Here is a 57671-nt window from a genome sequence, read left to right as displayed (position 1 = left end):
TCTGGTCGAGCGCGGTGGTGTCATCGGCGGCCTGGGCCAGCGCGGGCAGGGCGGCCAGCACGGCCAGGGACAGCATTCGGGATTGCAGCTTCATGGGGGACTCCAGGTGCCACGCACGCCCGCGTGGCGAAGGGGAGGAGCCGCGAAGGCAGGCATGCGCCGACGCCGCAGCGCAGGCTGCGGTCATCCAGCGCCATGCCCACCGCATCGCGACCTGAGGCTTCCGGGCCGGTCTCCGGGCTTGCCGCCGGGTGGCCGGGGGGCCACCGTCCAGGCGCCTTCCCATGCACAGGGCACAGTGGCGTTGTTGCCTGGAACTGACGTGCTTACCGTTGCGGGGGCAGCGCCGGCATGGCGTGGAATCACGCGTCACCGGCTTCCCGTTTCAACCTGCCGGCCGTGGCCGCAGGTCACCTGGAAGTGCGCGCAGTCTAAGTCATCGCCTGCCGGGGGCGTTAGAGTATCGGCCTCTTCACGTTCGTGCGAGCCACCATGGTTGCGAAGGATCGCCTGCAGTTTCTCGATGCCCTGCGTGGCCTGGCGGCCGTATACGTAGTGCTGTACCACGTGCAATCAATGCCGGCACCGGCACTACCGGTGTCGGCCGGCTGGTTGCCTGCCGTGCACATGGGAGCCACCGGGGTTGCGCTGTTCTTCGTCATCAGTGCATTTTCCCTGTGCTACACCATGCCCCGGCACCAAGCCACCGGCCGACCGCTGCTGAGCTTCTACCTGCATCGATTCCTTCGCATCGCGCCGCTCTTCTATGTGCTGTTGATGTTCTCCCTGTTCCGTGATGGCCGCGGCGACCATGTAGGCCATTCATGGGGGGAGATCGCGGCCAACCTGTCCTTCACTTTCAACTTGTTCCCGGGCTGGGAAACGGGAATCGTGTGGGCCAGTTGGGCCGTGGGCGTGGAGATGCTGTTCTACGCCATTTTCCCCGCGCTCTACGTCTTGGTCGGCAAGGCGCGCAGCGCCTGGGGACTGCTGATCGGGCTACTGGCGCTGGTGGTGCTGGCCTGGACGGGTGTGCTGGGCCAGCGTATCCAGGCCTCGCTGGGTGACTACGGATGGTTGCGCCATGCCCCGGTCTTCGCGATGGGGCTGGTGGGCTTCCACGCCTTTGGTGCACTCGCCCGGTTGCCGGTGCCGCGCGCGCGGCGGTGGGCACACCGCCTGAACCTGGCGGGTGTGCTGTTGCTGCTCCTGGCCGCGTCCTCGACGACGTGGGGTGCCGCCGGTCCCTGGCAATGGCATTTGGCGGGGCTGGGCTACCTGGCCTTGATACTGGGCTTCTCGCAGTGCCCGCCGCGTTGGCTCGTGAACCGGATCACCGCATGGCTGGGCACGGTGAGTTACTCGCTCTATCTCGGGCATCCGATCGTCATCGCGGTGCTCGGTCCGGTGTTCGCGCGGGTGCTTGCCGTCCAGGGCAACAGTGTTGGCTATCTGTTGTGTGCGGCGATGACGCTGTCGGTGGTACTGCCGCTGGCTGCACTCGGCCATCGATTCGTAGAAGCACCGATGATCCGCTTGGGCAAGCGGCTGATGTCGCCCGCCGTGCCAGCGCGCAGCGCTGCTGCAGGTGGGCAGGCAGAGGGCGGCGCACGCTAGAATGAAGCGCCCCGTCGCGGGGCATCAGTTCTGGAAGTGTTGCCCATGATCCTGTTCCAACCGCTACCGATCCCCGCCGCTGATCTGTTCGAAGCGCCGCCGCGCCGGCAGGTACAGACCGGCCGGCAGCGATGATCCTCGACCTGGTCCGCCATGCCGGCAACGGTCGGGATGAGTTCCTCGATGGCCGCAGCGATCCACCGCAGCTGGCCCGCCTGCCGCAGGAACTGGTCGATGCCTACGCCGCGCAGCCCTGGGAGCGGGTGATCAGTTCGCCGCGGCTGCGCTCGCTGCACACGGCGATGGCCCTGGCCACCCCGCGCGGGCTGGACGTGGAAGCAGACGAGGAATGGGAAGAGCTGGATTTCGGCGATTGGGACGGGCAGTCGCTGTTCGACCTGCCGGAGGATGCACTCGCTGCCTTCCACGCCGATCCGCATGCGTTCCCACCGCCGAACGGCGAAAGCTGGGGCCACTTCGAGCGGCGCATCGCGCGCGCGCTCGACCGCCTGCTGGACGAGGATGATCCGGTGCCGACGCTGGTGGTCAGCCACGGTGGCCCGCTGCGCATGGTGCTGTCGCAGGTCTGCGGCCTGCCGATGTCGCTGTGCTGGGCGCTGCGCATCGACCACGGCACGCGCCTGCGGGTATGGCTGGAACGTGGCGAAGCCGGGCTGGCAGGCGAGCTGCTGGAACTGCAGCAGCCGTAACCCCTCGCTAGTGCCGGCCGCTGGCCGGCAGCCTCGGGAGCGCTGCGAAGATCATGCAGTTGCCGGCCAGCGGCCGGCACTACCGGTGCTATCAATCCTCGTCCGCATCCTCGGCAACGCTGTCTTCAGCGTCATCGTCGGCATCGAAGCGCTGTTCGTGCACCGGGCCCGAGGCGGGGCCGGCCGCCTTCAGCGGATGCGCGGCGATGCGTGCTTCGTAATCCTGCACCAGCGCCTCACGCTGCGGCTCACTGAGTTCCTGCCAGTGGCAGTCCAGCAACGCGCCTTCCAGCGAGTACAGCAGGTTCAGGCTGGGCTTGAAGCCGGCGCGCTTGACCTTGACGAAGGCGCCCACCGCACCGATCGCGACCAGATCCTCGCGGCTGCGCAGACCGACCTGGCGCAGCCAGGCCGCGCTCTTGGGGCCGATGTTGCGCAGCTTGGGTGCGCTCATCCCAGCGCCTCGACGAATACCCGGGCGATGGCTTCCAGGCCGGCCTGGTCGTCGGCATCGAAGCGGCCGATCTTCGGGCTGTCGATGTCGAACACGCCGATCAGTTCATCACCGCGCAGCAGCGGAACCACCAGTTCCGAGCGCGAGGCCGAATCGCAGGCGATGTGGCCGGGGAAGGCATCGACGTCGTCCACGCGCTGGGTCACGCGCTGGCTGGCGGCGGCACCGCACACGCCCTTGTCCAGCGGGATGCGCACGCAGGCCGGCAGGCCCTGGAACGGGCCGACCACCAGTTCCTTGCCGTCGTACAGGTAGAAGCCCACCCAGTTCAGGTCGGGCAGGGCGTGGTAGACCAGTGCGGAGAGGTTGGCCGCGTTGGCGATGCGGTCGGACTCGGCGTAGACCAGGCCACGGGCCTGTTCCAGCAGCTGGGCGTATTGTTCCGGCTTGCTGCCGGTGAGCGAGGCGTTGGCGAACATGCCCGCAGTCTAGCAAGCGCGCCGGGCCGGCGATAATGCACGCTCTGTTGCCCTGTTGGAGCCCATCGATGCCGTTGCCCGCTACGCTGCCGCCCGCCCTGTTCATCACCGGCACCGACACCGAAATCGGCAAGACCGCGGCCAGCACCGCGCTGCTGCATGCGCTGCGCCGGCGCGGCCTGCGCGCGGTGGGCATGAAGCCGGTGGCCAGTGGCAGCGAAGACCTGGGGCAGGGCCTGCGCAACGAGGACGCGTTGGCCCTGCAGGCGGCCAGCTGGCCGGTGCCGGACTATGCCGATCTGAACCCGTACGCGCTGCGGCAGCCGCTGGCACCGGAGCTGGCCGCTGCCGAGGACGGCGTGCAGGTGCAACTGGCGCCGATCGTGGCCGCGTTCGCGCGACTGCGCGCGCAGGCCGACATCGTCGTGGTGGAGGGCGTCGGTGGGTGGCTGGCACCGGTCTCGGCCACGCTGGACCAGCTCGACCTGGTGCGAGCACTGCAGTTGCCGGTGCTGCTGGTGGTGGGCATGCGGCTGGGCTGCGTGAACCATGCGCGCCTGACCGCGCAGTCGCTGCAGGCCAGTGGCGTGGAGTGCCTGGGCTGGATCGGCAACCACATCGACCCGGCCATGCAGCGCCAGGACGAGAACATCGCCACGCTGCGGCAGCGGCTGCCGATGCCGTGCTGGGGACGGCTGCCCCATCTGCCGGGGGCGGACGGCGAAGCGCTGAGCGCGCACCTGCTCGATTGATCCTGGGTAGTGCCGGCCGCTGGCCGGCAACTGCATCCACCCGGTGATCCCGATGGTGCCGGCCAACGGCCGGCACTACCGTGCTGCAGCCGCCAGCTCCCGTGCGATCGCACCCAGCCGCTCCACCGCACCGGTGAAGCGCGCATCCAGCGTCTGGCAGCACGACAGGCGCAGGCAGTGGCGATAGCGCGCACCGCGCGAATACACCTGGCCGGGCATGAACACGATGTCCTCCTGCAGCGCTCGCTCGAACAGCTCGCGCGTGTCCACGCCCGGCAGTTCCAGCCAGAGCAGGAAGCCGCCCTGCGGTTCGGTCGCGCGGGTCCCGGCCGGGAAGTGTTCGGCCACCAGCTGGCGCAGCCGTCCCACCTGTTCGCGGTACAGCCGGCGCATGCGGTGCAGGTGATGCTCGTAGCTGCCCGCCTCCAGATACGCCGCGACCGCATCGCCGAGCAGTTGTGGCTCGCCGCCGGTGGACTGGAATTTCAGCAGCGCGATGCGTTCGGCGAAGCGGCCGCCATCCAGCCAGCCGATGCGGTAATCCGGCGCCAGCGTCTTGGAAAAGCCTCCCACGACCATCACCCAGCCGTCGCGATCGAAGGCTTTCAGCAACGGAGCCGGTGGCTCGCAGAACTGCAGCTCGGCATACACCGCATCCTCGATCAGCGGCAGCTGGCGTGCATTGACCAGCTCGGCCAGGCGCTGCTTGGCAGCGGTCGGCATGGTACAGCCCAGCGGATTGTGCACGGTGGGCATCACCACCAGTGCGGCCAGCGGCGTGTGCTCCAGCATCGCCTCCAGCGCATCGACCTCCAGGCCGTGCTGCGGATGGGTGGGCAGCTCGATGGCCTGCAGGCCGAGGTTGGCCAGCAACGGGTACAGGTTGAAGTAGGAGGGCGCCTCGATGCCCACCGCGTCGCCCGGTTCGGTCACCGCGCGCAGGGCCAGCTGCAGGGCCTCCATCGCACCATGGGTCAACAGCAGGCGCTCGCTGTGGGTATGCAGCCCCATGCGCGGGCCACGCCGCACGATCTGCGCCAGCAGGCGTGGCGAGCCGTTCGGGCGCGCGTAGGTCTCCACCGTCTGCTGGCCATGGCGCAGCACCTGCGCGGTGTGACGGGCCAGCTGCGCGCCCGGGTAGAACTGCCGACCGCGCGGGCCGGCGAAGGCCAGGTCGACCACGCCCGGGCGGCGCTGTGCCTCCAGCACCCGCGCCATGAGTACCTGCTGCAGCGGTGCGGTCGGGGCCGAGGGCACATCGCGCAGTGACCGTTCCGGTACCGATAACCGCGGCGCCACCTCGAAGCCGGCCTTGGGCCGCGGAATCACCAGACCGGCATCTTCCAGCTGGCGGTAGGCGGCAATCACGGTGTTCAGGCTGAGCCTGCGCTGCGAGGCCATCTGCCGCAGCGAGGGCAGGCGGCTGCCGACCGGAAGACGTCCGCCATGGATGGCCTCGGCCAGTTCATCGGACAGCCGCTGGTAGCGGGGAGGAATCATCGTGGCCTGGTCATCTGTATCCATCGAAGATCCCGCCATCTGGTGCTGTACCCGTGATGATGGCGAGCCTAGCATGTTGTCGTCGGCCGGGCCTGATCGGGGCGTGGCCGGTATTTTCCAAGCGCACGGCTGGATGGCCGTGCGTCTTTTTTTGGGTAGTGCCGGCCGCTGGCCGGCCATCCCGGGATCCGGAACAGTGCGGTTGCCGGCCAGCAGAAGGCGCTACCCAGGTCGTTACCGCATCGGCACCAGCACCGCCTCGCGCCGGTACAGCGCCGGGAACTGCTTGGCCAGGGCCGCCAGCTTCGGTGCGTCGTAGTAGCGGATGTAGGCCGCCTGCGGGTAGTTGGTCATGTAGTTCTGGTGGTAACTCTCGGCCGGGTAGAAGCGCTGGCCGCTGACCAGCTGGGTGACGATCGGTGCGCGGTAGCTGCCGGCCTGGCCGAGCTGGGTGATGTAGGCGCGGCTGGCGGCCTGCTGGCGGGCGTCATCGCTGAAGATCGCCGAGCGGTACTGGCTGCCGTGGTCGGGCCCCTGGCGGTTGAGCTGGGTCGGGTCGTGCGCGACCGAGAAGAACACCTGCATCAGCTGCCCGTAGCTGACCTGGCGCGGGTCGTAGTCGATCTTCACTGCTTCGGCATGGCCGGTCTGGCCACCGCTGACGTGCTCATAACGCGCATTGGCCGCACTGCCACCGATATAGCCGGAGACCGCGTTGCTCACGCCCTTGACGTGCTGGAACACGCCCTGCACGCCCCAGAAGCAACCACCGGCGAACACCACGCTGGCGTGGGTCGCGTCATCGCGGAACGCCGCATCGCCGGTGGGGGCCGGCAGTGCCTGGATCTGCGCGCTGGCTTCGACCGGTGCCGCAGCCGCGCCGTGGTCGACCAGCAGCACGCCGGCAATCAAGGCCGTGGCCACCAGGCCGGCCACACCGGCGGCGATGCCCTGTTCAAAGGAGAGTTTCATCATGTCCTCCCGGTTCAACCGAAGGTGAAGGCATAGGCCTGCACGCCCGCATCGAGGAACTCGATTTCGAAGCGGTGCGGGCCGACCGTGCCGCGCTGGCGCACCAGCTGGTACAGGCGGTGCTCGTCGACCACGCCACTGCCATCGGCACCGACATCACTGCCGGCGTCGGCGGCGGGCAGCGGCTTGCCATCCAGCCAGACGCGGAAGCGCACCGGCGTTCCTTCCTGGCCCGGTGCCAGCACCAGGTGCAGGTCGCGGGCATGGAACTGGAAGGCGATGCGGCCGCCGGCCTGCTGCAGCTGCGCGGCTTCGTCGGTGATGGTCCAGCGCCCGGACAGTCCCCACTGGTTCAACGCCAGGCTGGCCGGCAGCGTGTAGTCGAACGCGGCGTCGCTGCGCTGCCCGCCGGGCGAGGCGAACTGCTCGGCACGGGCGTGGCCCAGGTAGGTTTCCGGCGAACGCAGGTTGCTCATGTCGGCCTGCGCGGCCACGCCCTTCAGCTCGGCGGCAGCGGGATCGGCGGGCGGCGGCAGGTTCGTCTGCCCGGCGTCGGCCAGCAGGCGACGGATCATCTGTTCCGAGCGCGCGTAGTTGCCTTCACCGAACTGGTGGCCGCGGATGTTGCCCTGTGCGTCGACGAAGTACTGCGCCGGCCAGTAGCGGTTGTTGAACGCGCGCCAGATCGTGTACTGGTTGTCCAGCGCCACCGGGTACTCGACCTTCAGCTGCTGCACCGCCTTCATCACGTTGCGCGGGTCACGCTCGAAGGCGAACTCCGGCGTGTGCACGCCGATCACCACCAGGCCGTGGTCGCGGTAGCGGCGCTCCCATTCGTGCACGAACGGCATCGCGCGCAGGCAGTTGATGCAGGAGTAGGTCCAGAAATCGATCAGCACGACCTTGCCGCGCAGCTGCTGGGCTGCCAGCGGGGGGCTGTTGAGCCAGCCGGTGGCACCGTCCAGCGCGGGCAGGGTGCCTTCCACCGGCAGCGGTGCATCGGCCGCGGCGTTGGCCCCGGCCATCATCATCATCGGCGGTGCCGACGGCTGCGCGCCGGGTACCGCATCCAGCAGGCCCTGCTCGATGCGGGCGGTGCTGACCGTGGAAAGACGGGTCAGCAGGCCGGTATCCCAGCCCAGGCCGATCGCCACCACCGCCAGCAGGGCGGCCACGCCCAGCCCCTTGCGCAGCGCATCGCCGAGGCCAAGCCGCGCCTGCAGCGCACGGAACACGCGGCCGCCGACCCACACCGCCAGCGCCAGCGCAGTGATCGCGCCCAGCGCATACGCCAGCAGCAGGGTGCTGGTCCCCACGCTGGCGCCATGCAGGGCGGCACCGGTCAGCACCAGGCCAAGGATCGGCCCCGCGCAGGGCGCCCACAGCAGGCCGGTGGCGATGCCGATCAGCAGCGATGTCCACGCACCGCCCCGTCCCGCCGCGTCGGCGGCATCGGCACGCGCGCTCAGGCGGGCGCCCACGCGCTGGAACGGTGCCAGCAGGTGGTCGGCCAGTCGCGGCCACAGCAGCGCCAGCGCGAACAGCGCCATCAGCAGCAGGGCGATCCAGCGTCCGACCTCGTTGGCCTGCGCCACCCACTGGCTGCCCACCGCGGCCAGGCTGGCAACCACGGTGAAGGTGAGCGCCATGCCCAGCAGCAGCGGCAGCGTGCTGCGCAGGAACGGTCGGTCGGCACGCGCGAACACGAACGGCAGCACCGGCAGGATGCACGGGCTGAGCAGGGTCAGCGCGCCCCCCAGGTAGGCAAGCAGCAACAGCAGCATGGTCAGGCTCCGGAAACAGGAGAAGAACCGACCGGCACCCGCCAGCCGTCGGCGGTGCCATCCGTGGCGCCGGGAACGAACACCATCGCCGCACCGTTCATGCAGTAGCGCAGCCCGGTCGGGCGCGGGCCGTCGTTGAACACGTGGCCGAGGTGGCCACCGCAGCGGCGGCAGTGCACCTCCACCCTCAGCATCCCGAAGGTCACGTCGCGGTCTTCGCCGATGGCGTTGTGCAGCGGTGCCCAGAAGCTGGGCCAGCCGGTGCCGCTCTCGAATTTGGTGGACGAGGAGAACAGCGGCAGCGCGCAGCCGGCGCAGGCGAAGGTGCCCTGCCGGTGCTCCTTGTTGAGCGGGCTGCTGTAGGGGCGCTCGGTCGCCTGCTGGCGCAGCACCGCGTACTGCGCCGGGGTCAGGCGTTGGCGCCACTCGGCATCGCTGTGCATGACCTCGAACTGTCGCGACGGACGCGCTTCGGCGGCGGCCGGGGCGGCGCGGCTGCAGGCCCCCAGGCCGAGCAGGCCGGCGGCGGTGGCAACACCGCCCAGGCCCAGCAGATGGCGGCGGGACAGGGACATGGCGGACTCCGGGAAGGGGCGAAGGGGCCATGCTGCGCCCGCCCGGGTCAACGAATCCTCACGCAGGATTCAATTTTTCGTGAGGTATCGGCGGCCGTCCCGCGCCACAATGCAGCCAGCCTCCCCGCTGGCCCCGAGTTGCCGATGTCGACCAAACGCGTGCTGATCGTTGAAGACGATGCCCACATCGCCGACCTGCTGCGCATGCACCTGGGCGATGAAGGCTACGAGGTCGCCCATGCCGCCAGCGGCGACGCCGGCCTGCGCCTGCTGGAGCAGGACGGCCCGTGGGACGCACTGGTGCTGGACGTGATGCTGCCCGGCGTGGATGGCCTGCAGGTCTGCCAGCGTGCACGCGCGATGGCGCGTTACGTGCCGATCATCATCATCAGCGCGCGGGGCAGCGAAACGCAGCGCATCGTCGGCCTGGAGCTCGGCGCGGACGATTATCTGGCCAAGCCGTTCTCGATGCCGGAGCTGGTGGCGCGGGTGCGTGCGCTGTTGCGCCGCGCCGAGGCGATGGCACAGAACGCGCGCATCGATGCCGGTGCGATCGAGCTGGGCGGGTTGCAGCTGGACCCGGTCGCGCGCACCGCCTCGGTGGATGGCAACACGCTGGAGCTGACCCCGCGCGAATTCGACCTGCTGCTGTTCTTCGCCCGTCACCCGGACCAGGTGTTCGCGCGCATGGAGCTGCTCAACCAGGTCTGGGGCTACCAGCACGACGGCTACGAGCACACGGTCAACACCCATATCAATCGCCTGCGCAGCAAGATCGAGCCCGACCCGGCCAACCCGCGGCGGTTGCTGACGGTGTGGGGTCGTGGCTACAAGCTGGTCGACCCGGCCGGGGCGGCCGCATGATCAAGCCGAACCTGTGGCAGAAGCTGGCGGTGGTGACCGCTGCGCTGATGCTGGCGTGCTGCATGGCGCTGCTGGCGCTGCAGATGCGGGCCAACACCCGCCACGAGCAGGAAGTCGTGCAGCGGCTGTCGCTGGGCCTGGCCGAACATATCGCCCAGCGCAGCGAGCTGATGGATACCAGCGGCATGCGCGATGCCGCGGTGCGCGCGCTGTTCGGCCAGCTGATGGCGGTCAACCCCAGCGTCGAGGTCTATCTGCTGGACGACCAGGGCCGCATCCTTGGCCACGATGCGCCCAGTGGGCACCTGGTGCGCACCCGGGTGGACGTGGCGCCGCTGCGCCGCCTGCTGGCGGGAGCACCGTTGCCGATCCTCGGCGATGACCCGCGCAGCGCTGATGGCCGCAAGGTGTTCAGTGCTGCACCGTTGATCGTTCAGGGCCGCCAGGCCGGTTATGTGTACGTGGTGCTGGTGGGCGAGCACCGGCAGATGCTGGCCGACGACCTCGCCGCCGGCAGCCAGTGGAACACCACGCTGTGGTCGGTGGCACTCGTTGGTGGCCTCGGCCTGCTGGCCGGGCTGGTGGCGTTCTACTGGGTGACACGCCCGCTGCGGCGGCTGACCCGGCGCATCCAGGCCTTCGACATCGATGCACCCACGCCACTGCCGCCCGCGGAGCCGCTGCGCCCGGGTGAGCGCGATGAACTGGTGATCCTCGAACATGCGCATGCGCAGATGGCGCAGCGGCTGGGCGAGCAGTGGCAGCAGCTGCGCCAGCAGGACCTGCAGCGCCGCGAGCTGGTGGCCAACATCTCGCACGACCTGCGCACGCCGTTGTCATCGCTGCACGGCTACCTGGAAACGCTGGCATTGAAGGATGCCACGCTGTCGCCGGACGAGCGGCGCCGTTATCTCGGCATCGCCCTGGCACAGAGTGCCAAGGTCGGCCGGCTGGCGCGCGCGCTGTTCGAGCTGGCGCGGCTGGAGCATGGCGAAGTGCGGCTGGAGTGGGAGGTGTTCGCACTGCCGGAGCTGCTGCAGGACGTGCTGCAGAAGTTCGAACTGGCGGCGCAGGCGCGTGGCCAGCAACTGCACGCGGCATTCCCGCCCGGCCTGCCGCCGGTGCGCGCCGACCTTGGCCTGGTCGAGCGGGTGCTGACCAACCTGCTCGACAACGCGCTGCGGCATGCACCCGAGGGCGGGCATATCGAGGTGCGCCTGCGCGCAACCGATGACAGCGTGGAGGTGAGCGTGGCCGATGACGGCCCCGGGGTGGCGCCGGCACTGCGCACCCAGCTGTTCCAGGCACCGGCCGCGCTGGGTGCCCGGCGCGGCGAGAACGGCGGATTGGGCCTGTTGATCGTGCAGCGCATCGTGCAGCTGCATGGCCGGCGCATCGAACTGCGTGACAGTGCGCGCGGCGCGCTGTTCGTGTTTGCCTTGCCGCGCGCGGAACCGGCGGCCTAGCAGGCCGCTTCGCCCTCTGCGCTGCCGCCGCTCTGCAATGGCAGGTGCAGGCGGATGCAGGCCCCACCCAGCTCCGAATCGGTCACCTCGACGTGGCCACCGTGCTTGTCGGCCACCACCTGCACCAGTGCCAGGCCGAGGCCGAACCCGGGACTGCCCGGGTCCAGCCGCACGTAGGGTTGCAGCACCTGGCCGCGGAGCTCCGGCGCGATGCCGGGGCCGTCGTCCTCCACCTGTACGCACAGCCAGCCGTCGTTGACGGTGCTGGCAATGCGGATCTGCCGCCGCGCGTACCGCAGGGCATTGCCGAGCAGGTTGCGCAGCGCCAGTTCCAGCATGTGCCGGTTGACGTTGACCAGACCCACCGGCGACAGCGCCTGCTGCACCGGCATCGGCAACGGTGCGAACTGGGCGACCACGCCACGCACCAGTGCCGCCAGCTGCAGGCGCTGCCGGGTCAGCTGGTGGCAGCGGCCCAGTGCGGCGTACTCCACGCCTGCATCGGTCAGGTGCTGCAGCCGGTCAACGTCGGTGCGCAGGCCGCCCAGCGCATCGCGCTGCACGTCGTCAAGTGCGCTGTCTTCCAGCTCGGCCAGGCCGAAACGCATCCGTGCCAGCGGCGTGCGCACTTCGTGCGCCACCGCCTGGGCCAGCACCCGCTGGCTTTCCAGCAGTTGCTGCAGCTGCTCGGCCATGTGGTTGAAGGCATTGGCCAGCGGCCGCACCAGTGCGGTGCCGGCGCGCGGCGCACGCGTGTCCAGCTGGCCGTCGCGCATGCGCCGCGCCGCCTGGGCCAGCTGCGAGACGTCGCGCCACAGCCGGTAGACCATCACGTACATCGGCAGTGCCACCGCCACCATCAGGATCAGCAGCAGGATCGCCACGCCGGACACTTCGCTGTCCTGCCACCCCTCATCGGGCAGTGCTTCGTCCAGCGGCCCCAGCATCACCGCGTAGTCGCTGTCACCGATGCGCTGCAGGCTGCGCATGTGCTCCAGGTCGATCTGCACGCGGCCGTTGTTGAACGGAGGGCGCTGGCTGGCCGGCAGCGCCTTCGCCGCCTCGGCCAGCGGCACCAGGCGCAGGGCATAGGCGAAATCAGCGTCGAGTTCGCGGGCCAGCGCCGGCCATTGCTCACGCGGGGTTTCGGCGAAGCGATGCTGCAGCAGCGCGTGCGTGCCGCGCATCTCGGCCTGCAGGCCGGCTTCGGTGCGATCTTCCAGCAGGGCATCCCAGGCCCACAGGCCCAGCACGATGAGCAACAGGTGGGCGAGCAGGAAGCCGATGCCGTAGCGCAGGAAGTGGAAGGCGTGGCCGCGCATCGCCGACGGCGTGCGCGTCATCCCCATGCCGAGCGGCTGAACAGGTAGCCGCGGCCGCGGACGGTCTTGATCCGTTCCGGTTGCTCGGGGTTGTCGCCCAGCTTGCGGCGCAGGCGCGAGATGCGGGCATCGATCGAGCGGTCCAGGCCGTCGAAGGCGATCCCGCGCAGGCCGCGCAGCAGCGCATCGCGGTCGAGGATCTGGCCGGCGTTGCTGGCCAGCAGGAACAGCAGGTCGAACTCGGCCGTGGTCAGCTCCAGCAGGCCGCCCTGCAGGTGCACGTTGCGGGTGGAAGGGTCGATGTTCAGCTCGCCGAAGCGCAGGCTGCCGTCACGCGGCTCGACCCGGCGGTGGCGGCGCAGGTGGGCACGCAACCGGGCCAGCAGCACCCGCGGCTCGATCGGTTTGCCGATGTAATCGTCGGCCCCCAGTTCCAGGCCCAGCACCTGGTCGATGTTGTCGGTGCGGGCGGTCAGCACGCAGATGATGCCGTCATAGTGGGGCCGGATCTGCCGACACACTTCGAAACCATCCTGGTCGGGCAGGCCGACATCGAGCAGCACCAGCGCCGGCTTTTCGGCCAGGATCCGGGCCACTGCGCGCTCGCCGCTGCGTTCATGGGCGACCTGGTAGCCATGCCGCTGCAGGTAGTCACTGACCATCGTTCCCAGGCGGGCATCGTCTTCGACCAGTACGATATCCAGCATTTCCAAGGCCTCCGTGGACGCAAACGTACCGCCACGGCACGAGCGCGGCGATGCTATCCCAGCCGTCGGGCCGCCCGGGTCCCGGGGGCGGGCGCCATTCAGCCGGGGTTGCTGGCGCTCCGGCCGGTTCTCAGTCCCGGCAACGACTTGCCGCCCAGCATAGCCTGCCGCTGTTACAAAACGTTACCTTCGTGATACGGCTGGTGACGATCGCTGACAGCAAAGCGACTGACGCAGCGGGGCCTGCGGCCGAGCATGGAGTCTCCTCCGCTCCGCGTGCCGTCCTCATGTCGCCCGCCGCCCGCTGCCTGTTCAACCCACCCCGCCGCTGCCACTGCCGAGGCGCCCGATGAGCGGCGTGGTCGGGGCCTGGCTGCCGCCCGCCGAGGACGAGCAGCTGCTGCAGCAGCTGGCACCGATGCTGCGTGCCCTGCAGCAGCGTGGCCGTGGCCGCATCGGCTACTGGACCGACGCCGAGGCCGGCCTCGCGCTGGGCCACTGCCGGGCGCCGGCCGATACGCCGTTGCAGCCGCTCAGCTCGGACTGCGGTCGCTACGTGCTGTGCCTGGACGGCCGCCTGTACAACCGCGGTAACCTGCAGGCGCAGTTGCGCGACCTGCCACGTAGTTGCAGCGATGCGCGGCTGCTGCTGCAGGCGATCGTCGAATGGGGTGTGCAGCGGGCGCTGTCGCGCATCGAGGGTGCCTTCGGCTTCAGCGTCTGGGACCGGGAGGCGCGCGTGCTGTGGCTGGCCCGTGATCCGGTGGGCGAGCGGCCGCTGTATTACGGCTGGTACCAGGGCCAGTTCCTGTTCGCCTCGGAGTTGAAGGCGCTGCAGGCCTTCGCCGGTTTCGCGCCGAGCATCGATCAGGACGCGCTGAGCCTGTTGCTGCGCCATGACTACGTGCCGGCACCGCATACCATCTACCGCGGCATCCACAAGCTGGTGGCCGGCGCGATGCTGCGCATCGATCTCAGTGACCACGCCGCAGGTCGCTCCAGCCATGCCGCGCAGGGTGGCGCGCGTTACTGGTGCGCGCGCGACGCGATGCAGAGCGCGCTGCAGCAGCCGCTGCAGCCGGCACCGAGCCTGGAACAGGCCACCGACCAGCTGGAAGCAGCACTGCAGAAGGCGATCGCGGCGCGCATGCACTCGCCACTGGCCTGCGGCGCGTTCCTGTCCGGCGGCACCGATTCCTCGCTGGTGACGGCAATGATGCAGGCCCAGTCGACCCTGCCGATCGAGGCGTGGACCGTCGGCTTCGACGATCCGGGGCATGACGAGAGCGACTGGGCGTCGCAGGTCGCGCGTCACCTGGGGGTGCAGCACCACCTGCACCGCATGGATGCGCGCCAGGGCCTGGACCTGCTGCAGCGCCTGCCGCAGGTCTGGTGCGAACCCTTTGCCGACGCTTCACAGCTGCCGACGTTGCTGGCCAGTGAACTGCTGGGGGCGCGCAAGCCGGTCGCGCTGACCGGTGACGGCGGCGATGAGCTGTTCTTCGGCCACCCCAGCTATGGCCGCGCGCTGCGCAATGCGCGCCTGTGCGGCGGCCTGCCGGCCTGGGTACGCGACCTGGCGCGGCGCAGCGGCAATCGCTTGAACGCCGAGCGCGGTCGCCTCGGTGGCTGGCGTGCGCTGGTGGCCGAGGTCGCTGCCAACGATGTGGAGGGGCATTACCTGCAGCGGGTGACCCGCTGGCGACAGCCGGCCCAGGTCGTGCTGGGTGCGCGTGAGCCGCTGACGATCTTCCAGCAGCAGGACACGGCGCTGCCGGCCGAGGCGCGGATCCAGCTGCTGGATTTCCGCATGGACCTGGCCGAGGGCATCCTGGCCAAGGTCGACCGTGCGGGCATGGCGGCGGGTGTCGAGACCCGTGCGCCACTACTGGACATGGAGGTCGTGCGCCTGGCGTGGCGCCTGCCGCAACACCTGAAGTACCACGATGGGGAACACAAGCGGATCCTCAAGCACCTGCTGGCGCGCTATCTGCCGGAACCGCTGGTGTATCGCCCCAAGCGCGGCTTCGGCCCGCCGATGGCGCGCTGGCTGGCGGGGCCGTTGCGTGACTGGGCGGAGGCACTGCTGGACCCGCAGCTGCTGCGCAACCAGGGCTGCTTCGATGCGGTGCGCGTGCGCGGCATCTGGGAGGCGTTCCTGCGCGGCGAGCGCAAGTGGCACACGCACCTGTGGAACGTGTTGATGTTCCAGGCGTGGCACCAGCATTGGCATGGTGGTCGCGGGCGCTGAGGCTTTCCTGCATCGCGTGCGGCGGGTTCGTTCTGCGTGGCGCCGGGCGGATGCCCTTGCGTACGAATGTCCTCCGGCGCCGGCCGTTGGCCGTCGCCTCCCCCTTTACTTCGTACGCAAGGGCATCCGCCCGGCGTTCGGAGTTCGTCGGCGCTTCCTTGAAAGGCGGCTGCGCGTGCTGCGCTCTCCTCACCGCACGCCGAGCCTGGTCGGGGCCCTTCAGCCGCAGAGACGTCGGATGAAGACACGCGTGTGGCGGATGCATTCTGCGCGGCGCCGGACGGATGCCCTTGCGTACGAATGTCCTCCGGCGCCGGCCGTTGGCCGTCACCTCCCCCTTTACTTCGTACGCAAGGGCATCCGCCCTGCGTTCGGAGTTCGTCGGCGCTTCCTTGAAAGGCGGCTGCGCGTGCTGCGCTCTCCTCACCGCACGCCGAGCCTCGTCGGGGCGGGCAGGGGTTTGGGCAAAGTAAAGGAGGAGGTGGCGGCCAACGGCCGGCGCCGGGGGACATTTGCCCAGGCCCCTGCCTGCTCCGGCGGGGCCCCTCAGTTCGCAGAGACATCGGACGAAGACGCACTCCGGAATCCAAACGCCAGGCAAAAAAAGACCCGGCAGAGGGAGGGATCTGCCGGGTCCGGATTGCGTGGGAGGAGGGACCCACGCAATGAGCGTTGCGTCGCGTCAGTGGTTGTTCGCGTCCGCCGTTGATTCGTTGTAGCCCTGCACCAGTTCGGACCAGGCCTTGCTGGCCTGTAGGCCGAGACCGACCACGTCCTGCTGTGCCTGCCCCAGTCGCTGCAGGTTGTCCTGCCACAGCTGTGCACCCCTGGAGAGCGTCCCGGCCGCATCCTCGCCGCGGGCCAGTTCGCCGAGCCAGCCGCCGGTCGCGGTCAGGTTGCGCTCCATCACCTTCAGCTGCACGCCGAACACGCTTTCTGCGTTCTCCAACGCCAACCGGTTCGCCCGCGTTGCGGCGGCGGCGAGCTGGCGGGTGGCATCACTGAAGCGATCGCTGAAGGCGGCGGCCATGGGGGCATCAGGGAGTGGCTTGATGCAATGCAGCATACGCCGTTGATGCGGCAATGCAACAAAAATTACAAAGGCGCCCGAGGCGCCTTTGAAAACCCTTTAAGATCAGTGGGTTGATCAGCGGTTGGGCCCGCGGTAGCGACAGCCGGACGTGCAGGTTTCGTGCACAGTGATCTCGCTCAGCGCCGGCAGGCTGGGTTTGAGTTCGTTCCAGATCCAAACCGCCAGGTTCTCGCTGGTCGGGTTCTCCAGGCCGGGGATGTCGTTGAGGTAGTGATGGTCCAGGCGGTCGTAGATCGGCTGGAAAGCCGCCTTCACGTCGCCGAAGTCCATGATCCAGCCGGTCTGCGCACCGGGTTCGCCCTCGACCTTCAGTTCCACCCGGAACGAGTGGCCGTGCAGGCGCGCGCACTTGTGCCCCGGCGGCACGTTGGGGAGGCGGTGCGCCGCCTCGAGCATGAAGACTTTGAAGATTTCCATGACGGGATTGTACGCCGCGGGCTGCCGGGCAGCCCGGGTGTGCCCCGGTCTCTCATGAATAAATTCTTTTCATCCGGATGAAGAGATGATAGTTTCTCTTATATCCGTATAAAGAGATGTTATTGGCCGGACCCGGCCAGGCATGGACTACTGCGGAACTTCGTCGCCCTTACCACCTCCCCCACATCGTCATGCCCAAGCACACCCTGCTCGTGGCGGCCCTGGCCGTCGCTCTGGCCGCGCCTTTGTCCGCCGCCGCCGAAACCTCCGCCGACGCCGTTGGCGACGCCAATACCCTGGCCGCCGTGCGCGTCACCGGTTCCAACATCAAGCGCACCGACACCGAGGCCTCCAACCCGGTGCAGGTGATCGGCCGCCAGCAGCTGGAACAGACCGGCAAGGCCACCGTGGCCGACGTGCTGCGCTCGATCTCGGCCAACACCGGCAACGCTGCCAACGAAACCACCAACAACGGCTGGGCGTCCGGCTCGGCCGGCATCGGCCTGCGTGGCCTGTCGCAGAAGAACACGCTGGTGCTGCTCAACGGCCGTCGCCTGGCCAACTATGGTTTCCCGGCCGGTGGCCTGTCCGACACCTTCGTCGATCTCAACGCGCTGCCGCTGGTCGCGGTCGAGCGCATCGAAGTGCTCAAGGACGGCGCCTCGGCGGTGTACGGTTCCGACGCCGTGGCCGGCGTGGTCAACATCATCACACGGCAGAACTTCGAAGGCGCCGAGATCGGCGGCAGCTTCGGCGGTGCCGACCAGGGCGGCCTGCACGAGCAGAACCTGAAGTTCGTCGGTGGCCTCGGTGATCTGGACACCGATGGCTACAACATCCTCTTCAGCCTGCAGGGCTACAACCGCGAGCGCCTGGACCAGGACGAACGCAATCTGACCAAGAGCGGCATCTACACCGACAAGCCCGGTGGCCGCTGGAACGGCTGGTCGGCCAAGGGCGCGCGCTACCTGGTCAACGGCGTGTCGGTGCCGATGCTCGATGCCAACGGCAACTGCCCGGCCGGCACCACCCGCGTTGCCAGCGCGCCGATCGATGGCCTGTCCGGTGATACCTGCGGCTTCAACCAGGCGCCGTTCACCACGCTGATTCCCTCGACCAAGCGCTACCAGGCCTATGCCAACGGCACCTTCCGCCTGAACGACAACGTCGAGGCCTTTGGCGAAGTGCTGTACAGCCAGATCAAGAGCGCCGCCTGGTTCGGCAGCAGCCCGTTCTTTACCCTGGAAAGCGGCCGCTTCGCGTTGAACGCCAACAGCGGCCTGGCCGAGCCGGTGTCGTCGCTGCTGCCGGCCAACAACCCGTACAACCCGTACGGCCGCGCGATTCCGATCGAATACACCTTCTTCGACCTCGGTGGCACCATCAAGACCAACCGCTCCACGGCCTACCGCGGTGTATTCGGCCTGCGCGGCTCCGCCGCAAACTGGGACTGGGAAGTGGCCGCGTTCGGTGCACGCAGCAGCGAGCGAGAGAGCGTGTCCGGCGGCTTTGCCAATCGCTGGGCGCTGGCCGATGCGCTGGCCACGGGCAGCTACGACCTGTTGAACCCGGCGGCCACGCCGCAGTCGGTGCGTGATTCGATCAACATCGCCACGCTGCGCCCGGCCGAATCCAAACTGCAGGGCGTCGACGCGAAGATCTCCGGCAGCCTGGGCCACACCTGGGCGGGTGAGATCGGCTTCGCGGCCGGTGCCGAATGGCGCCGCGAGAAGCTCGATTCCAACAACCCGTGGCAGATCGATGCCGGCCTGCAGGTGCGCCCGGCCATCGCCGAGGTGCATGGCCAGCGCCAGGTCACTGCCGCCTACGCCGAAGTGAATGTGCCGCTGGCCTCGACGCTGGAGCTGTCGGCCGCCGCGCGCGCCGACCACTACGACGATTTCGGCGATGCGTTCTCGCCGAAGATCGGCCTGCGCTGGCAGCCGCTGGATGTCCTGCTGGTGCGCGCCTCGGCGTCGAAGGGCTTCCGCGCGCCGTCGCTGTCGGAGAACTCCAACAGCACCAGCATCGCCTATGGCAGCGTGGTCGATCCGCGTGATCCCGACGTGCCGGGCTCGCGCCAGAGCCCGACCTTCTTCACCGTCGGCAACAATGCACTGAAGCCGGAGCGAACCAAGAGCGTGAACTTCGGCGTGGTGCTGTCGCCGTGGGCCAACACCAACCTCAGCGTGGACTACTACCGGATCCAGCTGGACAACCTGGTCGGCACCAACAACACCCAGACCCTGGTCAACGACAACGTGGCCGGCGCCGTGCAGCGCGACGAGCGCGGCAAGCTGCAGGCGGTCTACAACCGCTACCAGAACCTGAGCGAACTGAAGACCTCGGGCATCGATGTCGAGCTGCGCCAGCGCATCCCGACCGCTGCACTAGGCGACTTCACCGTGTCCTCGGCCTACACCCACGTGCGCGACTACCGTCGCCCGACCGTGGTCGGCGGCCCGCTGGTCGACTACGCCGGCAGCAACCTCGGCGCAACGCTGCCCAAGGACAAGGCCACCACCACGCTGGACTGGAAGTACGGCGACTTCAACGCCGCGGTGACCTGGTACTACACCAGCAGCTACCGGCAGGAGGCCAGCACCGCCGCCAAGGCCGTGCAGCAGCGCGTCGGCAGCTACAGCCAGTACGACCTGTACCTGGGCTACACCGGCATCGACAAGCTGACGCTGTACGCCAAGGTGCAGAACCTGGCCGACAAGACGCCGCCGTACGACGCCTCGTTCCCGGGCATCCGCGCGCCCTACGACTTCAGCCAGTACGACCTGCGCGGCCGCTACTTCACGCTGGGCTTCGATTACCGCTTCTGATCCATCCGCCGCGGCCGGTCTCTTCAGGGAGCCGGCCGCGCGACCGTCTGCCGTTGTGTCCTGGGGAGTCACCGTGTCCTTGCATCGTCGTGCCGTTCTTCCGTTGCTGATCGCCGCCGCCACCGCACTGTCCTCGCCACCGCCACCGCCGGCGCAGGCACAGAGCGCCTACTTCTTCCCCCAGGCCACCGAGGCAGCGGCATTTGATACGGCCATTCCCACGCCGGAACAGTTCCTCGGTTACCCGATCGGCAGCCGTTACACCCGGCACGACCAGCTGGTGGCGTACTTCCAGGAACTGGCCAAGCGCTCGGACAAGATCAGCGTGCGCGAGATCGGCCGCAGCTATGAAGGTCGCCCGCTGTTGATCGCCACGGTGACCGCCGCCAGCAACCACGCACGCCTGGAACAGCTGCGCCAGCAGCACGCGACCCTGGCCGACCCGGCGCAGCCGCGCAGCGCTGCAGGGGACAGCCCGGTGGTGGTGTGGCTGGGTTACAGCGTGCATGGCAACGAGACCTCCAGTGCCGAGGCGGCGATGCTGACGGCGTACTACCTGGTGGCCAACCGCAGTGCCGAGACCCAGCAGTGGCTGCAGCAGGCGGTGGTGCTGTTCGACCCGGCACAGAATCCGGATGGCCGCGATCGCGCCGCCAACTGGCACAACGCCTGGGCCTCCGATCCAGCCTCTGCCGACCCGGCTGACAAGGAGCACGTCGAGCCGTTCCCGCAGGGCCGCACCAACCACTACTTCACCGATCTCAACCGCGACTGGCTGGCGCTGACCCAGCAGGACTCGCGGCCGAAGGTGGAGGTATTCCACCAGTGGTACCCGAACGTGCAGATCGACTTTCACGAGATGGGCAAGGACAGCACCTACTATTTCGAGCCCTCGCCGAAGAGCATGCACAGCCCGCTGATCCCGGCGGCCTCGTATGAATTCAACAAGACCCTGGCCAGGTACCACGCGCAGGCATTGGATGCGCTGGGTTCGCTGTACTACACCGGCGAGAACTTCGACAACTTCTCGCCGGTGTACGGCTCTACCTATCCGGACTTCCATGGCGCCGTCGGCGTGACCGTCGAACAGGCCAGCTCGCGTGGCCGCGTGCAGGAATCGGTGAACGGCCTGCTGACCTTCCCGTTCACCATCCGCAACCAGGTCGCCACCGGGCTGGGCACCGTGCGCGGCGCGGTGGCCGAGCGCAGCGGCCTGTTCGACCTGCAGAAGCAGTTCTTCCAGAGCGCGCTGAAGCAGGCCGCACAGCAGCCGGTGAAGAGCTTCGTGTTCGGTGATGCGCATGATCCGGCCCTGACCCGCCGCCTGCTGGAACTGTTGTTGCTGCATCGCATCGACGTGCGCGCTCTGGATCGTGCCGTCACTGTCGATGGGCAGCGCTTCGAGGCCGGCAGCGCCTACGTGGTGCCGGTCCAACAGGCGCAGTTCCGCCTGGTGCATTCGATCTTTGCCGAGACGCCGCCGATCAAGGGGGATGTGTTCTACGGCAGCACCAGCTATGCAATCGCACCGGCCTACGGCGTGGCCTTCGCCGGCAGCCGCAGCCGTATCGAAGGCGGTGCACGCGTGACCGCGCTGCCGGCGGAGCAGGGCGCGGTGCTGGGCGGCCAGGCCGGATTCGCCTATGCGATCGACTGGCGCGACTACAACGCCGGGCGCCTGCTGGCCGCATTGCAGGACAAGGGGGTGAACGCACGCGCCGCGTTCCAGCCGTTCACCACCGCGACCGCGCAGGGAGACGTCAGCTTCGCCGCCGGTAGCCTGGTGATTCCGGTGGCCGGACAGGCACTGCAGGGCGCGGCGTTGCTTGAGGCGGTGACCTCCGCCGCGCGCGCTGCCGGCGTGCAGGTGCATGCATTGTCCAGCGGGCGCAGCCGCGAGGGCATCGACCTCGGCAGTGACGGCGTGAAAGCGCTGCGCAAGCCTGCGGTCGCGCTGGTGATGGGCGAGGGCGTGGCCGCCACCGAGATCGGATCGGCGTGGTTCCTGCTCGACCAGCAGCTGCGTCTGCCGGCCAGCAAGCTGGACCCCCAGCAGCTGGGCAAGGTGCCGCTGGATCGCTACACCACGATCGTGCTGTCCGGTGGCACCTACACAGGCATCGATGCCACGGCGGTGGCTGCCCTGAAGCGCTGGGTCCAGGCCGGTGGTTCACTGGTGACCTACGGCAGTGCCTCGAAGTGGGCGATCGAGCAGAAGCTGGCCGATGGCGAGACGCTTGGCAAGGAAGAAGACGCGGCTGATGCAAGCCGCCGCGCGTTCGGTGACCAGCGTGACATCGCCGCGATCGAACGGGTCAGCGGCAACATCCTCAGCGCCGACGTGGATACCAGCCATCCGCTGGCGTTCGGCGTGCCGCGCCGGCAACTGGCGGTCAACAAGGAAAACACGGTGACGTTGCAGCCGAGTACGAATCCGTTCTCGACGGTGGTGCGCATCGACACGCCTCCACGGGTGAACGGCTATCTGTCCGAGCGCAACCGCACGCGTGTGGCAGGCAGTGCGTGGTTGCTGGTATCGGCGCAGGGGCAGGGCAACGTGGTGCTGTTTGCCGATGACCCGGCGCATCGCAAATACTGGCATGGCACGGATCGCCTGCTGATCAACGCGATCTTCTTCGGGAATCTGGTGAATCCGAGCAAGGCGCGGGGTTGAGGGGCTGCGCGCCTTGTTGACACGTGTGGGGGAGGCCGGGCGGGCTGCGCGTGTTTTGCACCCACTGCGCCCTGCGCCGCCCCAAGCCAAACCATCCGCGTGCTTTCACCCACGGTAGCCGGCAAAAAAAAGGACGGCGCGTCAGCGCCGTCCCTCGATAGCCCCCGCGCAGCGGGAAGCACCCTCCCTGTCAGCCGGGATCAGCCGGCGCGACCGCCACCCTGGCCGCGGCCACGGCCGCCACCGTTACCACCACCGCCCCGGCGCTGGCCCTGACCGGCGCCTGCGCCTGCACGCTGCTGGCCGTTGCCACCGCCTTCGCGACGGCCGCCACCGGCCTTCTTCGGCCCGGCATGTGCATGGCGCGGCGCATCGCCGTGCGGACGGCGCGCGTGGCTCTTGCGCGGTGCACGCTCGCCGGTATCGTGCTCGGCCTTGCCCGGTGCACTGTTGCCCCAGCGGATCGGCGTCTGCAGCTCGAAGCCCGGCACATCGCGGATATCCATGTCGCGGCCCAGCAGGCGCACGATCGCGCGCAGCAGCTTCACCTCATCTTGCGCCACCAGCGAGATCGCCTGGCCGGTCGCGCCGTTGCGGCCGGTACGGCCGATGCGGTGCACGTAGTCCTCGGCCACCATCGGCAGGTCGAAGTTGATCACCTTCGGCAGCTCGTTGATGTCGATGCCACGCGCGGCGATGTCGGTCGCCACCAGCACCGTCACGCGGCCGGCCTTGAAGTCGCCCAGCGCACGCAGGCGCTGGCCCTGGCTCTTGTTGCCGTGGATGGCCGCCGTCTTGATGCCCGACTTTTCCAGGAAGGTGGCCAGCTTGTCACTGCCGTGCTTGGTGCGGGCGAACACCAGGGTCTGCTCGCGGCTGTCCTGCGCCAGCAGGTGCAGCAGCAGGTCGCGCTTGCGGCCGGCATCGACCGGATGCACGCGGTGGGTGATGGTTTCGGCCACGGTGTTCTTCGGCGTTACCTGGATCTGCTCCGGGTTGCGCATGAACTCCAGCGCCAGCTGGCGGATGTTGTCCTCGAAGGTGGCCGAGAACAGCAGGGTCTGGCGGTTCTGCTTCGGCAGCTTGGCCAGGATGCGCTTGATCGACGGCAGGAAGCCCATGTCGAGCATGCGGTCGGCTTCGTCCAGCACCAGCAGTTCGATGCCGGACAGGTCGACGCTGCGACGCTCCAGGTGGTCGATCAGGCGGCCCGGGCAGGCCACCAGCAGGTCCACGCCACGGCGCAGGATATCCAGCTGGTTGCCCATGCCGACGCCGCCATAGATGCAGGCGCTGGGGATGCGCAGGTACTTGCTGTAGCCGCGCAGGCTGTCATGCACCTGGGTGGCCAGTTCGCGGGTCGGGGCCAGGATCAGCGCGCGCGGCTTGCGCGGGCCGCTGCGCACTTCCTGCGAGGCGGTGCCCAGGTGCTGCAGCAGCGGCAGGCCGAAAGCGGCGGTCTTGCCGGTGCCGGTCTGTGCGCCGGCCAGCAGGTCGCGACCGGCCAGCGCCAGCGGGATCGCCTGCTGCTGGATCGGGGTCGGGTTTTCGTAACCCTGCTCGGCAAGCGCACGCAGCAGGAAGGGCGCCAGGCCCAGCGATTCAAAAGACATTGAGATTGCTCCAGGTACAAGAAACGCCTGACCGAACGGACAGGCGGGGGCAGATCAAACTGATCGGCTGACTCGGAGCGTTCCCGTGAACCGCGCTGCGAGAATTGGGTGCAGCCGGCACGAAGCGCAGGCTGGAATGCGTGACGAACGGCGTCGGAGTGGGGGCGGGCGAAGAGGGCGGACCCTGGTCGCCGGCGGTCCCGGAGGGAAACGGACGGCCGCTGCAGACCCTGCAAGTTTAAACGATGTTTGAGACTTCACGCAAAAAGGCCTGTTCAGGTACGGGGTCTCTGCAGGGCTGCGCCCTGCACCTGCAGAGGCCGGAGCCAAGGCCAGAGCAACGTCAAAAGCCGGGTCCCTGTGGGTAGGCGGGGTGCTGGGGGTTTGCGGGGTGTGAGCAGCATGGATGCCGCGACCAAGCCCCCACGGATGGGTTTACGGCGTCCCCGCAAACCCACAGTGCCTCGCCATTCCGCGGAATGTCCGCTGTTGCTGTTGCATCGGCCGTTGCCTTGGCTTGAAGCAGGTGCAGGGCTGCAAGCTCTGCCGAACCCCCACCTGCGGTAGGGTGGGCCGATGCCGCGCTGCAGCTTGGCGTCGCCGCAGATTTGATTACACTTGAAACTTGTTTGCCCACGACTCCGGACACCCACCATGAAGCTTGGTTCCTTGAAGGAAGGCGGCCGCGACGGCACCCTGATCGTTGTCTCGCGCGACCTGCGCCACGGCGTGCGCGCCACCGGCATTGCCGCCACCCTGCAGCAGGCTTTGGAGGACTGGAGCCACATCGCGCCGCGCCTGAACGCCCTGTACGAATCGCTCAATGCCGGCGATGCCGATGGCGTGTTCGACCTCGACCCGCAGGCGCTGGCTGCGCCGATGCCGCGCGCCTATGAGTTCGTCGACGGCAGCGCCTACCTGCCGCACGTCGAGCGCGTGCGCCGTGCCCGTGGCGCCGAGGTGCCGGAGAGCTTCTACACCGATCCGCTGATGTACCAGGCCACCAGCGCCGGCTTCTACGGCCCGCGTGACGCGGTCAAGGTGGTCAGCGAGGACTACGGTATCGACCTGGAAGCGGAGATCGTGGTGATCACCGACGACGTGCCGATGGCGGCGACCCCGGAACAGGCCGCCGGCCACATCCAGTTGATCGGCCTGGTCAACGATGTCTCGCTGCGCAACCTGATCCCGGGCGAGCTGGCCAAGGGCTTCGGCTTCCTGCAGTCCAAGCCGCGCTCGGCGCTGTCGCCGGTGTTCGTCACCCCTGACGAGCTGGGCGCTGCGTGGCAGGACAGCAAGGTGCACCTCCCGCTGCTGACCCACATCAACGGCCAGTGGTTCGGTGCGCCGGAAGCGGGCGTGGACATGCAGTTCAATTTCGCCCAGCTGGTTTCGCATGCGGCCAAGACCCGTCCGCTGGGCGCCGGCACCATCGTCGGCTCCGGCACCATCGCCAACGAGGACACCAGCAAGGGCGCCTCGTGCTTCGCCGAGCAGCGCGTGGTGGAGACCCTGCGCGATGGCAAGCCGAGCACGCCGTTCATGTCCTTCGGCGACGTGGTCCGCATCGAGATGCTCGATGCCGCGGGCAACAGCATCTTCGGTGCGATCGAGCAGCGCATCGAACAGGTGGCCAGGCCCTGAGCATGGAGGCGGCGATGGAGATCCCGGTCGACGACGGCATCGTGCTGTACACCTACTGGCGATCCAGCGCCGCCTACCGCGTGCGCATCGGCCTGGAGCTGAAGGGCCTGGCCTGGGAGGCCCGGCCGGTGCATCTGGTGCGCGACGGTGGCGAGCAGCACCGGGATGCCTATCGGGCGCTCAACCCGCAGCAGCAGGTGCCGACCCTGCTGCATGAGGGGCATGTGCTGACCCAGTCGCTGGCGATCCTCGAATACCTGGACGAGCGCTTTCCGCAGGTACCGCTGCTGCCGGCCGACGCCGCCGGCCGCGCGCGGGTGCGGGCGCTGGCCCAGCTGGTGGCCTGCGACATCCACCCGATCAACAACCTGCGGGTGATGCAGTACCTGGAACGCAGTCTGCAGCTGCCGGCCGATGCACGCACGCAGTGGACGCTGCACTGGATTGCCGAGGGCTTTGCTGCGATGGAAGCGCTGTTGGCCAACAGCCGTGACACCGGCGTCTTCTGTCATGGCGACCGCCCTGGCCTGGCCGACATCTGCCTGTTGCCGCAGCTGTACAACGCCCACCGCTTCGGCCTGGACCTGGCACCGTACCCGACCTTGCGCCGCATCGAAGCGGCCTGCCAAGCGCTGGACGCATTCGACCGCGCGCGCCCGGAACACCAGCTCGACGCCGCCTGAAAAAAAGGGGACGGAGGGGATTAAGTCGTATATGCACTTACGACTTAATCCCCTCCGTCCCCTTTCTGCCGCAAACGGGCCAGGTCATCGCGGAACACCCGGTAGGCGTCCTCGCGGCGCGCATCGTCGGCCTGCCGCAACACCCACGCCGGGTGCACCGTGGCGTAGCCGCGCGTGCCGTCTTCGAGGGTGTGCCAGCGTCCGCGGTCGCGCGAGAGGTCGAAGTCACGACCGAATACCGAGGCTGCCGCTGTCGCGCCCAGGCACACGATCACCCTGGGCCGCACACGCGCGATCTCCCCCATCAGCCAGGGCCGGCAGGCCTGGATGTGGCGGCTTTCCGGTCGCTTGTGCAGCCGCACCTTGCCGCGCCGCTCATGGTGGAAGTGCTTCACCGCGTTGGTGAGGTACAGCCGGGCGCGATCGATTCCCAGCTCCGCCAGTGCGCGGTCCAGCACCTGGCCGGCGGGTCCTGCGAACGGCTGCCCGCGCAGATCCTCGGTGTCGCCGGGTTGTTCTCCGACCAGCATCACCTCGGCCCCTGCCGGCCCCTGCCCGAATACGGTCTGCGTGGCCTGCTCCCACAACGGGCACTGGCGGCAGGCGCTGGCCTGTGCGCGCAGATTGTCCAGACTGCTGGCATCGGTTGCCGGCGCCGCCGCGTTCGCACGTGGGGGAATCCTGCGTTGCGGCGCCTGCGCCGGCCGGTCATGCATCTCCTGCACGCGGTCGGCCGCATCGCGCACCAGGCGTGGCAGCAACTGTGCTTCAGGCAGATGGCGCCAGTACTTGGCCGGCATCTCCTGCATCATCATCCGTGTGTTGAGTCGCGCCGGATTGAAGATGCTGGCGTAGTAGGTCTGCCACAGCGACTCGCGTGCATCCTCGGCCGGGGCATCCTCGCGCCGTGCACCAGGGCCGAAGGCGAGCGCCTGCCCATCCCAGGCGACGCTGCGCGAAGGAGTGAGGATGGCCCAGCGCATGCCGGTGAAACGGCGCGCGAAGAACGGCGCGACCCGGTCGACGATGTGGTGCTGTGGCTCGAACCAGGCGATGAACGCATCAGGCTGGCCAGGCACCTCGCGGAAGCGCACGAATGCCTTCATCTTGTGCGTGTCACGGCGGACGGCCTGGGCAAGGGCCTTCGCGCGCAGGACATCGGCGTCGGCGGGGTTGCTCAGCACTGATCGCTCGCCATGGGCGATGCGCCACAGCAGGCGATACAGCAAGGCCAGGCGCTGGGGATCGCGATGGCACAGGCAGGTGGCCGCCAGTTCCAGGAAGTCACGTGGAACGTTGGGTGCTCCAGCATCGGCAAGTATCGGCGCCTGCTGCACGGCCGGCGCATCCAGCAGCGAGGTGTCGCTCCCTTCCAGCCAGTCCAGTTGAGGCGGGGCCACGCCGCGCAGCAACGCTTCGCGCGCAGCATCGCGCCAGGCCTGCAGCGACCACGGCGGATCCACCCGCAGCGACCAGCGCTGCGCGTCAGGATGCAGACGGGGCATCGAACAGCGAACCCTGGCGCGGAGGCGGGGCCAGCTGCGCGCGCAGCGCCGCCGGATCGTCCAGTGCTTTGCGCGGGTGATGGTCGGCCAGCAGCACGAACGGCAGCAGCTTGCTCATCGGTGCTCTCAGGCGCGCGATGTCGGCCACGCGCAGCCGCCCGTGGCGGCGTGCCATCAGCACGCGCTTGACGTTGCGCACGCCAAGGCCGGGCACGCGCAGCAGCATTTCCTTCGGTGCCCGGTTCAGATCGACCGGAAAGCGCTCGGGATGGCGGATCGCCCAGGCCATCTTGGGGTCGATATCCAGGTCGAGCATGCTGTCCTGGGTGGTATCGGTAATCTCATCCACGCCGTAGCCGTAGAAGCGCAGCAGCCAGTCAGCCTGGTAGAGGCGATGTTCGCGCTGCAGCGGTGGCGGCTGCAGTGGCAGCTGCCGGCTGGCGTCCGGAATCGGGCTGAACGCGGAGTAGTAGACCCGGCGCATGCGGTAGTTGCCGTACAGGCTGTCGGCGCTGGCCAGGATCTGCTGGTCGTTTGCCCCGTCCGCGCCGACGATCATCTGGGTGCTCTGCCCGGCCGGTGCGAAACGGGGAGGGCGCGGGCGAGCGCTGCCGCTGGCCGTCGGTGCCACCGCTGCGGGGGCCTTGCGAGCTTCCTTGGCTTCCTCGATGCGCCAGCGCAGTTCGCCCATCGCGCCACGGATCGAATGCACCGTCTTCTCCGGCGCCAAGGCGCTCAGGCCGGCTTCGGTGGGCAGTTCCACGTTGATGGACAGGCGGTCGGCATAGCGCCCGGCACTGGCCAGCAGTTCCGGCGAGGCCTCGGGAATGGTCTTGAGGTGGATGTAGCCGGCGTAGCGGTGTTCTTCGCGCAGCTGCCGGGCCACTTCCACCATCTGTTCCATGGTGTAGTCCGCATTGCGGATGATGCCGCTGGACAGGAACAGGCCCTCGATGTAGTTGCGCTTGTAGAAGTCCAGGGTGAGCGTGACCACCTCGTCCACGCTGAAACGCGCGCGGGCCACGTTGCTGGAGACCCGGTTCACGCAATAGGCGCAGTCGTAAATGCAGAAGTTGGTCAGCAGGATCTTCAGCAACGAAACGCAGCGGCCATCGGGCGTGTAGCTGTGGCAGATGCCCATGCCCTCGGTGCTGCCGATACCGCCACTGGCGCGCGAATCGCGCTTGCCCGAGCCGCTGGAGGCGCAGGAGGCATCATACTTGGCGGCATCGGCCAGAATGGCCAGCTTGCGGATGGTTTCCATTGAGGAAACCTACGGATGACGGGTCTCATTGGATGAGACCGCCCCCTGAATTCTTCAGAAAAAGGGGACGGAGGGGATTAAGTCGCAAGTGCACAAACGACTTAATCCCCTCCGTCCCCTTTTTCGTGGGATCAGAAGCCGTGGGTGATGCTGGGCGCGCCTGCCGAGAAGTCCGCGTACGGGTCGTGCTCGCCGCTGCTGCCTTCGGACAGGCGGAACTTCAGGGCCAGGCCATCGCGCGAGTCGGCCGCGCGCAGCGCTTCCTCCTGCTCGATGGTGCCGGCCTTGGCCAGCCGGAACAGGCACTGGTCGAAGCTCTCCATGCCTTCTTCCAGCGAGGCTTCCATCGCGGCCTTGATTTCGTGCACCTGGCCGCGGCGCAGCAGGTCGCGGATCATCGGCGTGTTGATCAGCACCTCGGTGGCCGGCAGGCGTCGGCCCTCCTTGTTCTTCACCAGGCGCTGGCTGATCACTGCGCGCAGGTTCAGCGCCAGGTTCATCAGCACGTTCTTGTGCGCGCTTTCCGGGAAGAAGTTGAGGATGCGCTCGATGGTCTGGTCGGCGTTGTTGGAGTGCAGGGTCGCCAGGCACAGGTGGCCGGTCTCGGCGAAGGCGATCGCCGCCTCCATCGTTTCCGCATCCAGGATCTCGCCGATCAGGATCACGTCCGGCGCTTCGCGCATCGCGTTCTTCAGCGCGTTGTGGAAGGCATGGGTGTCCAGGCCGACCTCGCGCTGGTTGACGATCGACATCTTGTGCTTGTGCAGGTACTCGATCGGGTCCTCGATGGTGAGGATGTGACCGGTGGTGGTGCTGTTGCGGTGGTCGATCATCGATGCCAGCGAGGTGGACTTGCCGGAGCCGGTGGACCCCACCACCAGCACCAGCCCGCGCGGGGTCATGATGACGTCCTTCAGCACCTGCGGAAGGTTCAGCTCCTCGATGCTCGGGATCCGGCTGCGGATGGCGCGGATGACCATGCCAACCTCGCCCCGCTGCTTGAACACGTTGACGCGGAAGCGCCCGGCGTCGGGCAGGGCGATGGCCATGTTGAGCTCGAGCTCGCGCTCGAACTGCGGCACCTGGCCCTCATCCATCAGCGAGTAGGCAATCTTCTTCACCATGCCTGGCGGCAGGCCGGTGTTGCCCAGCGGATAGAGCTTCCCCTCGATCTTGATGTAGACCGGTGCCCCGGTGGTCAAAAACATGTCCGAAGCGTTCTTTTCGGTCATCAGCTTCAGGAAGTAGCCGATATCCATTGCGAATTTTCCCCAACGAAACGGCCGACGCCCGTTGCCAGCACGGTGTCGGCTTGACGACAATGGCCGCGAACCGACAACCGGTACGGCCTCCCCAATGAAACGACTTAGCTTCGCACGAATGCGCCATGGCCTGTATGTGATGGCGTTTGCATTCGCACTGTCTGCCCCCGCCTGGGCGCAGGACGCCGCCCTGGAACTGGCGCAGGCCCGGCAGGCGGTCGACAAGGCCACCCAGGCCGATGCCGACCAGTACGCCCCGGACCTGATCGGGCTGGCCCGGCAGGGGCTGGAGCAGGCCCAGCGCGCCGCGGGCGACCGCCGCGAGCGCAAGAATGCGCCGGCAATGGCCCTGCGCGCCGCCGCCGACGCCGACCTGGCCCGCGTCCGCAGCGAGGAGGCCACCGTCAGCGCGCAGCTGCAGCTGCGCCGCAACGAGGTCAACCAGCTGCAACGCCAGCTGTCGACCGGGGAGGACCGCCGGTGAAGCCGATGACCGCCGCAACCCTGGCCGCGCTGCTGGCGCTGCCGACCCTGGCCGTGGCCGCCGACAACCCGATGGTGGCGCAGCTGAGCCAGCGCCTGATGGCCATCCAGGCCAACCCGGATACCGCTGAGCTGGGCGCCTTCGAGCGCATGCAGGCGCAGCAGGCCATCGCGACGCTGGACAAGGCCAAGCGCCGTGACCAGGAGCTGGCCACCTACCTGGCCGAGCGCCGGGTGGAGATTGCCGAGACCGCGGTGCGCACTGCGCTGGCCGCCCGCGAGGTCGACCGCCTGGAGCGCACCCGCAGCGACCTGCTGATCGAGGCCAGCCGCCGCGATGCCGCCCGTGCCCGCCAGGAGGCCGAACAGCTGCGCATGCAGGCGCAGATGCAGGCCGAGGAAGCTGAACGCCTGCGCCAGGCCGCCGAGGCCGAAACCCTGGCCCGCCAGGACGCCGAAAACGCCCTGACCAGCGTGGCCGGCAAGCAGCAGCAGCGCCTCAGCGCCGCCCAGCAGAACGCCGCCAAGCTGGCCCGCGAGGAGGCCGAGCTGGTGTCGGGCCAGAAGCTGCCGGGTTCGAAGTTCGATGCGCGCGGTGAGGTCTTCACCTTCGGGGGCGACGCGTTCGCTGCAGGTGCGTCCAGCCTGTCTGGCGGCGCCCGCAACCAGGCCAAGGCGCTCGCCGAGTACCTGAACATCGGGAAGAAGGGCCGCCTGCGCATCGAGGCCTACGACAGTGCCAACGGCGTGGGCCAGAAGCGTGCCGAAGCGCTGCGCGACGCCCTGGTCGCGAGTGGTGTCGCCAGCAACCGCATCCAGGTCAGTGGCAAGAAGGCTGCCTCCACCCGGGCGCGCTCGGCCGAGGTCATCATCGCGCCGTAATGCATTGATATTGTTTGTTTTTCGTTGCAATGAGCATTCAGCCTGAACCCCGCCCCGGCGGGGTTCGGTCTTTTTGTCGCAGGGGTCTTGTACCCCGCCCTGAGCAGGCGTAGGGTCAATCGTCCGGGACGCAATGCCGCGGACCGGACGATGGGAGGGCCGGGCCGATGCAAGCAGGGCGCGAACCGCAGCAGATCGACGTGCGCAGGCCAGTGCCGCAGGTCGTTGCAGGCGTCCAGGTGGCCATCGACCGGCACTCCTCCATGAACAACGCCCCGTGCCTTGCGGCCGGGGCGTTCGTGTATCTGTCGAAGGAGGTCCATCATGTTTGAAGATCAGCCCCAGAGCGAGATCGACGCCCGTCGCGCGCGTGATCCGGAGTTCAGGGCACTCCATGACCAGCACCGCAAGTTGAACAAGAAGTGCATGGACGCGGAGTTGGGTGTACTCCCGATCGATGATGTCACCCTGGGTCGCATGAAGCGTGAGAAGCTGCTGGCCAAGCAACGTCTTCTGCGAATGTACGAAACACCGCTCCCAACGACGTCCCCCACGCTTTGACGCACTCCGTCGCGCCCGGAACGGCGTGACCCGGCCATCGATGGCCCCGCCGGACGCTTCTGCCCCGGCATCGCGGCACCGCCGATGAGGCGGCCGCGCCAAGGCACCACAGGCGGTGGTGCCTTGGTCTCCAGGCACCACTCACCGATGCGGGCGGTACCGGTCTCCTCGTCGATCCGGGGCCGCCCGCATCCCTTTACGGGGCCGGCGGGCGGCATCTCCGCGCCGACCTGACATTCAGCGCCATCCGTCGGATAATCATCGGTCCGGCCCTGCGTGGCGCGAATCGAAAGTCCTCCGAATGCCCATCCATTCTTCCGTCCTCGAACTCATCGGCCAGACCCCGATCGTCAAGGCCCAGCGGCTGGACACTGGTGTCTGCGAGCTCTACCTGAAGCTGGAGAGCGCCAATCCGGGCGGATCGATCAAGGATCGCATCGGCCTGTCGATGATCGAGGCGGCGGAGCAGCGGGGTGACCTGAAGCCGGGCGCGACCCTGGTCGAGGGTACCGCCGGCAACACCGGCCTGGGCCTGGCACTGGTGGCCCAGCAGAAGGGCTACAAGCTCATCCTGGTTGTTCCCGACAAGATGAGCCGGGAAAAGATCTTCAACCTGAAGGCTATGGGCGCCGAAGTGCGCCTGACCCGTTCGGACGTCGCCAAGGGCCACCCGGAGTACTACCAGGACCTGGCCAAGACCATCGCCGAGCAGACCCCGGGCGCCTACTTCATCAACCAGTTCGGCAACCCGGACAACCCGGCCGCGCATGAGTTCGGCACCGGCCCGGAGATCCTCGAGCAGATGGGCGGCGACCTCGACGCCATCGTGTTCGGCTGCGGCAGCTCCGGCACCATGACCGGCCTGTCGCGCGCGTTCGCCAGGCTGTCGCCGAAGACCGAGCTGGTGCTGGCCGATCCGGTCGGCTCGATCCTTGCTGAATACATCAACGATGGCGTGCTCAACGACAAGTCGGGCAGCTGGCTGGTGGAAGGCATCGGCGAGGACTTCCTGCCGTCGATTTCCGACTTCAGCCGCGTCAAGAAGGCTTATGCGATCAGCGATGCCGAGAGCTTCCATACCGCGCGCGAGCTGCTGGGCAAGGAAGGCATCCTCGGCGGTTCGTCCACCGGCACCCTGCTGGCCGCGGCACTGAAGTACTGCAAGGAGCAGACCACCCCGAAGAAGGTGCTGGTGCTGGTCTGCGATACCGGCAACAAGTACCTGTCGAAGATGTACAACGACTACTGGATGCTGGACAACGGCTTCCTGCAGCGCCCGCAGCACGGCGACCTGCGCGACCTGATCCTGCGCCCGTACGGCCAGCGCGACACCGTGGTGATCGGCCCGAACGACCTGCTGACCACCGCCTACCAGCGCATGAAGCTGTACGACGTGTCGCAGCTGCCGGTGATGGACGGTGACCAGCTGGTCGGCATCGTCGACGAAAGCGACGTGCTGCTGCATGTCTATGGCGACGAAGCGCGCTTCCGCGACACCGTGGCCACCGCGATGGTCAGCAAGCTGGACCGGCTGGACGTGAAGTCGCCGATCGAGGCCCTGCTGCCGGTGTTCGACCGCGGCCAGGTGGCGATCGTGATGGACGGTGACGCCTTCCTCGGCCTGATCACCCGCATCGACCTGCTGAACTATCTGCGCCGTCGCGTGCAGTAAGCCGCGGATCGCTGCAGATCGCCACTGAATTCCGGTTTATTTGCGTCAAAGCTTGTTAAGGCTGCGCTGATAGACTCCCGATCCTTTGACGGCGCCGCACGTCGGCGCCATTCAGGAAACGACATGTCCAACTCCTCTTCGCCCGACCGCGCGCTGGCCCTGGCCACGCTGGCCATCCACGGTGGCCAGTCGCCCGATCCCAGCACCGGTGCGGTGATGCCGCCGATCTACGCCACCTCGACCTATGCCCAGTCCAGCCCGGGCGAGCACCAGGGCTTCGAGTACTCGCGTACCCACAACCCGACCCGCTTCGCCTATGAGCGCTGCGTGGCCTCGCTGGAAGGCGGTACCCGCGGCTTCGCCTTTGCTTCCGGCATGGCGGCCAGCTCGACCGTGATCGAGCTGCTGGACGCCGGCAGCCACGTGGTGGCGATGGACGATATCTACGGCGGCAGTTTCCGCCTGTTCGAGCGCGTGCGCCGCCGCACCGCCGGGCTGGACTTCAGCTTCGTCGACCTGACCGATCTGGCGGCATTTGAAGCTGCCATCACGCCGAAGACGAAGATGGTGTGGATCGAGACCCCGACCAACCCGATGCTGAAGATCGTCGACATCGCTGCGGTGGCCGCCATCGCCAAGCGCCACGGCCTGATCGTGGTGGTCGACAACACCTTTGCCTCGCCGATGCTGCAGCGCCCGCTGGAGCTGGGCGCGGAACTGGTCCTGCATTCGGCCACCAAGTACCTTAACGGTCACTCGGACATGGTCGGCGGCATGGTCGTGGTCGGTGATGATGCCGACCTGGCCGAGCAGATGGCGTTCCTGCAGAACTCGGTGGGTGGCGTGCAGGGGCCGTTCGACAGCTTCCTGGCCCTGCGCGGCCTGAAGACCCTGCCGCTGCGGATGAAGGCACACTGCGCCAACGCGCTGGCGCTGGCGCAGTGGCTGGAAAAGCACCCGGCGGTGGAAAAAGTGATCTACCCGGGCCTGCCCTCGCACCCGCAGCATGAGCTGGCCGGCAAGCAGATGGCCGGCTTCGGTGGCATCGTCTCGATCGTGCTGAAGGGCGGGTTCGAGGCGGCCAAGCGCTTCTGCGAGAAGACCGAACTGTTCACCCTGGCCGAGTCGCTGGGCGGCGTGGAAAGCCTGGTGAACCATCCGGCGGTGATGACGCATGCCTCGATCCCGGTCGCGCGCCGGGAGCAGCTGGGGATCAGCGATGCGCTGGTGCGGCTGAGCGTGGGTGTGGAGGAGCTGGGGGATCTGCAGGTGGATCTGGAAGGAGCATTGGCTTGAACACCGAAACTATTTTGAAGGCGGAAGCTGATCGGCGTCCGGTCCGAATCAGCAGCCACGATACTCAGATGAAGGCTCTCCCAGCGTTCATTCGTGACATTGCCGAAGGCATGGGAGCTTGGCGTGCTTGGACGGCGTTGGCACTACTTGACATCAAGCACAAGTATCGCCGATCAGTCTTGGGTCCCTTCTGGATTACCATCAGCATGTTTGTGCTGATTCTCGGTATTGGCCTGCTCTACAGCCAGTTGTTCCGGATGAACCTTCGGGACTATCTGCCCTACATCGCTCTTGGCGATATTGTGTGGATCTACATCTCGACCACAGTGCAGGAGGGATGTACCACGTTCACTGCTTCGGAGAATCTGATCCGTTCGATGCGACTGCCAATGACGCTTCATGTGATGCGGTTGGTGACACGAACCTTCATCGTGTTCCTGCACGGGGCAGTCGCCTATCTGCCGTTTGTTGTATTTCTCAAGATCGAGCCGGAGCTGGTTTGGTTGCTCGCTTTGCCGGGCGTTGCCCTGATTGTGCTGGCGACCATTCCCATTACGGCGATATTCGGCATGCTGTCTGCTCGCTTCCGCGACCTGCAACCCGCGATCGCAAACTTCATGCAGCTCGGCTTCTTCATGACGCCGATCATCTGGAAGGCGGACATGCTGGGCCCGCATCGTTGGGTTGCCGATATCAATCCAATCTACCACTTCATCCAGATCGTGCGCATGCCGCTGATGGGACAGGTTCCAGAAGCGCACTCGTACTACTTCGTACTCGCCTTCATCACCGCGGCGTTTGTGATCGCGCTTCCCTTCCTGGCGGCAAATCGCCACAAGATCTCGCTGTGGGTGTAACACCATGACCTTCATTGAAGTGGTCGACTGCAGCGTCCAGCTGCCGATCTATGGCACCAACAACCGCTCCATGAAGGGAGCCATCATGTCCGCCGTTACCGGCGGGCGCGTGGCTCCCACCAGCCGCAACGTGACCGTGGTGGATTCTCTCCAGAACGTCACCTTCAACCTGCGTGAGGGTGACAAGCTGGGTCTCGTCGGCCATAACGGAGCAGGCAAGACCACGTTGCTGAAAACACTTGCGGGCGTTTATGAGCCAACTTCTGGCTACATCCGCAGCCAGGGGCGCGTTGCCAATCTGCTGGACGTGACGATGGGCATGGATTTCGAAGCAACCGGCGTCGAGAACATCCGGTTGAAGGGGCTGCTGCATGGGCTTTCCCGTGCTGAGATCCAAAGCAAGATCCCGCAGATCTGCGAGTTCTCGGGCCTTGGCCCCTATGTGAACATGCCGGTGCGCGTGTACTCCAGTGGCATGATGGTGCGTCTGGCGTTTTCGATTGCCACCAGTTTCGATGCCGAGATTCTGCTGATGGACGAATGGTTGGGTGTCGGCGATGCGGACTTCAACGCCCGCGCTCAGCAACGCCTCGCCGAAATCGTACAGAAGGCCAGCATTCTGGTCCTGGCCAGCCACAATCAGGACATCATCGCCGCTAATTGCAATCGCATCATGCATCTTGAGCATGGGCGCATCACCAGCGATCAGCCGATAGAGGCCCGTGCCTGATGAATACTCGTAACCGGGACTACTGGATCAACAGGAGCGGTGATCTCTATGCCGACCAGCAGAAGATCCGGCGTGAGGCGGGCAACAGCAATTACGCCCGGCAGGAAGCGTGGCTGGTGGGATTCCTCGCCGAGCGTTCCGAAGAACTGGGGCGGCCGGTTCGGGTTCTGGACTTCGGGGTGGGCTTCGGACGTCTTGCGCGGTTGCTGCCGCAGCATGCCTTCGTGGACTACTTCGGTTTCGATATCTCCCCTGCTATGGTGGAGCCACTGCTGCGTGAACCGCCTGTTGAACTGGCCGCAGACATCGGGCATCGCATCCGCGTCGGATCTTCGTTGGCCGACGCCATGCAGGGCGAGCAGTTTGATGTGATCTTCACCGTCTCGGTGTTGATCCACAACGACCGCGAACAGGCGGCAGACGTACTTGCACAGATGCGTGCGTTGCTGGCGCCCGAAGGACGGCTGTGCTTCATCGAGAACCGACCGGTGTCGATCAGCCTGCTGGCCAACCTGTGGCACGCAGGTTGCTGGAGTCATGATGTTGCCGGCACGTTGGCGCCGGACATGAATGTGGACGTCGAAGACGGAATCCTCTCGGACCATGCCATCTACATTCTGCACGAATCCGCCGCCGGGATCCCACGCCAGCTTCGTGTGCCGGGCGCCCGCGGGTTTGAACCGATCACCGCCGGTGACTACCTGTTGCGGACGCTGGAAGCTACCACGGCTGTTGCGCGTGGCATGGAAGTGGAAAGTGCCACGCTTGGCGGCGACATCGCGCAGATGCGTGATGCGGTGGAGCTCTATCGTCAGGCCGAAGAACGCGCGCGAACGAATCTGGACATCGCGCGACAGCATCTAGGCGATGACGTGGGCCTGCTGGATGGTATAGGCCATCTTACCGCAGCCATTGATGCGCTTCCGGCATTGGCGATGCGTATCGGCGTGCTGGCTGGCGAGACCTCCGTGCAGCAGGTCCAGTCCTTGGAGCGGATTGAAGCGCTGCATGCGCGTGAAGCGACGCTTGTCGAATCGCTGGCGCAGCAGGAGCGAGAGCTTGAGCAGGTGCAGGCCCGGTTGGAAGCTGCCCAAAGCGCCAACCAGCACCTGCAATGGCAACAGGGCCTCCGTGAGCAGGTCCGCCAGGTCCTGAGCAGCCGAACGGAAGAGCGCGCCATGCCATACCTCGAAGCACCGGTAGGTGGCAGTGCCTCGGTCGGTCAGCCGGCACCTTCGGTGTACGAATTCAACGCCCGCCGTGACATGCGATTCGCACAGGCTGTGGTTGGGCATGAGCGGGTCTGCCACATCATGCATCAGGAGTGGTTCGGTATCCGTGCGGCCTGCGGCTCGCTCCCGGGACACAAGCTTGCGGTGACCAGTACCTCAGCGCCCGGCGCCGGCGATGTTGAGGAGGTGGCCCGTCTGCTTGCCGCCAACAAGGTGAATCGGCTGGTTATTCATGGATTCTCCGATGGCATGTTGCAGTGGGTGAAAGGCCTCGCTGCAGCCGGATTCGACCGGATCTACATGGTCTGGCATGGCGCGCCCTCGATGTGGATCCATGTTGAAGAACGGCGCCTGTTCGCGTTGGCCTACAAGGCGGTCCGCACCGGTCTGATCCGCAGGATCAGTGTCATGCGCGCAGGTTCCCATGCGGCGCTTGCAGATGTAGCGGGCTGGCAGAGGCAGGTCTACAACATGCCGCCAGCCTATACCGGCAAGCGCATTCCACGGCGGGCGACCGGAGCCACCGTATTCATTCCGTCCTGGAACCTGATTCACAAGAACATCTTCACGAATGCCGCAGCCGCGGCTGCGACCGCGGAAGTGGCAAACATTTGGCTGATGGCGGATGATTTCGCGTTACCGTACCGGGTGGACAAGAATGTTAAGCGTCTTCCAAAACTCAGCCAGTTGCAAATGATGGAGGCGATGTCGCAAGCCGATGCAGTGATGAATGCCTCCATCGTCGACTGCCATCCGATGGTGGAGTTGGAGGCACTTGCTGCCGGTACTCCCGCGCTGCGGGGACGTCTGGGGATGGATGCGCTGGAAGACCATCCCTATGTCGAGATTACCCAGGTGGCCGATCCCCTCAGCGTTGCCGATGTGCGCCAGACGCTGCGCCGGATATTGGCGGCTCCCGCAGTGGAGATGGATGACATGATGTCGTCCTACTCGCGCCAGATGGTGGCGTTGTCCTTCGAGCGATATTCAGAATTTATGGAAATCTAAAAATGGGCTTGAGGGTTTTCGTTACCCGCGAACTTTTCCCCTTTACCGCCGGTGGCATTGGACGCGTGATCGCGAACATGCTGATGACCGCGCCGGAAGAAGATCGCGCGGAGATGGCAGTACTTTACGTCGGCGACAACGTCGAGGCGGACGCGTTCGCGGTCGCCCACCCGGGCGTGACCTTCCTCGCGTGGCCGCATTCGCGCTTTCAACAAGTAGACGAGCGTGGGGAGATTTTCCCGCCAATGTCGGCGTTCACCCACAGCATGCTGCATTGGGAATCGGTGCATGTGCTGCAGGGGCTGCTCGAGCTGGAACGCCTGAAAGGCCCGCTTGAGTATGTCGAGTTCGTGGACTGGGGGGCACCTGCGTTCGCCGCAACCCAGGAAAAGCTGCTTGGCAGCGCATTGACGACGGCCACGCTGGCCGTGCGCCTGCACACTACAGACAGCATCCTGGCCGATTTTGAGCCGCGCGTGCAGAGTGTGCACGGGTTGAATCTCTTTGATCTAGAGCGAAAGGCACTGGCCGATTGCGACATTATCGTCGGTCAGATCGCGCCGGTTGCCGAGGCGTTCCGCGTGTTCTACGGCTTCAGCGAGGAGGAGTGGACTCCACGCCTGCGCCTGCATGCTCCGCCGGTGTTGCTGGATACGATGCAGCCGGTTACACAGACCGCCGTGATCAATGATTCAACGCCGCTGTTGTTCACTTCGAAACTGCAGGATATCAAGCGCCCGGATACTTTCATCCGTGGCTGCATCCAGTTCCTGCGGGACAGGCCGCGTTATCAGGGCAACATTGTTTTCCTGGCGCATTCTTTTGATGTGAGCTATCAGGAGTATGTCATCTCGCTGGTGCCAGAGGACCTGCGCAGCCGGGTGGTGTTTGCCCGTGGCGTAACCGGTGCGGCGCGCGAGAAGAGCATTTCTGGCGCGGTATGCGTATTCCCATCGCCATGGGAGTCTTTCTGCCTTGCTGCGTACGAGGCATCGCTGTCAGGCGCAGCCTGCGTGCTCAACGCGCAGAATCCGGCTTTCGGGCCGGGCAGTCCGTGGCGGGATGGATACAACTGCAGCACGTTTGATGGGAGCGCCGAAGATCTGGCACGCGCGCTTTGCGGCCTGTTTGAAAGCACCCCCGGCCGACTGTCGCCCGTCGAGGTGCCGAAGGACCCGCTTCCCTGGAAGGGGCTTGATCCGGTGGCAATACCTGCTACGGTTCCCCTGGACAGGCAATTGACCGTAGTCGTCGTCAACCGCGATAGTGCGGGGCGCGTATTGAATACGCTGGATAGCATCCTCGCGTCCAATCTGACGCTTGACAAGCTGATCGTGATTGACGATGCCTCGCGGGACCCACGCGATATCGTTGCGCTGGACCAGCTGGGTAGCAATGATCCGCGTTTGTCCGTGCATCGGCTTGCGGTGCCCGTTGGTGACGCTGTAGCGCGCAACATGGGCCTTGCGCTGGTTGAGACGCCGTTTGCTGGATTCGTGCGTGGTGGTGACCAGTTGCTGCCGGGCTTCCTCAAGGTCGCGGTGAGCTCATTGGCGTCGCACCCGGATTTTGATGTGGTCGTGGGGCAGGTGGGCGTGACCGTGGATCCCGATGATGTAATCGCCGGCAATGTCGCCCCGGATGGATTCCGCATTTTCTATGGTGAAGGACGCCTCGCAGGACTCTACGAGAACCGCCTGGCGCCGGAAAGCTACGTGATCCGGACCGAGGTTGCCAGGCGCTTCGCATTCGATCCCGTCATCCCTGCACTTGAAGTATGGGAAATGATGCTGCGCGCCTGCCAGTCGGGTGCGCGCTTCATGGTGACTTCCGCCGTGAACGTGCTTGCACGGCATCAGGGGCAACCAGATGAACGGCACTTGGAGCAGATCCAGATCGCGATGCGCCGGCGCCTGCAGCGCAAGCGCGTGCGTGTCGGCTCACTGGAGGTGCCTGCGTACTTCATCTTCGGTGCGCATGTATCGCCGAGCGGGTTCATGGGGGATGCCTCCAACGCGGAAATGGCCTATCGGCTGCAGGCACTGATGGAAAGCGAGTCCGTGCGCTACACCCTGGCACTTGCCAGGCTTCTGCAGAAGCGGGCGCCATGGGTACTGCGCTTGGGTAAATGGTCGGTGCAGCGACTGGCGCCGATCTATCGCCGATTGCGGTGAGCGTTCCGGGGCAGCATCGATGCATGTGATCGTCATCCAGCTGGCGTGTTGGCGTGTTGGCGGAGAGCGGGCTGCATTGGCGCGTGCCCGCCTGCGCGCGACGCCCGCTGCTTCGGTGCTGATCGTTGGCGAGGGAGCGCCGCCCGCCGACCTGCTCGAGGAGTGTGCGGAGAGACGCACGCTGTGCGTGAATTCGCCTTTGCATGCAATGCAGGGCCGACGGTTGCCTGATGTCCGCCGCAGTGGTGACGCGGAGCAGCTCGGTTGGTCATTGGCGGTGATGGCGGCGCTTCGGGCGCTGCAGCAGGATGTGCACCTGGACTGTGTGGAGATTCCATCGTGTGGTGCGCTGGCCTATGCACTTCTCCAGGAGCGAGCTCTGTCAGAGGTGTTTGACACTACGCGCGTGATATTGCGGTTTGACGGCATCCAGGCCATCGAAGTCCTGAGGCAGGGACGCAATGTCGAGATGGCTGCGCTGATGTTGATGGACATGGAGCGGATGTGCCTGGAGCAATGCGACCAGGTTCTGGTCGATAGTCAGGCGATCGCGGAATCCTTGCAGCGCTTCCTTCCAGGCAGCCAGAGGCCGCTTCACCTGCAGGCGACGCTGCTGGAGTCAGCCGGGCTCGTGTCGGAGCAGCATGCAGTGGGTTCAGCACTGGCTTGCGTCGCAACCGAAGCGCCTGCTCTCAGGCAGTGCCTGCGGGCGATTTCCGGTTACCTGCAGCAGAGCAATGATGGTCTGCTGCAGGTCTCGGTCGTCTGCCAGCCTGCGCTTCTATCCGAAGTGCTGCATGTGGTGCCTGCTGCCCTGCGTCATCGTTTCCAGGAAGCGCCTGCAGATTGCCTGCGCGCTTCGCCCATGCGTGTGGTCATGCCTGATCGCTGGTCTGCAGGCTCGGCTCTGGCGCGGGAGCTGCTTGCTCATGGCCATAGCCTGATTGTGGATGTCGCCAACCCGGCGCTGGCTGCGGCACAGGGGTGGGAACAGGGGCGGACCCATCTTGGCTACACGGATGCCCGTGGGCTGTTCGAAGCGCTGCGGGCTTCGCAGCAGTGGGTGCCCACTCGTCACCTGCGGATGGGGCCTTCCCCGCCGCTGCCCAAGCTTGACGTTGGTACGCTGGGCCCAGCCAAGGTCTCCGTGGTCGTGCCCTGCTACAACATGGGCCGCTGGCTGCCGCAGACCTTGCGCAACATACAGCAGTTTTCATGGAGCGATCTGGAGGTCATCGTTGTTGACGATGGATCGACGGATCCCGGCACGGTGCAGCTCATCGAAGAGCTGGAAGCAAGCCCCACCGCTGGCCTGCGCGTGGTCCGTCTTGAGTTCAACCAGGGATTGTCTGCTGCCAGGAATGCCGGCGTTGCCGCAGCGCAGGGTGAGTTCACCCTGTGCCTGGACGCGGATGATCTGGTGTCGCCAGAGTTTGTTTCGATTGCTGTACGAGCACTGCAGCGACAGCCTGCGCACGACTTCGTTGTTCCTCGCTGCGCCTATTTCTTCGGTGACGATTCTGCGCATGATGTGAACGAGTTGCGGCTCGGTCAGGGCTTGCCAATGGTTGGTGCGGCATTTGATTCCGGTGCGCTGGGCAATCGTTTCTCAACGGCGACCAGCCTGGCGCGGACTTCGGTACTTCGTGCACTCGGCTATGACGAAAGCCTGCGTTCCTATGAAGACTGGCAGCTTTACCGTCGCGCGCTGCAGCAAGGCAGTCGTTTCGTTGTCACCAATGACGTACATTTTTTCTACCGGCAGCGCCCGGATTCAATGATTCACGATCCGGCCATGCGCGCTCGCCACAGCCTGCTTTATGCGGAGATGGTGGGCGGGGCGACGTTGGTTGGACAGGGGCCGGTGGTGTCACCGAACCTGCTGGGGGCGCTGGCCGCTCCCCCGCGAATCGATGGGAGCTCATCGGGGCTGTTGCTAGGTGGCGTTGTCGAAGCGCTCGACGAGATGCAGGCATTGCGCCGTAGTCGCATCGTCGGGCTGGGGTACAGATTGTCGGCGCTGTTGCGGCGGCTGCGCCGCTGAGTTGTATTTGAGATGCCCGTTCGGTGCAGAAACACATGCATCATTGTTGCTGGAGAAAGGCGATGGAGTGGGATAGAGGGATAGCAGTGGTGATCCCGTGCTACAAGGTGACCCGTCAGATCCTGAAGTTGCTGGCTGAGATCGGCCCCGAAGTCGATCGCATCTACTGTGTTGATGATGCCTGCCCTGATGGCAGTGGCGACCTGATCGAACGGAGCTGCAGCGATCCTCGTGTGGTTGTGCTGCGCAACCGCGTGAATACCGGCGTAGGCGGTGCCGTCATGCATGGCTACCGCTGCGCTGTGGTGGATGGCGCGACGGTCATCGTGAAGCTCGACGGTGATGGCCAGATGGACCCGGCATTGATCGAAGCATTTGTGTCGCCGATCCTCGGGGCTGATGCCGATTACACCAAGGGCAATCGGTTCTTCGATCTGCGTGAGATCAAATCGATGCCCCTGCTGCGGCGGATTGGCAACCTGGGATTGTCGTTCATGGCAAAGGCATCGACTGGGTATTGGGACCTGTTCGATCCCACCAACGGCTATACCGCCATCCATGCTGAAGTTGCGCGTCGCTTGCCTTGCGAATCGATCAGCTCGCGATACTTCTTCGAGAGCGACATTCTGTTCCGGCTCAATGTGATGAGGGCAAAGGTGCTCGACGTGCCGATGGACGCCCGCTACGGTGACGAAGTAAGCGGCTTGAAGGTCTCGAAGATCGTTGGCGAGTTCCTCGCCAAGCACGTACGCAATACCAGCAAGCGCATTATCTACGGCTACTTTCTGCGAGACATGAACATTGCCTCATTTGAGCTTCTGGTTGCCGTGCCGATGATCGTTTTCGGCTTGGCGTTCGGCCTGTATCACTGGATTGGTTCAGTGGAAGGTGGCCTCATTACTCCGCTCGGCACCATCATGCTGGCAGCGTTGCCATTGGTTCTTGGGGTACAGCTGTTGCTGGCCTTCCTTTCACATGATACGGCAGCGATGCCGCGGCATGCATTGCATCGCCTCCTGCTGCGCTATCCGGCGGCGCGCCCGGCTGCCAACGGAATGTGATGCGGTTGCCGCCGCGCCAGCACGAGCGCTGGCGCGACGATCAGGCACACCATGTAGAGGGGAAGCTGATAGCGCGCGTCCTGGGCAATGATCGCCACCATCAGGATCGCGCTATGAACCAGCACCAGGATCGGCACAAGCAGTATGCGTTGATCACAGGTGCGCCTCCACGCAACTACGGTCAGCAGGCACAGCGCGATCAGGAAAGGAGCGGGGCGCCAAAGGCGTCCCAGCTGAGGCTTCAACAGGGTCTTGCCCATCCAGTTGGTCGCGTTCGGCAGCACGGATGCTTGCGGCGGTCCGCTCAGCCCCGGCTGCACCCATTGCAGATTCTGCTCTTCGCCGATCTCGAAGCCGAAGACATAGAGATACAGTGGCCCCGAGGTCCGGTAGCGCCAGACCATTCCGCTGGCACAAAGCACGTGGTCAAGTTCGATATCCGGCCGTTTCAGGGCCATGCCGAGCCAGATCCGGAACAGGTCATCCTGATGCTTCACGGCCGTCGGAATATCATAATGATCATTGAAGATGGTCGTATTCACCACCGAGCAGCGATATCGCCAGTCGCGGGCTCCACTGTCGACGGCTTCAAGTATCGCATTGTCCTCGGCAGACTCCGGATTCTGGCCCGCTGCCAGATGTGCGGACAGGTGGTGGGTATAGGCCATGTAAGCCGCACTGGTGCGATGCGTGCCCACGCTGTCGGCCAACGGACCCTTGATGCTCCACATGAGGCTGGCAGCCAGCGGCAGGCAGACCAGCACACGCATGCGGGTACCTGGCCGTAGCAGGAGGATCAAGAAGGCTGCGACCGCTACGGGAGGCCCGTTGTGCCGCAGCGCCATGCAGCAGGCAGCGAGCAGTACCAACGCCAGGCAGTTGTACCACTTGCGCAGGCTTGGTCGGTCGAGGATGGTACTGCCAATGACAAAGGCGGTTAGCGCGACCACGCTGGTTGCATACGGAATGTCTTTCCACAGTGTTATGGATGACAACGCCGTCACTGGATACGCAGCCAGCAGCAGGCCGCCGGCCGTCGATGTCCAGCGCGGTGCGTTGCAGGCTCGACGGACAACAGTCGCCAACCATCCGGATGCCAGCGCCAGAGCGGCCATCTGCAGCCAGGCCGCAAGGGTGGGGCTGGGCAGGATCTGCTGGACGAACCAAAGGTAGAACGCATACAGAACCGGATGGGCGTCATCGAACCTACCGCTTGCCGCCTGCGCCCACTGGTTCAATGAGTCGGTGGTCAGGATAGCGGGCAGGAATAACACCAGCAGGATGCTGCCGACAAGCAGCAATGGCAGTGCTGCGATCAAGACTTCCCTGCCCAATGACGGTTGCGCTTCATCGTTCCGCGCTGATTTCCAGGGCGATGGCCAACGCGATGCCAGCCCGAAACCGGCCAATAGCAGCAGGCCGAGAGCCACGGACTGGCATGCCTGCACTAGATATTGCAGCGGTGTTCGCGAGGGAAGTGTCAGGAAGTGCGGATTGGGGGCATCTCCGGCCAGGTGAACCCTGATTTCGCCACCGGTGGGGCTGTAGAGGTTGTAGTGCTGTTCTTTCCCGGCCCAGCGCAGGATGGCGTGCCCGGACCACGGATGGGTGAAGAACTGAACATAGATGTCGCTGGAATAGTGGCCGTTCCAGTGGGCCTTGTCTGGTGGGCTGTTGATCGGGGAGATCAGGTAGCCATTGGCCACCATCCACGTTGGGCCCGCCTTGATTTCACCCAGTTCTGCATCGCGGCCATCGACGATGAGGCGGAACCAGACTTCTGAGCCTTTGGATTCAGGTGCACCCTTGCCGAGGGTCTCGACTTCCACCTGCAGGGTTGTGGCTGGCGCCGGATCGAAAGGAATCATCCAGGTCAACAGCCAACCACCGAGGATGCAGGTGGTGATCCAGCCTACGCGCGTGCCGGTCTTCGTCCTGCCCCATACCGGATGCGTACGCCGCAGGGCGGCAGCTATCGCCGCACCAGACAACACGCTGGCGAGGATGAACACGAGCACTGCAGGCGCCGCAGCGAGATCCAGGAAGCGTGCCGACGCTGGTAGCCAAGCCGCCGACAGAACAACACCTGCCGCCAGCCCGCAGGCAGTGGTTGCCCTGCGCCAACTCATGCCGAGCCGGGATGCGGGTCGGTAGAAATGGGATGCTTCGTCGTCACCCTGCGGGCGCCAAGAAGCAACGGAACTGCGGCCAGGGTGATCGCGTACAACGGGAGCTGATAACGGGCATCCTGTGCGACGATCGAAATTGACAGGAAAGCGGTATGCACTGCAGGCAGGAACAACAACAGAGCCATCGATCGGTCATTGCGGCGGAACATCGCTACACCACAGGCGAATATGAGTGCATACATGAAGAGTGCTGGCCGAAATACAGCCTGCATGCTTGGCATCAGCACCATCTGCCCGATGAACTCGGCCAGTTGCGGTGATTTGGATTTCGGCAACGGATCACCCGCCTCGCCGGTAATCCACGTCACTTCGCCATGCGGCGCCCATAGCCCAAGGCTTGCGAGATACAGGGGGTCAATGTCCGAGTCGATCACGCGCCAGATCAGTCCACTCGAGCATAGACCGTGGGCGTACTCGATGTCGGGTCGCTCGGTAGCAAGCGCCAACCAGATCCGCAACAGCTCATCGTTGTGCTCCATGGCCCGAGGTGCGTCGAACTCCGGATTGAAGATCACCGGGTTGACCGTAGCGCAGTTGTACGCCCAGTCGGGCTGCTTGTGGTTGAGCTGCTGCAGTAGTGCTCTGTCCTGAGCGTCTTTGGGTGGGTGATTGGCAGCCAGGTGCGCAGCAATGTGGTGTGAATAAAGAATGTAGCTCACCGGCTTGCGATCAATGCCCACGGCATTGGAAACAGGTCCCTTCAGCAGCACCATCAATACGATGGCGCCTATCAGTGCGAGCATCACGCGCAGGCGGGATGTCCTGACGAGGAAGAACAGCGCCAGCGCAGCGGCGAGTGCAACCGGCGGGCCGTTGTGGCGCAGTGCCATCGCGCAGAACATGATCAGGCAGAGGCCAACTGTCCCGCTCGCGCTGATCTGCTGCGTATTGCGGTGGGAAAGCGAGGTCATGAGGAAGGCGGTCAGCGCAATCACAGCGGCGGCGTATGGCACATCCTTCCACAGTGTCACCGCAGTAATTGGCAGCAGTGGATACAGCGCAACAAGCCATGCCGATGCCCAGACAACCCGGTTCGAAGTACCGGTCAGGCGCTGCAGGCTGGCCAGTAGCCAGCCGCAACTTGCGGAGAACAGCAGCATCTGCACAAGCGCTGCAGAAGCCGGGCTGTCCCAGACAAGGCGCATGGCCGCAATGAACAGGCCATACAGTAGCGGGTGGGCATCATTGAATGCGAAATGGCCTGCCTGGCGCCATTGATCCAGTGAGTCTGAGGTCATCAATCCCGGATAGAAGATGAAAAGCGCAAAGAGGCTCGTCAGCACTGTAGGCATGGCAAGCATCATTGTCTGGCGTTGCAGGCTCGCCCGCGCGCCATGTGGCATAGCCTCGGCTTCGATGCATTGCCGCATTGCAAACCATGCAAAGACGAATAGGGTCAGCGCACCCAGTACAAGCGCATCACACGCCGCAGTGAACCACTGGCGGCCATTGCGTTCAGGGAAGGCAAGATAGCTGTTGGTGGTAACCATGCCTGCCAGATCGACGGTGGCACTGCTGCCTTCCGCGCTATACAGGTCCAAGTCCCTGTGGTTGCCATTCCACGCAACTCGGGCACGCCCAGACCAGGCATGCGAAATGAAGACCAGCCGCAGGCTGTCGGTATAAGAGCCATGCCAGTGTACCGAGGCCTGATCCGGCGGGTTGGCGGCGACCAGGAACGGCGCCTTGTCGAGCCAGTCGCCAGTCTGCTTCAGATCCGCCGAAGGCACATCGACACCGTCGCGTTCCAGGCGTAGCCAGACTTCCCGGCCCTGTGCATGCTCGTTCCTACCATCAAGCACACTCACCGTTACATCGGCCACGCCAGCCGGCGCCGGTCCGACTGGTAAGGCATACAGCCAGATCGCTCCAGACAGAAGAGCCAGCACGATGGACAGCCAGCGCCCACGTCGCCCGAGGTTTGTCTGCCAGACAACCAGCTGGCGTGCCACAGGCGCAAGAACGTACCAGAGACCCGCGGCGCAAAGGCCCGCCACACTCAACGTCTGCCAGAAGCCCAGCAGCTCGGACCCGGGTACGCGGGAGATGATGGACACTGCGGCGGCAGCGGCTAGTAGTCCTGCGACGACGGAAGCCTGCGACAGCCCGGTTACACGGGCAGGCGTGGTGACATTCATATTGGAAGTCCGGATTGGGGGCGCTGCCGGAAGACTCAGTGTTGTTCGAGGTGCTGCTGCCAGCGCCAGGTATCCACGCAGATCTGATCAAGATCGCGAGAGGCATGCCAACCCAGCAATTCCGTAGCAAGGGATGGATCCGCATAGCATTCAGCGGCATCTCCGGGGCGTTGATCCACGATGTCGTACGGAATCGGCTTTCCGCTCGCGCGCGCGAATGCGGCGATGATCTCCAGTACCGAGTATCCGCGCCCGGTGCCCAGGTTCACCAGCAGATCCTGCTTGCGCTGCAAAAGGTAGGCCAGCGCGTGCACATGTGCGTCAGCCAGATCCATGACATGGATGTAGTCGCGTACTCCGGTCCCATCGACAGTGGGATAATTTCCACCGAACACCCGCACCCGCTCACGCAGCCCAGCGGCGACCTGGGCCACGAATGGAACCAGGTTGTTGGGTGTGCCCCGCGGCAACTCGCCGAGGAGACCACTGGGGTGGGCACCCGCCGGGTTGAAATAGCGGAGCAGGGCGGTATTGAGCTCCGGATTCGCCGCGCTGATGTCCTGGATAGCCTGCTCCATCATCAGCTTGGTTCGCCCGTAGGGATTGATGGCAGAAAGTGGCGCATCTTCCCCGATCGGGCAATGCTCAGGATAGCCATAGACCGTAGCTGACGAGCTGAATACCAAATTTTGGCAGCCCACCTGTAACATGGCATCCAGCAGATTCAGGGTGCCGGAGAGGTTGTTCTGATAGTAATGGAGTGGCCGAGTAAAACTCTCGCCAACGGATTTCAGCGCTGCGAAGTGAATGACTCCATCGGGCTTGATCCGCTGCAGGCAGTCCAGCGTAGCGGCCTTGTCGCACAGGTCCAGTTCCACCAATTCAAAGCTGGTGCCGGACAGCTTCGCGATTCGTTCAGGTATCCAGCGCTCACTGTTGCTGAAGTTGTCGAGGATGACAACATCGTAGCCTGCAGCCAGCAACGCGATTGCCGTATGGGAGCCGATGTAGCCTGCCCCTCCGGTCACCAGAATCCTGCTTCTCAACGTTGTCCTCCAATTCCCTTTAGTGGATAAGGCCGCCGGATCGGTCTGCCTGCAGCTCTGTCAGTGCTTCTGTTTGCCGTCAGCCGGAGTGATACCACCACTGATTACCGTGGGCGCCGTCGCCGTCATGGATTCCAGAATTGCGATGCGGCGCGCCAGATGAACGATCTGTCGCTGGTTCTGCTTGTCTTTTGCGTAGGTATTGAACATCTGGAACGCAACGACTTGGACCAGTACGTAGACCAGAAGATCGGTGCCGCGTCCGACACCCACAAAATTCGCCAGCTGCGTAAGCGCTTCAGGTATCAGAATGGCAACGATTGCTGCAGCGACAAAGCCCACCAGCAGTACTTTCTTGAATGCGTTGGACCGGCTAGTGCCGCGCGAGGTAAGGAAATACCAGGCGATGGTCAGCGTTGAGGCGATCAGCAGAAATCGAATGAGCATGGTTACTTGATCACCTTTCTCAGGATTGCATCAAAGGCAATGTTGATTGCATTGATCATCGACTGGCCCTTGCTGCGGGAGTACTCGCTGTAGATGATCGTGACCGGCACTTCCGCATAGCTGAAGTGCTGCTGCCCAATTCGCTCGACAATCTCTGAAGCGTGCGAGAAGTCAGGAAGTTCCAGCTTCAGCCGTTCTGCCGCTGAGCGATGGATGACGCGCAGGCCATTGTGCGTATCGGTGAGGTGCACACCTGAGGTTACATTGGAGAACCAGACAGCGGCCTTCAGGATGATGCGCTTCATCCGCGGCATGTTGATGGCCTTGCCCAGGAAGCGGGAGCCCATCACGATCTGCACCTTGTGCTGTACCGCATAGGCCAACATGCTTTCAACATCCTCGATCCGGTGCTGGCCATCGGCGTCGAAAGTGACGATGTACTCGATCGCAGGATCCAGCAACGCCGCGTCGATGCCGGTCTGCAGACCGGCACCCTGCCCGAGGTTGATAGGGTGGCGGATCAGGGTTGCTCGGGTTTCGCGGACACGCTCACGCGTATCGTCCCGGCTCCCATCATCGATCACGATTATCTTGGGGAAGTTGCCAGGAATCGCATGAATGGTGTCCTTGATCGCGCTTCCCTCATTGTAGGCAGGGATCACTACAGCGACATTGGAATATTCGAGTGACATGAGATCACGCCTTGCCGGTCTGCTGCTTGAAAACCAGCTTCGAGAAAATCAGATAGTTCCAGCCGGCGATACACCCCATCACCAGCAACTTTGAGATGTACTGATTCAGATCGGCAGGGCCGGTCAGCAGCAGCATCGCCGCATTGCCCGCCACGAGGTTGAATGCGGCTATTGCGACATACTTTAGCAGTTCTGCCTTCATTGCGCCGCTGCTGCGAAAGACCCAGCTGCGATTGAGCAGGAAGCTTGCGACAAAGCCGCAGCCAAAGCTCAGGGTCTGGCTCAGGACGAGCCAACGCTCCCCCAGAGACAGCTGCATCAGAAGGAAGATGAGGTACTCCACGGCGGCCGCGGTGCCGCCGGAAACCAGGAATCTAAAGAAGCGTCCGCTCATTGGCGAGGGTCACCGGATCCAGAAATGAAGGGGGGGGCGTCTGTTTGGACGCCCCCTCGGGTAGATCTGGACCTACTCTGGTCCAGAACGCCTTACAGCGCCTTTTCCAGCTCCGGCAGGATGGCAAACAGATCCCCCACAAGGCCGATATCGGCAATCTCGAAGATCGGCGCGTCGCCATCCTTGTTGATCGCCACGATCGTACCGGCGTCCTTGATGCCGGTCAGATGCTGGATCGCACCGCTGATGCCCACCGCCACATACAGCTCCGGGGCGATGATCTTGCCGGTCTGGCCGACCTGCAGGTCGCTGGGCACGTAGCCGGCATCGACCGCAGCACGCGAGGCACCCACGGCGGCACCGAGCTTGTCGGCCAGCTGGAAGATCACCTTGAAGTTCTCTTCCGAACCGACGCCACGGCCACCGGAGACCACGCGCTTGGCGCTCTGCAGGTCCGGGCGGTCGCTGGCACCCGCGGCGAGGCCGACGAAGCGGGTGTGGGTCGGCAGGGCAGCATCGACGCTGGCCGCTTCGATGGCGGCGCTGCCGCCCTGGGCGGCTTCCGGCCACGAGGCGGCACGCACGGTGGCGACCACGATCTGGTCGGCCGGGACTTCCACGGTGATGATCGCGTTGCCGGCGTAGATCGGGCGCTTGAAGGTATGGCTGCCTTCAACGGTCATCAGGTCGGAGACCTGGTTGACGCCCAGCAGCGCGGCCACGCACGGCATCAGGTCCTTGCCGAAAGTGGTCGATGGGCCGAACACGTGGGTGTAGCCCTTGGCCAGCTGCGCGATCTGCGGCGCCAGCACCTGGGCGATGGCCTGCGCGTTGGCGGCGTTGGCCACGGTCAGGACCTTGGCGACGCCACTGATCTTTGCGGCCTCGGCGGCGACGGCGGCCGGATCGGCGGCCAGCACCACGACATCGATGCTGGCACCGCTGATGGCGGCGGCGGCGCTGACAGTCTTGGCGGTGGCGGCGTTGAGCTTGCCGTCGTGGTGTTCGGCGATGACGAGAATCTTGCTCATTACAGCAGCCCCTTCTGCTTGAGTGCGGCCACCAGTTCGGCCGCGTCCTTGACCATCACACCCTTGCTGCGCTTGGACGGTGCGGCGTACTGGGTGGTCTTGAAGGTGTCGGCGGCTTCAACGCCGAGGTCGGCCAGCTGCAGGGTCTCCAGCGGCTTGGCCTTGGCCTTCATGATGTCCGGCAGCTTGATGAAGCGCGGCTCGTTCAGGCGCAGGTCGGTGGTGACCACCGCCGGCAGATCGACTTCCAGCGTTTCCAGGCCAGCGTCGACTTCGCGGGTCACCGTGGCCTTGCCGTCGGCAATGTCCAGCTTGCTGGCGAAGGTCGCCTGCGGCCGGCCCCACAGCGTGGCCAGCATCTGGCCGGTCTGGTTCGCGTCGTCGTCGATGGCCTGCTTGCCCAGTATCACCAGGTCCGGCTGTTCCTTCTCGATCAGCTTGAGCAGGGTGCGGGCGGCGGTCAGCGGCTGGATGGCCTGGTCGGTGACCACATGGACCGCGCGGTTGGCACCCATGGCCAGGCCGTTGCGCAGGTGCGCCTGGGCGTCGGCCGGGGCGATGGTGGCGACCACGACCTCGCTGGCGATGCCCTTGTCGCGCAGGCGCAGGGCTTCTTCCAGGGCGATTTCATCGAAGGGATTGGGGGACAGCTTGACGCCGTCGGTGACCACGCCGGAACCGTCCGGCTTGACCTGAATGCGGACGTTGTAGTCCACCACGCGCTTGTACGCGACGAGGATTTTCATCTGGTACGGGGTCCTTGTAGCGCCGGCCGCTGGCCGGCTCACGTTTGCTGGGGAACATCCGGTCCTGCAGCAGCGACCGGCTCGGGGGTGGGATCCCGATTCTAGCTGGCTTGGGGTGACCATGCGAATGCGTATGGTTTTGCTGCGCTGCGGGAAAGGCAGTCGCGCCGAGCCCTTTTTCATGCTCGGCAGACAGTTGGCAGGGGCCCACCATGTATTCTGTAGGGCTGAATCGGACGGTTCCCATATCGCCGAACTTCGATACATCGATCAGGAGAACAGGTAGTGCCCACATGGCTTGTCACTGGCGGCGCCGGATTCATCGGCGGCAATTTTGTCCTGGAGGCCGTGGCGCGCGGCGTCAAGGTCATCAACCTCGATGTGCTGACCTACGCCGGTAACCTGAAGACCCTGTCCAGCCTAGACGGCAGCCCGAACCACTTGTTCGTCCAGGGCGATATCGGGGACCAGGCCGTGGTCGCCCGCCTACTGGCCGAACACCAGCCGGATGCCGTGCTGAATTTTGCCGCCGAGAGCCATGTCGACCGTTCCATCGACGGCCCGGGCGCCTTCATCCAGACCAACGTGGTGGGCACCCTGGGCCTGCTGGAAGCCGTGCGTGACTACTGGAAGGCGCTGCCGGCCGAGCAGGGCGCGGCCTTCCGCTTCCTGCACGTGTCGACCGACGAGGTGTACGGCACCCTGGGCGAGACCGGCAAGTTCAGCGAAACCACGCCGTACGCCCCGAATTCCCCGTACTCGGCGTCGAAGGCGGCTTCGGACCACCTGGTGCGTGCGTTCCACCACACCTACGGGCTGCCGGTGCTGACCACCAACTGCTCGAACAACTACGGTCCGTACCACTTCCCGGAGAAGCTGATCCCGCTGGTGATCGCCAAGGCGCTGGCCGGCGAGCCGCTGCCGGTGTACGGCGATGGCAAGCAGGTGCGTGACTGGCTGTTCGTGTCCGACCATTGCGAAGCGATTCGCACCGTGCTGGCCAAGGGCCAGGTCGGTGAGACCTACAACGTCGGTGGCAATTCGGAAAAGCAGAACATCGAAGTGGTGCAGGCCATCTGCGCACTGCTGGACCAGCGCCGCCCGCGTGCGGATGGCCAGCCGCGCAGCAGCCAGATCACCTATGTCACTGACCGCCCCGGCCACGACCGTCGCTATGCGATCGATGCGTCCAAGCTGAAGAACGATCTGGGCTGGGAGCCGGCCTACACCTTCGAGCAGGGCATCGCCTTCACCGTCGACTGGTACCTGGACAACCAGGACTGGGTCAACGGCGTGCTGGACGGCAGCTACCGTCTGCAGCGCATCGGCACTGCGGCCTGAACCCTGGAGATCACATGACCCAGCGCAAGGGCATCATCCTCGCCGGTGGCTCCGGCACCCGCCTATATCCAATCACCAAGGGCGTCAGCAAGCAGCTGCTGCCGGTGTACGACAAGCCGATGATCTACTACCCGCTCAGCGTACTGATGCTGGCGGGCATCCGCGAAGTGCTGATCATCAACACCCCGCACGAACAGGTGTTGTTCCAGCAGCTGCTGGGCGATGGTTCGCAGTGGGGCATGGACATCCAGTACGCGGTGCAACCGAGTCCGGATGGCCTGGCCCAGGCCTACCTGATCGGCCGCGACTTCGTCGCCGGCAAGCCGAGCTGCCTGGTGCTGGGCGACAACATCTTCCACGGCCACGGCCTGCGCGAGGTGCTCAAGCGTGCTGACGAGCGCGTGCACGGCTCGACCGTGTTCGGGTATTGGGTCAACGACCCGGAACGGTATGGCGTGGCCGAGTTCGACCAGGGCGGCAAGGTGATCGATCTGGTGGAGAAGCCGGAAAAGCCGCGCTCCAACTATGCGGTGACTGGCCTGTACTTCTATGACGGCAAGGCCTGCGATTACGCGGCGGAATTGAAGCCGTCACCGCGTGGCGAACTGGAGATCACCGATCTCAACAAGCGTTACCTGGCCGAAGGCGACCTGCACCTGGAGGCGCTCGGCCGTGGCTATGCGTGGCTGGATACCGGTACCCACCAGTCGCTGCTGGAAGCATCCAACTTCATCGAGACGATCCAGACCCGTCAGGGCCTGCAGGTCTGCTGTCCCGAGGAAATCGCGTTCGGTAAGGGCTGGATCAACGCTGGAGAATTGGAAGCGCTGGCCGCGCCGTTGATCAAGAACAGCTACGGCGAATACCTGCATAAACTCGCTGTGCGTGGAGTAGTTCCATGAAAGTGATTGAAACCAGGTTGCCCGGCTGCATGGTCATCGAGCCGGCAGTGTTTGGCGACGCCCGCGGCTACTTCTTCGAAACCTGGAATGCTGAGCGCTTCGCTGCCTTGGGCCTGCCGGATCGCTTCGTGCAGAGCAACGTGTCGACCTCCGCACAAGGGGTACTGCGCGGCCTGCACTATCAGTGGCCACGCCCGCAGGGCAAGCTGGTGTGCGTGCTGGAAGGCGAGGTCTATGACGTTGCCGTGGACATCCGCCACGGCTCGCCGACCTTCGGCCAGTGGGAAGCGGTGGTGCTGAGCGCAGAGAACAAGAAACAGTTCTGGATTCCGGAAGGCTTCGCCCATGGTTTCGCGGTGCTGTCCGATCGTGCGGTGTTCAGCTACCTGTGCACCGAGGTCTACCTCAAGGACTTCGATGCCGGCGTGCGCTGGAATGACGCAGGCATCGCCGTGAACTGGCCGGTCAGCGCACCGACCCTGTCAGCCAAGGACGAGAACGCACCGTTCCTGAAGGACATCGCCGAGGACCGCCTGCCGGTCTACACCCCATGACGGTGCTGGTGTTCGGCGGCAACGGCCAGGTCGGCCAGGAGCTGCTGCGTGCGCTGGCCCCGCTGGGGCCGGTGGTCGCGACCACCCGCAGTGGTCAGCTGCCTGATGGCAGTACGTGCGAGGTGGCCGACTTTGCCCAGCCCGACAGCCTGCCGGCATTGCTGGACCGCGTGCAGCCATCGGTAGTGGTCAATGCGGCGGCTTACACGGCGGTGGACCGTGCCGAACAGGACGTCGACGCCGCCTTCGCTGCCAATGCGCAGGCGCCGGGCGTGATCGCGCGCTGGTGTGCGGCGCACGGCGTGCCGTTCGTGCATTACTCCACCGACTACGTGTTCGATGGCCAGGGCAGCGCGCCCTACCGTGAGGACGAGCCGACCGCGCCATTGGGCGTGTACGGCACCAGCAAGCGCGATGGTGAGGGCGCGGTGCGTGCGGCCGGTGGCCGCCATCTGATCTTCCGCACGGCGTGGGTGTATTCCTCGCACGGCGCGAACTTCCTGCGCACCATGCTGCGCGTGGGCGCGGAGCGCGATGTGTTGCGGGTGGTGGCCGACCAGATCGGTACACCGACGCCGGCCGCGTTGATCGCCGATGTCACCGCGCAGGCGCTGCAGCATCCGGGCCAGCTGTCTGGTACCTGGCACCTGACCGCCAGCGGCCAGACCAGCTGGCATGGCTTTGCCGAGGCGATCTTCGCCGAGGCGTTGGCCACCGGCGTGTTGGCCAAAGTGCCGACGGTCGAGGCGATTCCCAGTTCCGAGTACCCGACCCAGGCCAAGCGCCCGGCCTGGTCGGTGTTGGACAACCACAAGCTGCAGAAGGACTTGGGCACTGCTCTCCCGGATTGGCATGAGGGACTTGCCATTGCGATGAATGAAATCAAACGCTTGCTGGATGAACCCGCTGGGGACGGGGCCTCCTAGACGAACTAGACTGGTTTCCCCACCGGCAGTGCAGACACCTTTCCGGACACTTTCATTAAGCGGACAGGAGGGGGAAGCGGGCCACGCAGGCTAGAATGCGCCGATCGTCTTCAAGGAAACGCGTGACATGTGTGGAATCGTGGGTGCAATCGCCGATCGCGACGTGGTGCCGGTGCTGATCGAAGGCCTGAAGCGGCTTGAGTACCGTGGTTACGACTCCTCGGGCATCGCGGTGATCGACCACGCCGAGCGCCCCGAAGTACGACGTGTCCGCCGCACCGGTCGCGTGTCGGAAATGGCCACGGCGGCCGAGGCCGAAGGCTTCAATGCGGTGCTGGGCATCGGCCACACCCGCTGGGCCACCCATGGGGGCGTCACCGAGGCCAACGCGCATCCGCACATCAGCCAGGGCGTTGCGCTGGTGCACAACGGCATCATCGAGAACCACGAAGAGCAGCGCGAGAAGCTGCGTGCGCTGGGCTACACCTTCGAGTCGCAGACCGACACCGAAGTCATCGCGCACCTGATCCACCATAACCTGAGGGGCGGCGATGACCTGCTGGTGGCGCTGCAGCACACGGTGAAGGAGCTGACCGGCGCCTACGCGCTGGCCGTGGTCAGCCGTGCCGAGCCGGAGCGCTTCGTCTGCGCGCGCATGGGCTGCCCGCTGCTGGTGGGCCTGGGCGAGGGCGAGAACTTCGTCGCCTCCGACGTCTCGGCGGTGATCTCGGCCACCCGCAAGGTGATCTTCCTGGAAGAGGGCGACACCGCCGAGATCCGTCGCGATGGCGTGCGCATCTTCGATGAGCATGACCGGCCGGTCGAG

49 protein-coding genes and 1 riboswitch (1 of these 50 running past the window's edge) are annotated in these 57671 nt (G+C 65.6%); of the genes, 26 read left to right on the top strand and 23 right to left on the bottom strand.

Annotation, left to right across the window (positions count from 1 at the left end; genetic code table 11):
• Nucleotides 1-94: the beginning of a TonB-dependent vitamin B12 receptor gene (gene btuB, locus AC5P9I_RS17935; protein ID WP_130768521.1), read on the bottom strand. 1748 nt of this gene lie to the left of the window's left edge; the window shows 94 of its 1842 coding nt (coding positions 1-94); the start codon lies at nt 92-94; its stop codon lies beyond the left edge, outside the window.
• Between the two features lie 115 nt (nt 95-209).
• A riboswitch (cobalamin riboswitch) is annotated at nt 210-433 on the bottom strand.
• 59 nt (nt 434-492) lie between these two features.
• On the opposite strand from btuB, the gene AC5P9I_RS17930 reads away from it, so the two are divergent.
• The gene (locus AC5P9I_RS17930) at nt 493-1617 is read left to right on the top strand and encodes an acyltransferase family protein (protein ID WP_103281976.1); all 1125 of its coding nucleotides are present in this window, start codon (nt 493-495) and stop codon (nt 1615-1617) included.
• A 131-nt stretch (nt 1618-1748) separates the two neighbouring features.
• Nucleotides 1749-2327 carry a histidine phosphatase family protein gene (locus AC5P9I_RS17925; RefSeq protein WP_049465051.1) on the top strand — a complete coding sequence of 193 codons (579 nt, stop codon included), beginning with the start codon at nt 1749-1751 and terminating at the stop codon, nt 2325-2327.
• Between the two features lie 91 nt (nt 2328-2418).
• Here AC5P9I_RS17925 and AC5P9I_RS17920 read toward each other — a convergent pair whose 3' ends face one another.
• Together AC5P9I_RS17920 and AC5P9I_RS17915 are read right to left on the bottom strand one after the other, a co-directional pair.
• Nucleotides 2419-2781, bottom strand: coding sequence for a TfoX/Sxy family protein (locus tag AC5P9I_RS17920; RefSeq protein ID WP_049465052.1), 363 nt, complete (start codon nt 2779-2781; stop codon nt 2419-2421).
• On the bottom strand, nt 2778-3260 hold the full coding sequence (locus AC5P9I_RS17915; protein ID WP_032959222.1) for a GAF domain-containing protein: 483 nt from the start codon (nt 3258-3260) through the stop codon (nt 2778-2780). The genes AC5P9I_RS17920 and AC5P9I_RS17915 overlap by 4 nt, the downstream gene beginning before the upstream one ends.
• A 68-nt stretch (nt 3261-3328) precedes the next feature.
• Between AC5P9I_RS17915 and bioD the strand changes: the two genes are divergently transcribed.
• Nucleotides 3329-4012 (top strand): dethiobiotin synthase, encoded by a 684-nt coding sequence (gene bioD / locus AC5P9I_RS17910; protein ID WP_064237579.1) that lies wholly within the window; start codon nt 3329-3331, stop codon nt 4010-4012.
• 75 nt (nt 4013-4087) lie between these two features.
• Here bioD and AC5P9I_RS17905 read toward each other — a convergent pair whose 3' ends face one another.
• The 4 genes from AC5P9I_RS17905 to msrB all read right to left on the bottom strand — a co-directional run bounded on the left by AC5P9I_RS17905 (nt 4088) and on the right by msrB (nt 8843).
• The gene (locus AC5P9I_RS17905; RefSeq protein WP_049465057.1) at nt 4088-5536 is read right to left on the bottom strand and encodes an aminotransferase-like domain-containing protein; all 1449 of its coding nucleotides are present in this window, start codon (nt 5534-5536) and stop codon (nt 4088-4090) included.
• Between the two features lie 210 nt (nt 5537-5746).
• Nucleotides 5747-6484: a peptide-methionine (S)-S-oxide reductase MsrA gene (gene msrA / locus AC5P9I_RS17900; protein WP_049465073.1), complete on the bottom strand. Its 738-nt coding sequence runs from the start codon at nt 6482-6484 to the stop codon at nt 5747-5749.
• A 14-nt stretch (nt 6485-6498) separates the two neighbouring features.
• Entirely contained in the window at nt 6499-8268 is a 1770-nt protein-coding gene (locus AC5P9I_RS17895; RefSeq protein ID WP_049465058.1) for a cytochrome c biogenesis protein DipZ, read from the bottom strand.
• Nucleotides 8269-8270: 2 nt separating this feature from the next.
• Entirely contained in the window at nt 8271-8843 is a 573-nt protein-coding gene (gene msrB, locus AC5P9I_RS17890) for a peptide-methionine (R)-S-oxide reductase MsrB (RefSeq protein ID WP_074725511.1), read from the bottom strand.
• Between the two features lie 144 nt (nt 8844-8987).
• Between msrB and AC5P9I_RS17885 the strand changes: the two genes are divergently transcribed.
• Nucleotides 8988-9707: a response regulator transcription factor gene (locus AC5P9I_RS17885; protein ID WP_049465063.1), complete on the top strand. Its 720-nt coding sequence runs from the start codon at nt 8988-8990 to the stop codon at nt 9705-9707.
• Complete coding sequence (locus AC5P9I_RS17880) at nt 9704-11173, top strand: sensor histidine kinase (RefSeq protein WP_130768520.1); 1470 nt, start codon at nt 9704-9706, stop codon at nt 11171-11173. Before AC5P9I_RS17885 ends, AC5P9I_RS17880 begins: the two co-directional genes overlap by 4 nt.
• Here the strand turns inward: AC5P9I_RS17880 and AC5P9I_RS17875 are convergent.
• Both AC5P9I_RS17875 and AC5P9I_RS17870 read right to left on the bottom strand, forming a co-directional pair.
• Entirely contained in the window at nt 11170-12516 is a 1347-nt protein-coding gene (locus AC5P9I_RS17875) for an ATP-binding protein (protein WP_049465067.1), read from the bottom strand. The two genes, AC5P9I_RS17880 and AC5P9I_RS17875, sit on opposite strands and share 4 nt — an antisense overlap.
• A complete protein-coding gene (locus tag AC5P9I_RS17870; RefSeq protein WP_010484092.1) occupies nt 12513-13202 on the bottom strand; it encodes a winged helix-turn-helix domain-containing protein in 690 nt (229 codons plus the stop codon). Before AC5P9I_RS17870 ends, AC5P9I_RS17875 begins: the two co-directional genes overlap by 4 nt.
• 349 nt (nt 13203-13551) lie before the next feature.
• Here AC5P9I_RS17870 and asnB point away from each other — a divergent pair, with 349 nt between their 5' ends.
• On the top strand, nt 13552-15453 hold the full coding sequence (asnB, locus tag AC5P9I_RS17865) for an asparagine synthase (glutamine-hydrolyzing) (RefSeq protein WP_049465069.1): 1902 nt from the start codon (nt 13552-13554) through the stop codon (nt 15451-15453).
• A gap of 682 nt (nt 15454-16135) precedes the next feature.
• Here asnB and AC5P9I_RS17860 read toward each other — a convergent pair.
• Both AC5P9I_RS17860 and queD read right to left on the bottom strand, forming a co-directional pair.
• Nucleotides 16136-16483, bottom strand: coding sequence for a phasin family protein (locus AC5P9I_RS17860; protein ID WP_049466358.1), 348 nt, complete (start codon nt 16481-16483; stop codon nt 16136-16138).
• Nucleotides 16484-16600: 117 nt separating this feature from the next.
• Nucleotides 16601-16963: a 6-carboxytetrahydropterin synthase QueD gene (gene queD / locus AC5P9I_RS17855; RefSeq protein ID WP_049466360.1), complete on the bottom strand. Its 363-nt coding sequence runs from the start codon at nt 16961-16963 to the stop codon at nt 16601-16603.
• A gap of 191 nt (nt 16964-17154) precedes the next feature.
• On the opposite strand from queD, the gene AC5P9I_RS17850 reads away from it, so the two are divergent.
• Both AC5P9I_RS17850 and AC5P9I_RS17845 read left to right on the top strand, forming a co-directional pair.
• Nucleotides 17155-19794, top strand: a complete 2640-nt coding sequence (locus tag AC5P9I_RS17850) for a TonB-dependent receptor plug domain-containing protein (protein ID WP_049466362.1) — start codon at nt 17155-17157, stop codon at nt 19792-19794.
• Nucleotides 19795-19867: 73 nt separating this feature from the next.
• Nucleotides 19868-22468: a M14 family zinc carboxypeptidase gene (locus AC5P9I_RS17845; RefSeq protein WP_235644970.1), complete on the top strand. Its 2601-nt coding sequence runs from the start codon at nt 19868-19870 to the stop codon at nt 22466-22468.
• Between the two features lie 200 nt (nt 22469-22668).
• On the opposite strand, the gene AC5P9I_RS17840 is transcribed toward AC5P9I_RS17845, so the two are convergent.
• Nucleotides 22669-24081, bottom strand: coding sequence for a DEAD/DEAH box helicase (locus AC5P9I_RS17840; protein WP_049466366.1), 1413 nt, complete (start codon nt 24079-24081; stop codon nt 22669-22671).
• A gap of 654 nt (nt 24082-24735) precedes the next feature.
• Here AC5P9I_RS17840 and AC5P9I_RS17835 point away from each other — a divergent pair.
• Together AC5P9I_RS17835 and maiA are read left to right on the top strand one after the other, a co-directional pair.
• Nucleotides 24736-25725, top strand: a complete 990-nt coding sequence (locus tag AC5P9I_RS17835) for a fumarylacetoacetate hydrolase family protein (protein ID WP_049466368.1) — start codon at nt 24736-24738, stop codon at nt 25723-25725.
• Between the two features lie 14 nt (nt 25726-25739).
• A complete protein-coding gene (gene maiA / locus AC5P9I_RS17830; protein ID WP_049466370.1) occupies nt 25740-26408 on the top strand; it encodes a maleylacetoacetate isomerase in 669 nt (222 codons plus the stop codon).
• 44 nt (nt 26409-26452) lie between these two features.
• On the opposite strand, the gene AC5P9I_RS17825 is transcribed toward maiA, so the two are convergent.
• The 3 genes from AC5P9I_RS17825 to AC5P9I_RS17815 all read right to left on the bottom strand — a co-directional run bounded on the left by AC5P9I_RS17825 (nt 26453) and on the right by AC5P9I_RS17815 (nt 30436).
• Complete coding sequence (locus tag AC5P9I_RS17825) at nt 26453-27913, bottom strand: UdgX family uracil-DNA binding protein (RefSeq protein ID WP_049466372.1); 1461 nt, start codon at nt 27911-27913, stop codon at nt 26453-26455.
• A complete protein-coding gene (locus tag AC5P9I_RS17820) occupies nt 27894-29177 on the bottom strand; it encodes a putative DNA modification/repair radical SAM protein (RefSeq protein WP_049466373.1) in 1284 nt (427 codons plus the stop codon). Before AC5P9I_RS17820 ends, AC5P9I_RS17825 begins: the two co-directional genes overlap by 20 nt.
• Before the next feature lie 131 nt (nt 29178-29308).
• Nucleotides 29309-30436, bottom strand: coding sequence for a PilT/PilU family type 4a pilus ATPase (locus tag AC5P9I_RS17815; protein WP_049416904.1), 1128 nt, complete (start codon nt 30434-30436; stop codon nt 29309-29311).
• A 121-nt stretch (nt 30437-30557) separates the two neighbouring features.
• Here AC5P9I_RS17815 and AC5P9I_RS17810 point away from each other — a divergent pair, with 121 nt between their 5' ends.
• The 11 genes from AC5P9I_RS17810 (at nt 30558) to AC5P9I_RS17760 (ending at nt 44439) form a co-directional block, all read left to right on the top strand.
• The gene (locus tag AC5P9I_RS17810) at nt 30558-30923 is read left to right on the top strand and encodes a DUF4398 domain-containing protein (RefSeq protein ID WP_019660954.1); all 366 of its coding nucleotides are present in this window, start codon (nt 30558-30560) and stop codon (nt 30921-30923) included.
• Entirely contained in the window at nt 30920-31804 is an 885-nt protein-coding gene (locus tag AC5P9I_RS17805) for an OmpA family protein (protein ID WP_082591202.1), read from the top strand. Before AC5P9I_RS17810 ends, AC5P9I_RS17805 begins: the two co-directional genes overlap by 4 nt.
• A 324-nt stretch (nt 31805-32128) precedes the next feature.
• On the top strand, nt 32129-32365 hold the full coding sequence (locus AC5P9I_RS17800; RefSeq protein WP_005407964.1) for an HP1242/YdcH family protein: 237 nt from the start codon (nt 32129-32131) through the stop codon (nt 32363-32365).
• 301 nt (nt 32366-32666) lie between these two features.
• Entirely contained in the window at nt 32667-34037 is a 1371-nt protein-coding gene (locus AC5P9I_RS17795; protein WP_049416902.1) for a pyridoxal-phosphate dependent enzyme, read from the top strand.
• Nucleotides 34038-34160: 123 nt separating this feature from the next.
• Nucleotides 34161-35333, top strand: a complete 1173-nt coding sequence (locus AC5P9I_RS17790; protein WP_049466186.1) for a cystathionine gamma-synthase — start codon at nt 34161-34163, stop codon at nt 35331-35333.
• Nucleotides 35330-36190 (top strand): ABC transporter permease, encoded by an 861-nt coding sequence (locus tag AC5P9I_RS17785; protein ID WP_049466184.1) that lies wholly within the window; start codon nt 35330-35332, stop codon nt 36188-36190. The genes AC5P9I_RS17790 and AC5P9I_RS17785 overlap by 4 nt, the downstream gene beginning before the upstream one ends.
• A 4-nt stretch (nt 36191-36194) precedes the next feature.
• Complete coding sequence (locus tag AC5P9I_RS17780; RefSeq protein ID WP_012509968.1) at nt 36195-36920, top strand: ABC transporter ATP-binding protein; 726 nt, start codon at nt 36195-36197, stop codon at nt 36918-36920.
• Nucleotides 36920-39160 carry a methyltransferase gene (locus AC5P9I_RS17775; RefSeq protein WP_049466182.1) on the top strand — a complete coding sequence of 747 codons (2241 nt, stop codon included), beginning with the start codon at nt 36920-36922 and terminating at the stop codon, nt 39158-39160. The genes AC5P9I_RS17780 and AC5P9I_RS17775 overlap by 1 nt, the downstream gene beginning before the upstream one ends.
• Nucleotides 39161-39162: 2 nt before the next feature.
• A complete protein-coding gene (locus AC5P9I_RS17770; RefSeq protein WP_088476115.1) occupies nt 39163-41334 on the top strand; it encodes a glycosyltransferase in 2172 nt (723 codons plus the stop codon).
• Nucleotides 41335-41353: 19 nt separating this feature from the next.
• Nucleotides 41354-43378 (top strand): glycosyltransferase family 2 protein, encoded by a 2025-nt coding sequence (locus AC5P9I_RS17765; RefSeq protein WP_130768518.1) that lies wholly within the window; start codon nt 41354-41356, stop codon nt 43376-43378.
• Between the two features lie 107 nt (nt 43379-43485).
• A complete protein-coding gene (locus AC5P9I_RS17760) occupies nt 43486-44439 on the top strand; it encodes a glycosyltransferase family 2 protein (protein ID WP_338061746.1) in 954 nt (317 codons plus the stop codon).
• Here the strand turns inward: AC5P9I_RS17760 and AC5P9I_RS17755 are convergent.
• The 8 genes from AC5P9I_RS17755 to AC5P9I_RS17720 form a co-directional block, all read right to left on the bottom strand.
• Nucleotides 44403-46451 (bottom strand): hypothetical protein, encoded by a 2049-nt coding sequence (locus AC5P9I_RS17755; RefSeq protein WP_130768517.1) that lies wholly within the window; start codon nt 46449-46451, stop codon nt 44403-44405. The two genes, AC5P9I_RS17760 and AC5P9I_RS17755, sit on opposite strands and share 37 nt — an antisense overlap.
• A gap of 113 nt (nt 46452-46564) precedes the next feature.
• Complete coding sequence (locus tag AC5P9I_RS17750; RefSeq protein ID WP_145964809.1) at nt 46565-48766, bottom strand: hypothetical protein; 2202 nt, start codon at nt 48764-48766, stop codon at nt 46565-46567.
• Nucleotides 48767-48801: 35 nt separating this feature from the next.
• On the bottom strand, nt 48802-49794 hold the full coding sequence (galE, locus tag AC5P9I_RS17745; protein WP_231352995.1) for a UDP-glucose 4-epimerase GalE: 993 nt from the start codon (nt 49792-49794) through the stop codon (nt 48802-48804).
• A gap of 78 nt (nt 49795-49872) precedes the next feature.
• Nucleotides 49873-50259, bottom strand: a complete 387-nt coding sequence (locus AC5P9I_RS17740; RefSeq protein WP_049470271.1) for a DUF2304 domain-containing protein — start codon at nt 50257-50259, stop codon at nt 49873-49875.
• A gap of 2 nt (nt 50260-50261) precedes the next feature.
• Entirely contained in the window at nt 50262-50951 is a 690-nt protein-coding gene (locus AC5P9I_RS17735; RefSeq protein ID WP_049470268.1) for a glycosyltransferase family 2 protein, read from the bottom strand.
• 4 nt (nt 50952-50955) lie between these two features.
• On the bottom strand, nt 50956-51345 hold the full coding sequence (locus tag AC5P9I_RS17730) for a GtrA family protein (RefSeq protein WP_049470264.1): 390 nt from the start codon (nt 51343-51345) through the stop codon (nt 50956-50958).
• A 92-nt stretch (nt 51346-51437) separates the two neighbouring features.
• Nucleotides 51438-52376, bottom strand: a complete 939-nt coding sequence (locus AC5P9I_RS17725; protein WP_049470261.1) for an electron transfer flavoprotein subunit alpha/FixB family protein — start codon at nt 52374-52376, stop codon at nt 51438-51440.
• Nucleotides 52376-53122, bottom strand: a complete 747-nt coding sequence (locus AC5P9I_RS17720; RefSeq protein ID WP_014035896.1) for an electron transfer flavoprotein subunit beta/FixA family protein — start codon at nt 53120-53122, stop codon at nt 52376-52378. Before AC5P9I_RS17720 ends, AC5P9I_RS17725 begins: the two co-directional genes overlap by 1 nt.
• Nucleotides 53123-53407: 285 nt before the next feature.
• Between AC5P9I_RS17720 and rfbB the strand changes: the two genes are divergently transcribed.
• The 5 genes from rfbB to AC5P9I_RS17695 form a co-directional block, all read left to right on the top strand.
• A complete protein-coding gene (gene rfbB, locus AC5P9I_RS17715; protein ID WP_049470257.1) occupies nt 53408-54463 on the top strand; it encodes a dTDP-glucose 4,6-dehydratase in 1056 nt (351 codons plus the stop codon).
• 14 nt (nt 54464-54477) lie between these two features.
• The gene (gene rfbA, locus AC5P9I_RS17710; protein WP_049470256.1) at nt 54478-55365 is read left to right on the top strand and encodes a glucose-1-phosphate thymidylyltransferase RfbA; all 888 of its coding nucleotides are present in this window, start codon (nt 54478-54480) and stop codon (nt 55363-55365) included.
• The gene (rfbC, locus tag AC5P9I_RS17705) at nt 55362-55919 is read left to right on the top strand and encodes a dTDP-4-dehydrorhamnose 3,5-epimerase (RefSeq protein WP_049470253.1); all 558 of its coding nucleotides are present in this window, start codon (nt 55362-55364) and stop codon (nt 55917-55919) included. Before rfbA ends, rfbC begins: the two co-directional genes overlap by 4 nt.
• Nucleotides 55916-56845, top strand: coding sequence for a dTDP-4-dehydrorhamnose reductase (rfbD, locus tag AC5P9I_RS17700; RefSeq protein ID WP_130768513.1), 930 nt, complete (start codon nt 55916-55918; stop codon nt 56843-56845). Before rfbC ends, rfbD begins: the two co-directional genes overlap by 4 nt.
• A 127-nt stretch (nt 56846-56972) precedes the next feature.
• Nucleotides 56973-57671, top strand: a 699-nt coding sequence (locus AC5P9I_RS17695) for a glutamine--fructose-6-phosphate aminotransferase (RefSeq protein WP_495217381.1), incomplete at its 3' end; no start/stop codon positions are given.

It is taken from the genome of Stenotrophomonas sp. YJH_SMC_29 (assembly GCF_059371235.1).
This window is presented reverse-complemented; position numbering and strand designations above follow the sequence as displayed.

Excerpts from the sequence above, each read along its gene's own strand:
- rfbA (WP_049470256.1), top strand. The coding sequence starts at position 54,478 with ATGACCCAGCGCAAGGGCATCATCCTCGCCGGTGGCTCCGGCACCCGC.
- AC5P9I_RS17920 (WP_049465052.1), bottom strand. The coding sequence starts at position 2,781 with ATGAGCGCACCCAAGCTGCGCAACATCGGCCCCAAGAGCGCGGCCTGG.
- AC5P9I_RS17775 (WP_049466182.1), top strand. The coding sequence starts at position 36,920 with ATGAATACTCGTAACCGGGACTACTGGATCAACAGGAGCGGTGATCTC.
- AC5P9I_RS17735 (WP_049470268.1), bottom strand. The coding sequence starts at position 50,951 with ATGTCACTCGAATATTCCAATGTCGCTGTAGTGATCCCTGCCTACAAT.
- rfbD (WP_130768513.1), top strand. The coding sequence starts at position 55,916 with ATGACGGTGCTGGTGTTCGGCGGCAACGGCCAGGTCGGCCAGGAGCTG.
- AC5P9I_RS17720 (WP_014035896.1), bottom strand. The coding sequence starts at position 53,122 with ATGAAAATCCTCGTCGCGTACAAGCGCGTGGTGGACTACAACGTCCGC.
- AC5P9I_RS17815 (WP_049416904.1), bottom strand. The coding sequence starts at position 30,436 with ATGGATATCGGCTACTTCCTGAAGCTGATGACCGAAAAGAACGCTTCG.
- AC5P9I_RS17895 (WP_049465058.1), bottom strand. The coding sequence starts at position 8,268 with ATGCTGCTGTTGCTGCTTGCCTACCTGGGGGGCGCGCTGACCCTGCTC.
- AC5P9I_RS17800 (WP_005407964.1), top strand. The coding sequence starts at position 32,129 with ATGTTTGAAGATCAGCCCCAGAGCGAGATCGACGCCCGTCGCGCGCGT.
- bioD (WP_064237579.1), top strand. The coding sequence starts at position 3,329 with ATGCCGTTGCCCGCTACGCTGCCGCCCGCCCTGTTCATCACCGGCACC.
- AC5P9I_RS17835 (WP_049466368.1), top strand. The coding sequence starts at position 24,736 with ATGAAGCTTGGTTCCTTGAAGGAAGGCGGCCGCGACGGCACCCTGATC.
- AC5P9I_RS17850 (WP_049466362.1), top strand. The coding sequence starts at position 17,155 with ATGCCCAAGCACACCCTGCTCGTGGCGGCCCTGGCCGTCGCTCTGGCC.
- AC5P9I_RS17725 (WP_049470261.1), bottom strand. The coding sequence starts at position 52,376 with ATGAGCAAGATTCTCGTCATCGCCGAACACCACGACGGCAAGCTCAAC.
- AC5P9I_RS17930 (WP_103281976.1), top strand. The coding sequence starts at position 493 with ATGGTTGCGAAGGATCGCCTGCAGTTTCTCGATGCCCTGCGTGGCCTG.
- AC5P9I_RS17820 (WP_049466373.1), bottom strand. The coding sequence starts at position 29,177 with ATGGAAACCATCCGCAAGCTGGCCATTCTGGCCGATGCCGCCAAGTAT.
- AC5P9I_RS17770 (WP_088476115.1), top strand. The coding sequence starts at position 39,163 with ATGGGCTTGAGGGTTTTCGTTACCCGCGAACTTTTCCCCTTTACCGCC.
- AC5P9I_RS17915 (WP_032959222.1), bottom strand. The coding sequence starts at position 3,260 with ATGTTCGCCAACGCCTCGCTCACCGGCAGCAAGCCGGAACAATACGCC.
- AC5P9I_RS17780 (WP_012509968.1), top strand. The coding sequence starts at position 36,195 with ATGACCTTCATTGAAGTGGTCGACTGCAGCGTCCAGCTGCCGATCTAT.
- AC5P9I_RS17740 (WP_049470271.1), bottom strand. The coding sequence starts at position 50,259 with ATGCTCATTCGATTTCTGCTGATCGCCTCAACGCTGACCATCGCCTGG.
- AC5P9I_RS17825 (WP_049466372.1), bottom strand. The coding sequence starts at position 27,913 with ATGCCCCGTCTGCATCCTGACGCGCAGCGCTGGTCGCTGCGGGTGGAT.
- AC5P9I_RS17885 (WP_049465063.1), top strand. The coding sequence starts at position 8,988 with ATGTCGACCAAACGCGTGCTGATCGTTGAAGACGATGCCCACATCGCC.
- AC5P9I_RS17750 (WP_145964809.1), bottom strand. The coding sequence starts at position 48,766 with ATGAATGTCACCACGCCTGCCCGTGTAACCGGGCTGTCGCAGGCTTCC.
- AC5P9I_RS17840 (WP_049466366.1), bottom strand. The coding sequence starts at position 24,081 with ATGTCTTTTGAATCGCTGGGCCTGGCGCCCTTCCTGCTGCGTGCGCTT.
- AC5P9I_RS17925 (WP_049465051.1), top strand. The coding sequence starts at position 1,749 with ATGATCCTCGACCTGGTCCGCCATGCCGGCAACGGTCGGGATGAGTTC.
- AC5P9I_RS17905 (WP_049465057.1), bottom strand. The coding sequence starts at position 5,536 with ATGGATACAGATGACCAGGCCACGATGATTCCTCCCCGCTACCAGCGG.
- queD (WP_049466360.1), bottom strand. The coding sequence starts at position 16,963 with ATGGAAATCTTCAAAGTCTTCATGCTCGAGGCGGCGCACCGCCTCCCC.
- AC5P9I_RS17730 (WP_049470264.1), bottom strand. The coding sequence starts at position 51,345 with ATGAGCGGACGCTTCTTTAGATTCCTGGTTTCCGGCGGCACCGCGGCC.
- msrB (WP_074725511.1), bottom strand. The coding sequence starts at position 8,843 with ATGTCCCTGTCCCGCCGCCATCTGCTGGGCCTGGGCGGTGTTGCCACC.
- AC5P9I_RS17795 (WP_049416902.1), top strand. The coding sequence starts at position 32,667 with ATGCCCATCCATTCTTCCGTCCTCGAACTCATCGGCCAGACCCCGATC.
- AC5P9I_RS17860 (WP_049466358.1), bottom strand. The coding sequence starts at position 16,483 with ATGGCCGCCGCCTTCAGCGATCGCTTCAGTGATGCCACCCGCCAGCTC.
- AC5P9I_RS17790 (WP_049466186.1), top strand. The coding sequence starts at position 34,161 with ATGTCCAACTCCTCTTCGCCCGACCGCGCGCTGGCCCTGGCCACGCTG.
- AC5P9I_RS17765 (WP_130768518.1), top strand. The coding sequence starts at position 41,354 with ATGCATGTGATCGTCATCCAGCTGGCGTGTTGGCGTGTTGGCGGAGAG.
- maiA (WP_049466370.1), top strand. The coding sequence starts at position 25,740 with ATGGAGATCCCGGTCGACGACGGCATCGTGCTGTACACCTACTGGCGA.
- AC5P9I_RS17875 (WP_049465067.1), bottom strand. The coding sequence starts at position 12,516 with ATGACGCGCACGCCGTCGGCGATGCGCGGCCACGCCTTCCACTTCCTG.
- AC5P9I_RS17870 (WP_010484092.1), bottom strand. The coding sequence starts at position 13,202 with ATGCTGGATATCGTACTGGTCGAAGACGATGCCCGCCTGGGAACGATG.
- msrA (WP_049465073.1), bottom strand. The coding sequence starts at position 6,484 with ATGAAACTCTCCTTTGAACAGGGCATCGCCGCCGGTGTGGCCGGCCTG.
- AC5P9I_RS17810 (WP_019660954.1), top strand. The coding sequence starts at position 30,558 with ATGCGCCATGGCCTGTATGTGATGGCGTTTGCATTCGCACTGTCTGCC.
- AC5P9I_RS17880 (WP_130768520.1), top strand. The coding sequence starts at position 9,704 with ATGATCAAGCCGAACCTGTGGCAGAAGCTGGCGGTGGTGACCGCTGCG.
- rfbC (WP_049470253.1), top strand. The coding sequence starts at position 55,362 with ATGAAAGTGATTGAAACCAGGTTGCCCGGCTGCATGGTCATCGAGCCG.
- asnB (WP_049465069.1), top strand. The coding sequence starts at position 13,552 with ATGAGCGGCGTGGTCGGGGCCTGGCTGCCGCCCGCCGAGGACGAGCAG.